We start from the raw sequence: 56,855 nt of genomic DNA, 5'->3' as shown, positions 1-56,855 counted from the left end.
GAAGGCGGTCGATCAAACCCTGGATTTCACCTGTAGCCCCCGTGGTGCGCTGGGCCAGCGAGCGCACCTCGTCGGCGACCACGGCGAAGCCCCGGCCCATCTCGCCCGCCCGTGCAGCCTCGATGGCGGCGTTGAGCGCCAGCAGGTTGGTCTGCTCGGCGATCGCACGAATCACTGTCAGCACACCGCCGATGGTGGCCGACTCTTCGGCCAGTTGCTCGATCGCTTGTGCGTTGCCTTGCACTTCATCGACCAGCGCGCGCAGGCCGGACAGGCTCTGGCCGATCACCGCCTGGCCCTGTTCCACGGCGCGCCCGGCATCACGGCTGGCTTCGGCGGCGGCGCTGGCATCGCCCGCGACCTGCTGGATGGTCGCCTCGAGTTCGCCCAGGGCATCGCGGATCTGTGCGGTGTCACCGGCCTGGCGCTCGGCGCCGTCGTGCAGGGCAGTGCTCATACCCGCCAGGGCATGACTGCTGCCGGCAACCTGTTCGGCGTTGTGACGGAGGGTGCCGACCAAGTCCACCAGGTATTGGCGCAGGCGATTGAGCGACGCCTGGATATCGTGCAGCTCACGGTTGGTGCGCCCCAGCGCGATGGCCTGGGCGAAGTCGCCCTCGGCCCAGCGCGACAGGGCAGGGGCCAGGCCGGTCAAGGTGCGCGCCAAGCGGCGCTGAAGGGTGTCGATGAGCAGGGCGATGAGCAGAATCAGGCCGATCATCAGGCCCTGGATGATGCGCACTTCGCCGGCGATCTTGGCGTGCAGGCCCCGTACCTCAGGCTCCAGGGCTGCGATGGCCTGTTGCACTGCTTCCAGTCGCTCGCCTGTGCTGGCGGCCAGGGCAGTACGGCGCTCGATCTGTTCGCGGGTGCGTTGCAGTTCGGCCGGGTAGCGGGACAGCAGACTTTGCAGCTCGCGCTTGAGGCCCACCGCGACATCTTCGCGTTGCTCGCTGGCCTGTGTCTGCAGGCCCATCAGGGCGGCGAAATCGTCGGCGTTGGACTCGGCAGCGCGGGTCACGCCCAGCAGTGGCAGGCTGTCGATGGCCTGGGCTTGGGCGCGTATCAGTTGCAGTTCACGTTCGACTTCGTCGGCCAATTCCGCACGGCCACTGCTGACCAGCTTGTCCCGAGCCAGGGACAGGCGCCCCAGGTGCACCGAGGCGTCCAGCAGGGGCGTCAGGTACCGGCCCGCGTCTGGGCTGGCGCTGTCACGGGCGTAAGCTGCCAACTGCTCAAAATTGGCCCCTAGCTCACGCTCGGCCTGGAGTAGCAAGGCCTGCGGATCGCCGGCGAGCTTGCCGGCGGCGAGCAACTCGTTGGCGGTAAAAGTCTGCAGGTGGTCCAGGCTGGGGCGCAGCTTGTCTGAAAGCGCCTGCGGCCAGTCGGCCAGGGAGGCCTGCAACTGCTTGGTCGCCTCCGTGGCGGCGGCATGGCGCAGGGCGTCGCCACTGCCCAGGTAGGCCTGGATGTTGCGCGCCGCGTCACGCTGGAACTGTTGGGACAAATCCAGGTAGCGCTCCATCAATTGATAGGGACGCTCCAGGGCGCGTTGCGACCACCACAGGGTCGCGCCCAGGGCGATGCAGACGGTCACTAGCAGCAAGGTATTGAAATTGGTCAGCCACTTCAGGCGCATAGCTGCGAACTTCCGGCGGGGAGTGGAGAGGTAGGTGCCTGAAGTTATTGCGGTTTTGTGACGAGGTGATGACGAGGAGGGCGTGATCTTACAAAAAAGTGGCTATTTGCCTTTATTGGCCAAGCAGCCGGGGAAGCAACTGGTGAATACGCCTAGGGCTCCACACGCACCACGCAGTTGCGCCCGGCGTGCTTGGCGCGGTACAGCGCCTCGTCCGCGGCGCTGGCCATGGTCAGGGCATCGAGGTTGTCGTCCAGTTGCACCACGCCGGCGCTGAAGGTGCACTTGAGATCGTGGGGCTGGGCCGGGTAGAGGATTTCGGCGAAACGTCGGCGAATCTCGTCCAATACCTTGTGGGCCGCGTCCAGTGTGGTATTGGGCATGACGATGGCGAACTCCTCGCCGCCGTAGCGCCCGATGAAGTCGGTCTTGCGCAGCCGCTGCTTGAGAAACAGCGCCAGGCTCTTGATCACTCGGTCGCCCATGGGATGGCCATGGCGGTCGTTGATCTTCTTGAAGTGGTCGATGTCGAGCATGGCGAAGCTCAGCGGCTGCGCTTCGCGGCGGGCGCGGAAGCTGCAATCTTCCAGCAATTGCAGGATATGGGTGTGGTTGTACAGCCCCGTGAGGCTGTCGCGCACCATGCGCGCCTTGAGGTGACGGGCCCGTGCTGCGCGGTTGCGCACGGTGGTGATCAGGTGACGTGAGCGGATCGGCTTGGTCAGAAAGTCGTCACCGCCCTCGCTCATGGCGTCCAGTTGCTTGTCCAGATCATCCTCGGCCGAAAGATAGATGATCGGCACGCTGACGTAGCGATCGTTGTGGCGGATGACCTTGGCAAGCTCGGGGCCGGTACAGTCGGGCATATAGAGGTCGAGGATGATCAGGTCGGGCTGGAAGTCCGCCAGCTCGGCCATGGTGCGGATAGGCTCGGTGAGGGTGCGGGTGATCATGCCTGCGCCGTTGAGCAGGCGTTCGGTATACATGGCCTGGGCGCGGGAGTCGTCGATGATCAGCACACGGAAGGGGTCGTACTGGGTGGCGCTGGTGTAGAGCTCGACTTTCTCCAGCAGGCTCGAGGCCTCCAGCGTGCCGGTCAGGAACTCCTGGCCTCCGGCGCGCACGGCAGCCAGGCGGGTGGGGGTGTCGGTCTCGTGGTGGCTGAAGAACAGCAGCGGGATATGCTGATCCAGCCCTTGCTGGGCCAGGGCCGCGAGTTTCAGGCCTTGGCCTGGCGCCGTGAAGTCCACGTCCATGACGATGGCCGAAGGCAAGCGTTCACGCATCGAGGCGCAGAACGCCTCGGCACTGAACAGCGCCTGCACGCCCAGACCGAAAAATTCGAGCTGCTGGGCCAGGCGCTCGGCGCGGTCGTGGTCCTGAAGCAGGATGTACACGGGCTTGCGCACCGGTGGCAGGGGCACATTGTCGAGCTGGTCGCCCTTGCGCAGACCGGTGCGCGAAAGGCGCTGCATCAGGCGGTTGAGCTCGCTGATCAGCTCCGAATTCAGCCGCGCGCTGTTGGCCTCGATGGCCCGCAACGTCTGGCCGATCGCCGTCGAGAGCACGCTGTGCTCGGGTTGTTCGAAGCGTTCTGCATAGCGTTGCAGGCGCAGGTTGGCCTCGCACAGCTCGCCCAGTTCCGCAGCCGACCACTCGCCTCGTTGCAGGCGCTGCCAGATCTCCAGGATCTGTCGGGCCTGGTAGATGACCCGCTGGGCGAAGTGCTGCTTGAGGCGCTCGTGGCTCGGGTCGGCTGGCTGGGTCATGTCCTGACTGCTTATTGGTGTGTGGTTATGCAGGTGCAATGATGGCTCCATGCTAGCACTCATTTCTGGACTGGCCAGTGCGCCATGTCAACAAAGTCCGCCGAGGTACGAATATTCAGTTACCGACCGTTTGGTCGCTTATGCGTAAGGCAGTGTCTGCTTTATAGTGCTGCCACGCGGGCTTGCCGTGGCACCCTGGCTGGGGCTGGTGGTCCAAGCCCCTGAACCGTCGGACTGATAAGGACAACGCCATGCTGGATTGGAAAAACCGCGAGGCCAAAGCCGAGCCCCGTGAGCGCGTCGACGCCCGTGGCGCCGCTACACGTAGCTATCTGGGGGGGCTGTGGAGCCGAGCCTTGGGCACCCTGATCGGCCTGTATCTGTTGGTGTGCATCGGCCTCGGCTGGTACTGGAGCCAGGAGCCGGAGCTGTTCCCGGTTCAGCAGAACGCCCAGGCTGCCGCCGAGCGCACTGGCCAGCAGATGGTGGTGGGCTATACCACCATCGAGACCCTCAAGACCGTGGCCGGCACCCTGCTGAACAAGCCTGGCGGCTATATCTCCAACGACCGCTTCCCGCCAGGGCTGTGGATGGACAACATGCCGAGCTGGGAATACGGCGTGCTGGTCCAGGTGCGTGACCTGTCCCGCGCCCTGCGCAAGGACTTCGCCCGTTCCCAGTCCCAATCGACCGAAGATGCGGACCTGGCCAAGGCCGAGCCGCGCTTCAACTTCGACAACAAGAGCTGGATCCTGCCGTCGAGCGAATCGGAGTTCGAGGAGGGCATCAAGTCGCTCAGCCGCTACCAGCGCCGCCTGGCCGCCGGCGACCAGGGCGCCATCTTCTATACCCGCGCGGACAACCTGAACAACTGGCTGGGTGATGTGGCCACCCGTCTGGGCTCGTTGTCCCAGCGCCTGTCGGCCAGTGTCGGCCGGGTCAAGCTCAACAGCACCCTGAAGACCGAGTCCGTCGTCCCAGGCCAGGCGCCGCAGGTCGACGAGGAACTGGTCGAAACCCCATGGCTGCAGATCGACAACGTGTTCTACGAAGCCCGTGGCCAGGCTTGGGCGCTGTCGCACCTGCTGCGCGCCATCGAGGTCGACTTCGCCGATGTACTGGCCAAGAAGAACGCCACGGTCAGCGTGCGCCAGATCATCCGTGAACTGGAGGCCTCCCAGGAGGCGCTGTGGAGCCCGATGGTGCTCAACGGCAGCGGCTTTGGCATGTGGGCCAACCACTCGTTGGTCATGGCCAACTATATTTCCCGGGCCAACGCCGCTGTCATCGACCTGCGTCAACTGCTGTCGCAGGGCTGAGGATGAGCATCAGCCCACAGGAGGCTGCGCACCGCGCGGCCTCCGATCGTGAATCGGTCGCCTGGGTCGATGAGTCCGACCGACTGCTCGGCGCGCTACCCCGGGCCGAGCTGCGTGAACGCGGCCTGATCGGGCGTTGCACCTTCATCCTGCTGTTCAACAGCGCCGGTGAGCTGTGCGTGCACCGGCGCACCTTGAGCAAGGCCCTGTACCCCGGCTACTGGGACGTGGCAGCCGGCGGCATGGTGGCAGCCGGCGAAAGCTACGAGGTGTCGGCAGCGCGTGAACTGGAGGAAGAGCTGGGCATCGCGGGCGTCGAGTTGCGCTTTCACGAGCGGTTTTACTTCGACCAGCCGGACAACCGCCTGTGGTGCGCGGTGTTCTCGGCGATTTCCGATGCGCCGTTGAAGCTGCAGCCCGAAGAAGTCAGTGAGGCGCGGTTTGTGAGTCTTGCCCAGATAGAAGCCGATCGTGGGCTTTTATCGTTTTGTCCGGACTCGCTGGCAGCGCTGGATCGTTACGCGGCCAGTCTGAAATAGCGGTGTTGGCAGGGCCGGCTCTTTCGCGGGTAAACCCGCGCCCACGGGGATCGTGTAGCGCTTGAGCGCTGTGGGAATGGGTTTATTCGCAAGGGGTCGCAAAACATTCGAAAAATGGCGCATTCCGGTACTTAGCAACCGGCAGATTTATCGTTACACTGCGCGCCCTTTTCGGGCTGCCGCAGGATTTTGCGGCAGTAGCGCTGCCCCTGCCAGAGTGGGGCTTCGCGGTCGGTCCTGGCCCCAGGCACCGACCAGTTTTTGTCCTCAGCAAGAGGAACAAAAGTGGCCAAGAAAGCTTCTTCCTTCGCCGCCCTTGGCGGTCTCGTTTACTCCACCGATGCCGGTCGGCATTGCCCGGACTGTGGCAAGCCGGTGGACGCCTGCATCTGCAAGCAACAGGTCATCCCCGAAGGTGATGGTATCGCCCGCGTGCGCCGCGAAAGCAAAGGCCGCGGCGGCAAGACCGTGACCACCATCAGTGGCGTCCCGCTGCCCCTCGACCAGCTCAAGGAGCTGGCCAGCAACCTCAAGCGCCGTTGTGGTACCGGAGGCGCGCTGAAGGATGGGGTCATCGAGATCCAGGGCGACCATGTCGAGCTGCTGCTCGGTGAGTTGACCAAGCAGGGCTTCAAGGCGAAGAAATCCGGCGGCTGATCCCGACCCGCGCGATTTTTTGCCCAGTGCTTTCTAAACTCGTTCCCGTGGCAAGGGTCTATCCCCTGGCACGGACGAATCGTCATTTTCGGTTTCTACACTGCATCCGCGCCCTCGCGGGGCAGTGTCTTCGACTTATCTACAGGGGACTTGAATGTCCGTACGACGCACACGCAAAGATGATGGCAGCCAGTGGACCGTGGCCGACAGCCGCAGTGTTTATGGGATCCGCCATTGGGGCGCTGGTTATTTCGCCATCAATGAGGCCGGGCGCGTCGAAGTGCGCCCCAACGGCCCGGACAGCGCCCCGATCGACCTGTACGAGCAGGTCGACGAGTTGCGCCAGAGTGGCCTGTCGCTGCCGCTCCTGGTGCGTTTCCCCGACATCCTGCAGGACCGCGTGCGCCAGCTGACCGGCGCGTTCGATGCCAACATCGAGCGCCTGGAATACCAGAGCAAGTACACGGCCCTGTACCCGATCAAGGTCAACCAGCAGGAAGCGGTGGTGGAGAACATCATCGCCACCCAGAACGTTTCCATCGGCCTTGAAGCCGGGTCCAAGCCCGAGCTGCTGGCGGTGCTGGCGCTGGCGCCCAAGGGCGGGACCATCGTCTGCAATGGCTACAAGGACCGTGAGTTCATCCGCCTGGCGTTGATGGGCCAGAAGCTTGGCCACAATGTGTTCATCGTCATCGAGAAGGAGTCCGAGGTCGCCCTGGTGATCGAGGAAGCCGCCGACCTCAAGGTCAAGCCGCAGGTTGGCCTTCGTGTGCGCTTGTCGTCGCTGGCTTCGAGCAAGTGGGCCGACACCGGGGGCGAGAAGTCCAAGTTCGGTTTGTCCGCCGCCCAGCTGATCTCGGTGGTGCAGCGCTTCCGCGATGCCGGCCTTGACCAGGGCATCCGCCTGCTGCACTTCCACATGGGCTCGCAGATCGCCAACCTGGCCGACTACCAGCACGGTTTCAAGGAGGCCATCCGCTACTACGGCGAATTGCGCGCCCTGGGCCTGCCGGTCGATCACATCGACGTCGGCGGCGGCCTGGGCGTGGACTACGACGGCACCCACTCGCGCAACGCCAGCTCCATCAACTACGACATGGACGACTATGCCGGCGTGGTGGTGGGCATGCTCAAGGAGTTCTGCGACGCCCAGGGCCTGCCGCATCCGCACATTTTCTCCGAGAGCGGCCGCTCGCTGACCGCGCACCACGCCATGCTGGTGATCCAGGTGACCGACGTCGAGAAGCACAACGACGAAGTGCCGACCATCGAGAACAAGGATTCGCTGCCTGAGACAGTGCAGTGGCTGGTCGACTTGCTCGGCCCGACCGACATCGAGATGGTCACCGAGACCTACTGGCGCGCCACCCACTACATGGGCGACGTCGCCGCGCAGTATGCCGACGGCAAGATCAGCCTGGCCGAGAAGGCCCTGGCCGAGCAGTGCTACTTTGCCGTGTGCCGCCGCCTGCACAACTCGCTCAAGGCCCGTCAACGCTCGCACCGCCAGGTGCTGGACGAGCTCAACGACAAGCTGGCCGACAAGTACATCTGCAACTTCTCGGTATTCCAGAGCCTGCCGGACACCTGGGCCATCGGCCAGGTGCTGCCGATCATCCCGCTGCACCGCCTGGATGAAGAGCCGATGCGCCGCGCTGTGCTGCAGGACCTGACCTGCGACTCCGACGGCAAGATCAACCAGTACGTCGACGAGCAGAGCATCGAGACCAGCATGCCGGTGCACGCGGTCAAGGAAGGCGAGGACTACCTGCTGGGTGTGTTCCTGGTCGGTGCCTACCAGGAAATCCTGGGCGACATGCACAACCTGTTCGGCGATACCGACTCGGTGAACATCTACCAGAACGCCGATGGCAGCGTGTACCACGCCGGCATCGAGACCCACGACACCATCGAGGACATGCTGCGCTACGTGCATCTGTCGCCGGAGGAGTTGATGACGCACTACCGCGACAAGGTGGCCAGCGCCCGCATCACGGCGCGCGAGCGTACCCAGTTCCTGGATGCGCTGCGTTTGGGTCTGACCCGTTCGTCTTATCTCTCTTCGTGATGCCTGGGGCCGCCTTGCGGCCCTTATCGCGCCCCAAGGTCGTTCACAAGGCGGCCTAGTGGCGCAATAAGGGCTGCAAGGCAGCCCCAAGATCTATCGCAGCCACAAATCCTTCTGCTGCAACCGCCACCCAACCCACCCCAGGCTCACCGCCCGCACCGCCATGAACCCTAGGAAGGCCAACCACAATCCATGGTTGCCCAGCCCGCTCAGCAGCAGCGCCAGGGGCAGCGTAATCACCACCGACAGCACCATCGCATTGCGCATCTCCCGCGCCCGTGTCGCGCCGATGAACAGCCCGTCGAGCAGGTAGCTCCACACCGCAATCAGCGGCAACACCGCCAGATAAGGCAGGAAGGGGTAGGCTGCCGCGCGCACGCTGTCGATGTCGGTTTGCAGGTCGATGAACAGATGCCCTGCGAGCAAGAACACCCCGGCAAAGCCCAGGCTGACGATCAGCGACCAGCCGCAGGCGACCACCAGCGAACGATGCAGAGCGTTGCGGTCGCGGGCGCCGATGGCGTGGCCGCACAGGGCCTCGACCGCGTGAGCCAGGCCGTCCAGGGCATAGGCGGTGAGCATCAAGCCGTTGAGCAGCAGGGCGTTGGCCGCCACAGTGGCTTCGCCCAGCCGCGCCCCTTGTACGGTCACCAGCAAAAACACCAACTGCAGCGCCAGGCTGCGCAGGAAGATGTCGCGGTTGACCGCCAGCAGCGGCCGCCAAGCCTGCCAGCGTGTGAGGGCGGCCCAGGCGATGTGCCCCGGGTAGGCGCGCAGGGCCGGACGGGTCAGGGCAAGGCCGAGCAGCGCGGCGCTCCATTCGGCAATGACCGAGGCCCGTGCCGAGCCCAGCACGCCCCAGCCAAGGCCTAGAACGAACCACAGGTTGAGGACGATGTTCAGCACGTTGGTAGTCAGCAAAATGGCCAAGGGCGCCCGGGCGTTCTGGGTGCCCAGGAACCACCCGACCAGGGCGTAGCTGGCCAGCGCCGCCGGCAGGCCCAGCAGGCGGGTATGGAAGAAGTCCTCGGTGGACTGGTGCAGCGCCGCGCTCGGTTGCATCGCCTGCAACGCCAGTTGGCTGAAGGGAATCGCCAGCAGGCCGATCAGCAGTGCGAAGGCCAGGGCCAGCAACAACCCCTGCACCAGTACCTGGCGTAACGCGGCTCCGTCAGAGCGTCCGGCGGCCTGGGCGGCGAAACCGGTGGAGCCCATGCGCAGAAAGCCCATCAACCCGACCATGAAAGTGAACAAGGTGGCGCCCACGGCAACGGCGCCCAACTGGTGCGCGTGGGGCAGATGGCCGATGACCGTGCTGTCGACCAGTGCCACCAGCGGCACGGAGATATTGGAAAGGATCATCGGCGCAGCCAGGGCCCAGACCTTGCGGTGGGTGAGGCGGTCGCGCCAACTATTGGACAGTGAGAGCATGTGCAGCCTTGGGTCTGGGGGCGCGAGGCGGCCCGCTTGAGAAGTGGCGCCATTGTAGCGGGCAGGCCACCGCTGCGCGCGAACCGGGTCTCAGTTGCACGCTCATGACAGGTGCGTCGCCAGGCATTGCGCTATAGTTGCGCCCTTATCGACACGCTGCCCAAGAGTTCTCTCTCCATGCTCAACAAAGGATTGTTGCTGGCCTGCGCGCTGGCGCTGCTCAGTGCTTGTGATTCCTCCTCGAAGGATGCTCCGGCACCTGCCGACAAGCCGGCTGCGGCAGCCTCTGCCGCCACCCCGGCGCCCAAGCGCGAAGACCCGGTCGTCCTGGCCAAACGCTACGCCGACCGCGAACTGACCGTGCTGGATGTCTCGGAAGTCCAACTCGACGGCGCCAGCACCCTCTCGGTCAGCTTCTCCGCCCCCCTGGACGCTAACCAGGACTTCGCCTCCAAGGTCCATCTGGTCGATACCGTCAAAGGCAAGATCGACGGCGCCTGGGAGCTTTCGGACAACCAGATGGAACTGCGCCTGCGTCATTTGGAGCCCCAGCGCAAGCTGGTCCTGACGGTCGACAAGGGGCTGTTGGCGGTCAACGACAAGCGTCTGGAGCAGGAGTCGGTGACCCGCCTGGAAACCCGCGACATGCAGCCGACCGTGGGCTTCGCCAGTCGCGGCTCGCTGTTGCCCACCCGCCTGGCCGAAGGCCTACCGGTGATCGCCCTGAACGTCGACAAGGTCGATGTGGAATTCTTCCGCATCAAGCCGGACATGCTCTCCAGCTTCCTGGTCAACTGGGGCCGCAACAGCAGCTTGTACTACTACCAGTCCAAGGAAACCCTGGACATGGCCGACCTGGTCTACAGCGGCCGCTTCGACCTCAACCCCGCGCGCAACACCCGCGAGACCGTGCTGCTGCCGATCGCCGGGATCAAGCCGCTGCAGGAGCCAGGCGTGTACCTGGCGGTGATGCGCGCCTCGGGCACCTATGACTATTCCCAGCCGGCGACCCTATTCACTCTGAGCGACATCGGCGTTTCCGCCCATCGCTACCGGGATCGCCTGGACGTATTTGCCCAGGCCCTGGAAGGCGGCAAGGCGCTCAAGGGCGTCAACCTCGAGCTGCACGATGACAAGGGCAAGCTGCTGGCCCAGGCCGAGACCGACGGCGAGGGCCACGCGCAACTGCCGATCACTGCCAAGGCCGACACGTTGATCGCCACCGAAGGGGTGAACACCACGCTGCTGCGCCTGAACACCGCCGCCCTGGACCTGGCCGAGTTCGACATCACAGGCCCTCAGGCCAACCCGCTGCAGTTCTTCATTTTCGGTCCGCGCGATCTGTATCGTCCGGGTGAGACGGTGTTGCTCAACGGCCTGCTGCGCGACCAGGACGGCAAGCCGGTCAAGGCGCAACCGGTGACGGTCGAAGTACGTCGTCCGGATGAGCAGGTCAGCCGCAAGTTCGTCTGGGAGGCCGACAGCAAGGGTTTGTTCCAGTACCAACTGCAACTGGCCACCGAAGCCCCGACCGGACGCTGGCAACTGCTGCTCGATCTGGGAGGCGGGCGCAAGCAGGTCTATGAATTCCTGGTCGAGGATTTCCTCCCCGAGCGCCTGGCCCTGGAGCTCAAGGGCAGCAGCACGCCGCTGTCGCCTGACGAAACCGCGCGCATCCAGGTCAATGGCCGTTACCTCTACGGCGCGCCTGCCGCCGGCAACCGCCTGAGCGGCCAGGCCTATGTGCGCCCCCTGCGCGAAGCCGTGCCGGCGCTGCCGGGCTATCAGTTCGGTTCGGTCACCGAGACCGAGCTCAACCAGGACCTGGAGTTGGACGAGGTGACCCTCGACAACGCTGGCAAGGCGACCCTGGACATTGAAAGCCGCTGGGCCGAGGCCCGTTCGCCGTTGCAACTGACCGTCCAGGCCAGCCTCCAGGAGTCTGGCGGCCGGCCGATCACCCGCCGCCTGGAGCAGCCGATCTGGCCGGCCGAACGCCTGCCGGGCCTGCGTGGCCTGTTCGAGGGCGAGGAAACCGACAGCGATGGTCCCGTGGAATTCGAAGTGCTGATGGCCGACCGCGAAGGCCACAAACTTGCCGCCGAAGACCTCAAGGTGCGCCTGGTGCGCGAGCGTCGCGACTACTACTGGAACTACTCCCAGAGCGACGGCTGGAGCTACAACTACAACGAGAAATTCCTCACCCAGAGCGAGGAGACCGTCAGCGTGAAGGCTGGCAGCACCGCCAAGCTGAATTTCCAGGTGGAGTGGGGCCCGTACCGGGTCGAGGTGGAAGACCCGCAGACAGGGCTGGTCTCCAGCGTGCGCTTCTGGGCTGGCTACCGGGCCCAGGACAACGCCGAAGGCGGCGCAGTGCGTCCGGACCAGGTCAAGTTGGCCCTGGACAAACCGTCCTATGCCGACGGGGCCACCGCCAAAGTCACGGTCACCCCACCTGCCGCCGGCAGCGGTTATCTGATGATCGAGTCCAGCGATGGCCCGCTGTGGTGGCAGGAGATCGACGTGCCTGCCGAGGGCAAGACCTTCGACGTGCAGCTGGATGAAAAGTGGGCGCGTCACGACCTGTACATCAGCGCCTTGGTGATCCGCCCCGGTGAGCGCAAGGCCAACGCCACGCCAAAGCGTGCCGTGGGCGTACTGCATCTGCCGCTGGACCGTGCCGAACGCAAGCTCGCAGTGACCTTGCAGGCCCCTCAGAAGATGCGCCCCAAACAGCCGCTGACCGTTAAGTTCAAGGCCGCCAACGCTGATGGCAGCGTGCCGAAACAGGTGCATGTGCTGTTGTCGGCGGTGGACGTGGGCATCCTCAACATCACCGACTTCAAAACCCCGGACCCGTTCGCCAGCCTGTTCGGCCGAAAGGCCTACGGTGCCGACCAACTGGATATCTACGGCCAACTGATCGAGGCCGGGCAGGGCCGTCTGGCGAGCCTGGCATTCGGTGGCGACGCGGCCATGGCAAAGGGCGGCAAGCGCCCCAACACCACGGTCACCATCGTTGCCCAGCAAAGCCTTCCGGTAACGCTCAATGAACAAGGCGAGGGCGAGGCGACTGTAGAGATTCCGGACTTCAACGGTGAGCTGCGCCTGATGGCCCAGGCCTGGACCGACGAGCACTTCGGCATGGCCGAAGGCAAGACGGTCGTCGCCGCACCGCTGATCGCCGAACTCTCGGCGCCGCGCTTTTTGGCCGGTGGCGATCGCACCAGCCTGGCGCTGGACCTGGCCAACCTGTCCGGCCGCGCCCAGCAACTGAACGTGCAGGTGAGCGCCGACGGCCAGTTGGCCCTGGCCGGCGAAGGCCAGCAGAGCGTCAGCCTGGCCGAGGGCCAGCGCAAGACCTTGATGATCCCGGTGCAGGCCCAGGGTGGCCTGGGCCAAGGCAAGGTGCAGGTGCGGGTCAACGGCCTGCAGTTGCCTGGCGAGCCGACCCCAGCCTTCGAGCGCGAGTGGACGCTTGGCGTGCGCCCCGCCTATCCGGCGATGCTCAAGCACTACCGCGTGGCGCTCAAGGACCAGCCCTGGACCTTGCCTGAAGGCGACCTCACGGCCTTCGAGACCGCGGGCCTGGAAGCCAGCCTGGCGCTGTCCAGCCGCCCACCGCTGAACCTGGCCGAACAGATTCGCGCCCTAGAGGCCTACCCCTACGGCTGCCTGGAGCAGACCACCAGCGGCCTGTACCCCTCGCTCTATGCCGATGCCGAAAGCCTCAAGCGCCTGGGTATCAAGGGCGAGCCGGCCGACGTGCGCAAGCGCAAGATCGAGATGGGCATCGAGCACCTGCTGGGCATGCAGCGCTACAACGGCAGCTTCGGCCTGTGGAGCTCGGACAGCGAAGAGGAATACTGGTTGACCGCCTACGTCACCGACTTCCTGCTGCGCGCCCGCGAGCAAGGCTTCGGTGTACCGGCCGAGGCCCTGAAAAAAGCCAATGAACGCCTGCTGCGCTATGTGCAGGAGCGCAACCTGATCGAGGTGGACTACAGCCAGAACGCCGACCACACCCGCTTTGCCGTGCAGGCCTACGCCGCGCTGGTGCTCGCGCGCAACCAGCAGGCGCCGCTCGGTGCCCTGCGTGGCCTGTTCGAGCGCCGCAGCGATGCGCGCTCCGGCTTGCCACTGGTGCAATTGGCGGTGGCGCTGGACAAGATGGGTGACAAGCCGCGTGCCCAGCAAGCCTTGCAGGCGGGCCTTGGCGTCAAGCGCAGCGATGGCTGGATGGCCGATTACGGCAGCACCCTGCGAGACCAGGCGCTGATCCTGGCCTTGCTGCAGGAGAACAACCTGGCCAGCAACCAGGTCGACCAGCGCCTGTTCGCGCTGTCCGATGAACTGGCGGCCAACCGCTGGCTGTCGACCCAGGAGCGCAACGCCTTGTACCTAGCCGGTCGTGGCCTGTTGGGCAAGCCGGAAGGCCAGTGGCAGGCACGCCTGGACAGCGGCGGAGAGGTCCGCGAGTTCAACAACGCTGAATCGGGCATGAAGCTCGAAGGCCCCTTGCTGATGTCGCCGCTGACCGTACAGAACCAGGGCAGCGAGACCCTCTACCAGCAGCTGACCCTCTCCGGCTACCCGCGCCAGGCCCCGCCTGCCGGGGGCAACGGCATGGAGATCCGCCGTGAGTACCTGGGCATGAACGGCCAGCCGCTGGATGTGCGCAACCTGCGCAGCGGCGAGTTGGTGCTGGTGCACCTGGCACTCAAGGCCTCCACCGCAGTGCCGGACGCCTTGGTGGTGGACCTGCTGCCGGCGGGCCTGGAGCTTGAAAACCAGAACCTGGCCCAGAGCGCCGCCAGTCTGGACAACGCCAGCAGCGCGGTGAAGGAGTGGCGCGAGTCGATGCAGAATGCCAGCCTGGTGCACCAGGAGTATCGCGACGACCGCTATGTGGCCGCGCTCAAGCTCGATGGCTACGGCACCAGCCATCTGCTGTACCTGGCCCGGGCGGTGACGCCGGGCACCTATCGCATTCCGCCGCCGCAGGTGGAGTCGATGTACCGGCCTAACCTGCAAGCGGTGGGGGAAGGGCAGGGAGAGATGGTCGTGCGAGGGCGCTGAGTTGAGCTTCGGGCTTCGAGCGGCAAGCGGCAAGTAAAATCAGGTGGTGTGGGCCACGCTTGCTTGCAGCTTGCAGCTCTAGTGAACGATCCAGCTCAAGACCCACAGGCCCAGCAACGCCCAGATGATCCCGACGATGATCGAGGCGCGCATGAAGGCGCGGACCGCCGAGTACAGCAGCATCAGGCCGACGATGAGCGCCAGGATGCTGACCAGCGAGGTGTCCATGCCCAGGTTGCGCGCCAAGCCGTCGATGAAACTGCTGCCGGCGTTGGCCAGCAGGTTGAACAACCCGCTAAGGCCGTCGACGATGAAACGGATCAACGAACCCAGTGCTTGGCCCAGCCACTCGAAAAAACCTTCTACATGCATAGTTGCTTCCTGATGAACGAATCGGCGCGGGCGCCGTTCCCTAGCCTTTGGCCATCACTTGGGCAGGTCGGTTCCCGATGCCAATGGTAGCGTGCCTGCGCACCCGCACCGCAAGGGTCGTGCGTGGTATCGGCATCGCCAGTGTGCTGGTCGTGGCGCTGTTGTGGCTGGCCGATCGCTTGTGGCCGTTGCCCATGCCGGGCGATGACCTGGCGCGGGTGGTGCTTGCCGAGGATGGCACGCCCCTATGGCGTTTTGCCGATGCCGACGGGGTGTGGCGGTATCCGGTGAGCCCCGAGGAGGTCTCGCCTTTGTACCTGGAGGCGCTGCTCACCTACGAGGACCGCTGGTTCTACAGCCATCCCGGGGTCAACCCGCTGGCGCTGGCACGGGCTGCCTGGCTGAACCTGCGCGGTGGCCGCGTGGTGTCGGGCGGCAGCACACTGTCGATGCAGGTCGCACGCCTGCTCGACCCGCACGCGCGCACCCTGTCGGGCAAGCTGCGTCAGCTGTGGCGTACGGCGCAGCTGGAGTGGCACCTGTCCAAGCGCGAAATCCTCCAGCTCTACCTCAACCGCGCCCCGTTCGGCGGCACGCTGCAAGGGGTGGCCGCCGCCAGCTGGGCGTACCTTGGCAAGTCGCCGATGCACCTCACGCCTGCCGAGGCAGCGCTGCTGGCGGTGTTGCCCCAGGCACCCAGCCGGTTGCGCCCCGATCGCCACCCCGAACGTGCCCAGCGGGCCCGCGACAAGGTGCTGGAGCGCCTGGCCGAGTACCAGGTGTGGCCGGCACAGCGGGTGCGTGAGGCGCGGGAAGAACCCTTGCTGCTGGCACCTCGCCAGGAGCCGGCCCTGGCCCCCTTGCTGGCCCGGCGTCTGAACAGCGCCAGCAGCCCACCGCTGATTCGCACCACCCTCGACGCGGCCTTGCAACGTCGTCTGGAGGACCTGCTGCTGGGCTGGCGTGCGCGGCTGCCTGAGCGCACCTCGGCGGCGCTGCTGGTCGTGGAGTCGCAAACCATGGCCGTGCGCGCCTACCTCGGCTCCATCGACCTGGCCGATGAGCGCCGCTTTGGTCATGTCGACATGGTCCAGGCCTTGCGATCGCCCGGCTCGACCCTCAAACCGTTCCTCTATGCCATGGCCATGGACGATGGGCTGATCCACTCGGAATCGTTGTTGCAGGACGTGCCGCGTCGTTATGGCGACTACCGGCCTGGTAATTTCTCCATGGGCTTCACGGGCCCGGTTTCGGCCAGCTCCGCCCTGGCCCTGTCGCTGAATCTGCCGGCAGTGCAGTTGCTTGAGGCGTACGGGCCAAAGCGTTTCGCCGCACAGATGCGCATGGGGGGCATGCCGCTGATACTGCCGCCGCTCGCCGAACCGAACCTGTCGCTGATTCTCGGCGGTGCGGGCAGCCGTCTGGAGGATCTGGTGGGTGGCTACGCGGCCCTGGCCCGTGAAGGCAAGAGCGCGCGGGTTCGCCTGCAACCTCAGGATCCGCTGGTTGAGCGGCGGCTGCTGTCGCCTGGTTCGGCCTGGATCATCCGGCGTATCTTGAGCGGTCAGGCCCGGCCGGACCGTGACCTTCACGCTGAACTGGTGCAGCGCCCGCAGTTGGCCTGGAAGACCGGCACCAGCTACGGCTTTCGTGACGCCTGGTCGGTGGGCGTGGGGCCGCGCTATCTGATCGGTGTGTGGATCGGCCGGCCCGACGGCACGCCGGTGCCGGGGCAGTTCGGCCTGGCCTCGGCGGCGCCGCTGATGCTGCAAGTCCACGACCTGCTCAGCAACCGTGACAGCCAGCGGGGGATCAATGTGCCGGCCGAGCGGGTGCCGGCGAGCGTCGGTGTGGCCGCCATCTGTTGGCCGCTGGGCCAGCCCATGAACCGCCTGGACCCCAACTGCCGTCGCCAACGTTTCGCCTGGACGTTGGACGGCACCACGCCGCCGACCTTGCAAGCGGCCGATCAGCCGCTGGGGCTTGGGTTGCGCGAGAAGGTCTGGATCAATGGGCGTGGCTTGCGCGTCGATGCCAGTTGCAGCGGTGCCAAGGCGCAGGAGGTGGCGTTGTGGCCGGCGCCGCTGGAGCCGTGGCTGCCCCGCATCGAACGCCGCGCCGCGCGCCTGCCGGCGGTGGACCCCCGCTGTCCGCCCCAAGTGCCGGTGAGCGCGCCGCCGCTGTCGATCGTCGGCGTGCGCCCCGGCGACACGCTGCGGCGCCCGGCTACCAGTCGCGAACCGTTGCAGGTGCCTGTTTCGGCCTTGGGCGGCAGCGGTCAGCGCTGGTGGTTCCTCAATGGCCAGCCCTTGGGCGAGACCCGCGACCAGGACAGCCTGCTGGTGCGCTTCGAAAAGACCGGACGCATCGAACTCAGCGCGCTGGACGAAAGTGGCGAGACGGCGCGGGTGGAGTTTCAGATCAGCGAATAGCGACCACCGCACCGCTTGCTTCGGCCGTTCGACGATCGTGAGGCCAGCACCTACGCTTGAACCAGAGGGCGGTCCTGTTGCGCCCGGTCTTGGCGGGGTCATGGAGCGTCCTATGCGTCCTCTGGTCGTTACGCTGCTGATGGTGTCCTGGGCCTGTGTTTGCCGTGCCGGGTCGCTGCCGGGCGTGCTCGACGGCAATGAGGTCGAACGACGCCTGCCCACCCCCAACCTGCCAATCGATACCTATCGTCCTCTTCCTGCGAGGGTGCGCATGCCGACTGCGGAGGAAACAGCGCCTGCAGGGCCCGTGAACACCACTGTGGCAGTCCGCAAGGTGCGCTTCGAAGGCGGTACGGTGTACCTGCTGAGCGAATTGCGCGAGCACTACCAGCACTTGGTCGGCCATCAGGTGACCCTGGCTGAGCTCATCACAGTGACCGACCGCCTGACCGAGCGTTATCGGCGCGATGGATACCTGCTTTCGCGGGCCTACCTGCCGCCCCAGGACTTCGCCGATGGCCGCATCCAAGTGGTGTTGGAGGAGGGGTATATCGGCGAAACCCAGGTGCAAGGGGACATCGGCCCTGCGGTCGACTACCTGGAGCAAATCCTGGACAAGCTCAAGGCCGAGCGGCCACTGACGCGAGAATCCTTCGAGCGCTATACCGGACTGATCGGGCGTATGCCTGGCGTGAGTGTCGAGGCCGAACTGCAGCCCACAGGGCGGCGCGATGGCGCCATGCGCCTGATCGTCCATGTGGGGCGCAAACCCTTTGGCGCCAGGTTGACCCTGGCCGAGGGTAGTCGCACGTCCGCGCAAGCGCTGGTGGCGTTCGACAGCCAGGCCCAGACCCGTTTCGCCGAGCAATTGAGCGCCCGCGTCTTGCTGCCGCCTGGCGACGATGAGGCCCATTACTATCGACTCGACTACAGCCAGTACCTGGACGCCGAAGGCAGCCGGCTGCTGCTCTCGGCGTCACGCTTTCGCAGCGAGCCGCGCACCTTCGTACCCTTGGATGATGGCGAGAACCTGCGCCAGCGTTGGGACAGCGAGCGCCTTGCGATCGGCATCAGCCAAGCCCTGATCGTCAAGCCCGACGAGTGGCTGGATGTGATAGGGCATTTCTATACCACGGCCGATCACGTCGACTGGCGCACGGCCGACCCGACGCGTCAGGACGACAGTGATACCTATATTCGGGCGGTGTCCTTCGAAGGGCACTGGCACAAGGTGGAGGACAGTCGGTTGCGTAGGGTGAGTGCCGGCGTGCACCAAGGCCTGGATTTGTTCGGCGCTCGCAGTGACAGCGCACGCGACGTGGATTTCTTGCGCCTGCGCCTGTCTGGCCTGCAGCGCGATGCGTTGGCGCCTGACTGGCAGGGCGTGGTGTCCGGCGCGCTCTACTGGAGCGGTAACGACCTGTCCGACAGCGAGCGTGTGCTGTTCGGCGGACAGCACTTCGGGCGCGGCTATCCGGCCGACCAGGCCTCGGGCGACAAGGGCTGGGGGCTGGCCTACGAGTTGGACTACAGCGTCCACCGCGACGGCACCTGGGCTCGGTTGCTGCAGCCTTATCTGGTGCTCGATGCCGCCCGGGCGTGGTCGAACGGGCGCGACCTGGAGCGGGCGCAACTGGCCTCAGCGGCGTTGGGATTGCGGATCGGGGATGGACGCTTTTACAACCTGGCCTTGGAACTGGCCAAGCCTCTGGCAGATGTGGCGCAGGACAGCCTGGATCGCAGCCCTAGGATTATGGTGAGCCTAAGTGTTTCCCTGTGAGGGCGAGCGACGCTTAAGCAGAGTGAACCGTACCCCTGCGATATCTCGAGGGAGTTGGCAAAGCCTAGGGTGGGGCGCGCAGCGTCCCCAGGGTTCAGCACACCACCTGCATCCGCGGTTTGGGGAACAAGTTCTCCAGCGTCTCTAGCAGGCGTGCGTGGTAGATGGGCTTGCGGAACAGATCCAGCACTTGCAGGCGCAGCAGGTCGCTGATGTCTTCCATGTCGGCGTGACCGGACATGACGATCACCGGCAGGTGCTGGCGCGCGGTGTGGTCACGCAGGCGCTTGATCAGACCGATACCGCTTTCCTCGGGCATGCGCAGGTCGGTGATGACCAGGGCCACGTCCGGGTGGCGGGTGAGCTGGAGCAGGGCGCCTTTGACCGAGGTGGCGGTGAGGCAAATGAAGCCTTCGTTCTCCAGCAGTTCGGCGAGTTCGAGCAGTGCCTCTTCCTCGTCGTCCACCAGGAGGATCTGTTGACGCAAGGAAGAGAGTGACATGGCCGGCTCCTTTCGAATGGGGTCCAAAGCTATCCAGTCTTTCCTTAGCTGCCGGTCCCAGTCCCCGTGCCAGTTCCGGTGCCACCACCTGTGGTGATGGCCGCTTCGATCTTATCCATGACCGATTTGACATTGCTGGACACACCCGGGACGAACCCCGCCAGCACGACCGCCACCATGGCTGCGATCACCGCGTATTCGATACCGGAGGCGCCGTCCTTGCGCGTGATGAACTGTTTGCAGTGGAGAAGGATGCGGTTGAGCGACATGGTGCAACTCCTCGCGCGTTCGAGCGCTGATGGCGGGGAATCGCCTGAGTGATACCCCTTTGCCATCACAGAATTTGCCAAGCTATTGAAAGCTGCAAATGTAACAACGGATTAATCCAAAAGTATTAATGTCGCATAGCCGCGCTAAGTTTCTGTTTTGCCGAGATGTCAATTTGTTGGCATCAAAAAGTGCCTGTTTCTCATGGCAATTTGTGGCTTCTGGGCTACCTTGCAATAGCGAAATAGTTTCTTTTTGCCATCAGCTGAATGAGCAAACGGCGTAAGGGGATAGCGGATATGAGTAGTCGCTTGACCATGATGCTCGCCGGCTTCTTCCTGGTCGCCGCACTGGCGGCTGGGTACTGGGGGCTGGTCCTTAGTCGCCCTGCGGCGCCGACCGTGCAACCCACCCCGGTAGTGGCCCCCGTCGCTGCACCTGCAGCGCTGACCCCGGCCAAGGCCGAGGAGCCGGTGCGCTCGCAGATTGTCGTGCTGCGCCGCGAGGTTGCCGCCAATACCCCCTTGACCCAAGACGATCTGTTGATCGAGCGCCTGCAAGTGGTGCCGGCAGGGGCATTTCAGCGAATCGAGCAGGCTGTCGGGCGCAGCAGCATGCGGCCGCTCGCGGCGGGCAGTTGGCTCGAGGAAGACAGTTTCCAGGCCGGTGGGCCGCTGGCGCGGATGATCCGCCCACACGAGCGGGCCGTGGCCGTGGCGGTGGACGATGTGATCGGTGCTGCCGGGCAGCTTCGCCCGGGCGACTACGTGGATGTGCTGTTGTTCCTGCGAGAGGAAAACAACAACCCTCAGTCTTCCGCGCAGGTGGTGTTGCCGGCTTTACGGGTGCTCAGCGTGGGCGAGCAGATGGGCTTGGCCAATGATGGCCGGCCGGCACAGACCCAGGAGGAGCAGAAGGCCCGTCGCGATCAACCGGGGAGCACGACCCGCACCGTGGCGCTGGCCGTGCCTGAAGCGCTGGCCAGCCGGCTGATGCTGGCGGCCCAGACAGGGACCTTGCGCCTGGCGGTGCGCAGCGCCGACGAACAACGGCTGGCCCGCTACTGGGCGGGCACCGAAGCCAGTCCACAGGTGGAAAACGCCAACCGCGACCTCTATCGTTTCAGTCAGCTCTCCCAGGTGCCGATTGCCAAGACGGTGGCGCCTGGTAGCGGCACCTCGGGCATGCAGATCATCCGTGGCGCCCAGGCTGCCGACACCTCCAACACTCCGTGACCTAGCAAGGACGCCGCCATGTGCAGTATCGAGCGGATACTCAGACAGTTGTGCCCTGCCCTGACGATGGTGACGTTGCTGCCAATGGCCCACGCGGCCGACAAAGGCTGCGCCGCATTCAGCCAACTGCCGTCGGTGATCGAGATGGACCAGGGCCTGCAACAGGAGCTGCGCCTGCCGGTGGCCATCAGTCGTGTTGCGGTGGGCGAGCCCAAGGTCGCCGATGTCCAGGCCAGCGGCGAGCGTGCCGTGTTGCTGACGGCGGTGGGGCCAGGCAATACGAGCCTGATGTTGTGGACCGCCTGCGCGCCGGCACCGCACCGGGCCATGCTGTTCGTCAAGGGGCGGGCCAGCGCGGACATGGTCGAAGACACGATGCTGCCCTCCCAGGCCTCTCAATTGCCTAGCCAGGTGCAGGCCGATATCCGCTTCGTCGAAGTGCAGCGCAACAAATACAAGGAGGCTGGGGCGCGGCTGTTCTTCAAGGGGTCGAACAACAGCCTGATCGGCTCACCGGGCACCGTGCCGGGTACCCGTGTCACACCTGGCGCTGTGCCAATCGCCCGGCCTTTGATTCCGCTCGACGACAACGTGTTCAACATTGTCTGGGGCGGTGGCAGCAGCCGCTTTCTGGCTGCGATCAACGCCCTGGAAACCAGCGGCTTCGCCTACACCCTGGCCCGTCCGAGCCTGACTGTGCTCAGTGGCATGACCGCAAGTTTTCTCGCGGGCGGCGAAATCCCTATCCCGGTGCCGAGCACCGGCAGCGACAGCGTGTCGATCGAATACAAGGAGTTTGGCGTGCGCCTGGCCCTGACGCCCACCGTGGTCAGCCGCGACCGCATTACCCTCAAGGTCGCGCCGGAAGTCAGCGAGCTGGATTACACAAACGCGGTGAATATCGCTGGAACCCAGGTACCGGGCCTTAAAGTGCGGCGCACCGATACCAGCATTTCCCTGGCCGATGGGGAAAGCTTCATCATCAGTGGCCTGGTCAGCAGCAGCACCCGCTCGGGTGTGGACAAGTTCCCGGGCCTTGGCAATCTGCCTATTCTCGGTGCGTTCTTCCGTCAGTCGACGGTCAATCGCGAAGACACCGAGCTGCTGATGATCGTCACGCCTCACCTGGTCCAGCCGCTGGCCGCCAATGCCCGTTTGCCGGAACTGCCGGGCGAGAGTCTGCGCACCTACGACCCCAGCTGGGGGCAGCTGTTCTTCCTGGAAAACGGCAATTTCGAAGGCCGTAGCGGGTTATCACGATGAGCGAGAGCCTGAACCAGACCTACCTGGCTATCACCCGCAACGAGGAGGACCTGCGCTGGCTGCAGGGTGCGCTCGCCCCGCTCGGCCAAGTGATCGGTGCCAGCGGCGGTAGCCTCGACGAGTTGCTGGCATTGGTCGACGTGACCTTCAGCAACCTGCTTTTCATTGGCCTGGACCGCGAGCAGTTGATCAACCAGTGCGCGCTGATCGAGGGCGTGCTGGAGGCCAAGCCGATGTTGGCCATCGTGGCCCTGGGCGATGGCATGGACAACCAACTGGTACTGCACGCCATGCGCGCCGGTGCCCGCGACTTCGTCGCCTACGGCTCGCGCGCCAGCGAAGTGGCAGGTTTGGTGCGGCGCCTGAGCAAGCGGCTGCCGGCGGTCGCCAACAACCCAAGCCTGGGCGGGCTGACGGTGCTCTACGGTGCCCAGGCCGCAGCCGATGGCGCATTGCTGACCACCCACCTGGCGCGGGTGGTGCAGGAGAGCGGCCAGCAAGCCTTGTTGCTCGACCTTGGCCTGCCGCGGGGGGACAGCCTGACCTTGCTCGGGTTGGAGGCGTCGTTCTATTTCGGCGACGCCCTGCGCCATTTGCGTCGGCTCGATGGCACCCTTATCGACAGCGCCTTCCCGCGAGACAAGGGCGGTCTACGCATCCTGGCCTACGCCGACAGCGACGACCCGCTGCAGCAGACCAGCGCGGCCGAGCTGTACATGTTGCTCAGTGCCCTGCGCCAACACTTCCAGCACATCGTGGTCAACCTCACCGGCCAGGCCGACAACGATGCCTTGCGCACCATCGTCAGCCATTGCGACAAGCTGATCGTCTATACCGACCAGAACATCCTCGACTGCCGACGCAACCTGGAGGTGCTGGAGCAGTGGCGCGACCGGGGCATCAAGCTCGACCATGCCGTGCTGCTGGTGGACCGCTACCTGCGCAACGTGGCGCCGGATGCCGATGCCTTGGCCAAGCGCTACGGCCTGACCTTGCTCAAGGCGTTGCCCTATAGCCCAGAGGTGCGCCTGAACGCCAAGAACCAAGGGTTGAGCCTGTTCGAGCTGGCCCCGCGGGAGAGTCTGACCCAGGCCCTGCATTACCTCGGCGAGCGACTGGCGCGGCGCTCGGAGCACCTGGCCAAGCCCACCCCCACCACCTGGCTGCGCCGCCTGTGGAGCCATAAATGAGTGCCGACGAACCCTTTGGCGGCCCGCGACATGCGGGGGCCGACCCGCAGGCACTCAAGCGTGCCCTGCACCGTTTCGTCATCGATGCCATCGAAGACAGCGGCCGCAACCTGCTCGAAGGCGCGCGGCCTGCGCTCACACAGTTCGTCGTGGAGCAGGTCGGCGACTATGTGGCGCGCCTGCACCTGGCACTGTCGCGCTACGAGACCGAGCGCCTGGCCGAGGAGCTGGTCGATGAGCTGACCGGCTATGGCCCGCTGGAGGTGCTGCTGCGCGATGCCAGTGTCACGGAGATTTTGGTCAACGGCCCGCACCGGGTTTTCGTCGAGCGGGCCGGGATGCTCCAGCGCACCGACCTGCGCTTCATCGACGCCCATCACGTGGAGCGGGTGATGCAGCGCATTCTCGCGCCACTGGGGCGACGCCTGGATGAGTCCTCGCCGATGGTCGACGCCCGCCTGCCCGATGGCAGCCGGGTCAATGCAATCATCCCACCGGTGGCGCTGGACGGGCCGTGTCTGTCGATCCGTAAGTTTCGCCAGGACATGCTCAAGAGCGCCGACCTGCTGGCCACGCGTGCCATCGACCAGGCCATCTTCGACTTCTTCGAGCGCGCCGTGGCCCGGCGCTGCAACATCCTGGTCAGCGGCGGCACGGGCACGGGCAAGACCACCTTGCTCAATATCCTCAGCCAGCTGATCTCTCCTCATGAGCGCCTGGTGACCATCGAAGACGTGGCGGAGCTGCAACTGCACCACCCGCACGTGGTGCGCCTGGAAACCCGGCCACCGAATGCCGAAGGGCATGGCGAGATCAAAGCCAGCGAGCTGATCCGCAACGCCTTGCGGATGCGCCCGGACCGCATCCTGCTCGGCGAGATCCGTGGCGCCGAAGTGCTCGACGTACTCACCGCGATGAACACCGGGCACGATGGCTCGATGAGCACGGTGCACGCCAACACCGCCCAGGATGCACTGCTGCGCCTGGAGACCCTGGTAGGGCTGACGGGACGCCAGGTGGCCGAGAAGACCCTGCGGCAGATGGTGTGCGCGGCGCTCGACGTGGTGATCCAGCTGACTCGTCTGGCCGATGGCCGGCGTTGCGTCAGCGAAGTACTGGAGGTGGTCGGGGTGCGTGACGACGTGTATGTCACCAATACCTTGTTCCGCCTCGACCGGCGCGGCGGCGAGGGCTTCTTGCGCGATGCCCCCAACCCGGCAGGCGCCAAGCTGCGCCAGGAGGGCTGATGTGATGGGGCCGCTGCTGCTGGCATTGGCGCCTTTGTTGCTCGGGGTGGCCTTGCTGCTGATTCGTCGCGGTCAGTGCAAACGCCGCGAGGAGCGCATCCTGCAGCGGCTGGGACGTGCCTACCAGAGCGTGCACACCGGCACGATCCGGCGTGACTGGCTCGACCCGTTGTTGCAGCGGGCGGGGCTGGCCCAGGGCGAGTTCAGCCTGCGCCCTTGGTTGTCGGGCTGGTTGGGCTTGGTCGCCTTGGCCCTGTTGCTGGCCGGCTGGGTCGCGGCCTTGCTGGCGCTGACCGCGCTGCCATTGCTGGCCTACCTCTACCTGGGCTGGCGCTGTCGCCGCCGTTTGGCGCTTATCGTCGAACAACTGCCAGGGCTGCTTGACTACAGCGTGCGCAGCCTCAAGGCTGGCCGCACGCTCAGCGATGCGGTGCTCGGCGGGATCGAAGGCACACGCGAGCCATTGCGTTCGGCCATGGGCCGTGTGCAGCGCAACGTGCGTATGGGCGTGCCGTTGGAGGAGGCCGTGCATGAGCTGGCGGAACTGTATGAGCAGGACGAACTGCGTCTGTTCGCCTTGGGGCTGCGCATCAACCAGCACTATGGCGGCAATGCCAGTGAGCTGATGGAGAACCTGATCAAGCTGATCCGCGAGCGTGAGCAGGGCGCTCGCCAGCTCAGGGCCATGACCGGCGAGACGCGGATCACCGCCTTGATCCTCGGCGCATTGCCACTGGCCATGGTCGGCTACTTTTTGCTGGGCAACCCCGGCTACCTGATGACCATGTGGCACGACAGCCAGGGCCAGATGATGTTGCTGTTCGCCTTCGCCCTGCAGGCCGTGGGGTGCCTGATGCTCTGGCGCATGATGAGGAGCCTGTGACCATGGCCTGGCTGATCTGTGCCGCGTGCCTGTTCGCAGGCTTCGTTCTGTTGAGCCTGCAGGCTTTGCGTGAGATCCGCGCCCGGCAGATGGTCGCCCGGCGCCTGCAAGGCCAACTGGCACGTGAGGAACGGCTGAGGGACTGGCTGCATTGGTTGGGGAACTCTGCGTTGGGCCGGCGTCTGCAGACCCTGGACAGCGAAACCCAGACCCTGCTGGAGCGGCTGGGCTGGCGTCGTAGTCGTCACAGGGCATTGTTCGCGGCCGTGCAACTAGGGCTGCCGGTGTTGGCGGCGGGCCTGACGCTGTTGCTTCAGCAGGGCGGCCTCGGCCATGGGCTGGTGCTGACCCTGTGTGCTCTGGGTATCGGGTATCTGCTGCCCAAGCGCCTGTTGGCGATGGCGGCGCTGCGCCGCCAGCAACGCATCGCCCAAGAGGTGAGCCTGGTGATCCCTCTGCTGCGTATCCTGTTCGAGAGCGGCCTGGCGGTCGAACAAGCTTTGCGCGTGCTGAGCCAGGAGAGCCGCACGCTGGTGCCGCACGTCAGCGAAGAGCTGCGGCTGGTATTGCAACGCGTGGACTCGGGCCTCGCGCTGGGGCCGGAGCTGGAAAAGACTGCACGCCTGCTGGCGGTGGACGAGTTCATCGACACCTGCGTGATCCTGCGCCAGTTGCTGGTGCAGGGCAGCGGTGCGATGAAGTCGCTGCTGGGGCTCAAGACCTTGCTTGATGATCGGCGCCTGACACGTCTGCAGGAGCGGGTCTCGAAGATGTCGGCAAAGATGTCGGCGGTGATGATGATGTGCTTGTTCCCGGCCTTGATCATTGTCTTGGCCGGACCGGGTTTCACCGCACTGACGCGGGCCCTGGCGTTCTGAGAAAGGAAGAGTCGGATGAAAGCGATCCTGTTGTTCACCGGGCTGTTGTTGCTGGCAGGCTGTGCCGGCCAGCCACCCGAGGGGTTTGCTCGGTTGCTGGGCACCTCGTCCTGCGGCAAGCCCAGTGCCGACCAGCAATTGGCCCTCAACCTGGCGGACGAGATGCTCAACGACGGGCGCCCTCACGCCAGCTACGCGCACCTGCAGCAACTGCCGGACGACCTCGACCAGGTGCGCCTGCGCAAGGCCAAGGTGCTGCGTCTGCTTGGGCGTAGCGAGGCCGAGCCGTTGTACCGCAGTCTGCTTGGCGGCTGCCTGGCGGCCGAAGGCGAGCACGGCCTGGGCCAGCTCGCCTCGGCGCGTGGCGACGATGCGCAGGCGCTGCGCAATCTGCAACGGGCCGTGCGCCTGGCGCCGACCGACGAGAAGGTGCGCAACGACCTGGGGGTGGTGCTGATGAACCTGGGCGATCATGAGCAGGCGCGCTTCGAGTTCCTGACCGCCATCGAGCTCAAGGACGACAATCCGCTGCCGGCGGTCAACCTGGTGACTCTGTCGCTGGTCGAGGACAACTGGCAACAGGCCGCCGACCTGGTGGCCCGGCTAGGGCTCAAGCCTGAGCAGTTCGCCGAGGCCCAGGCCCGGGCCAAGCAGTTGCGGGAGACCGGGCGTGGCTCGGTGGGTTGAAAAAACAGGAGGCGTTGCCATGTTCAAGCCGATGATGATTGTGCTCTGCCTGTCCTGCCCGCTGCTCGCCCAGGCCGAAGACCCACCTCGCCTGCCGCCACCGGACAGTACCGCCGAAGCTTGGTTGCGGGTGCAGGCGAGCAACCAGCAGGCCTCGCCGAAGACGCAGAAGCAGAGCGCTACGGAGCGAGAGCTGTCCCTGCAGCGTTGGTTGGACAGTTACAAGTACCCGATCCCCGATGCGTTTCGCTACCAGTCGATGAGCACCACCGGTAACTGATCGGCTTTACAGAACCTGCCGCCTGGTTTGCGGCTGCTGGGCGCCGCGAAAGGGTTGCGAAGCAGCCCAAACCAGCAGTGAAACGCGACTCAGTGGGTGGAGAAACGCTGGTTCACCGGCGAGGCAACTGGCATCAGTGCCAGGGCCAGTTGGGTGCGGTTGTGCATGTGGGTCAGGCGCAGCACCTGCGACACGTAGAGCTTGACGGTGTTCTCGGTGATGCCTAGCTCGCAGGCGATCTGGTAGTTGGTCTTGCCTTTGCCCACGAGCCTGGCCACTTCCAGTTGGCGAGGCGAGAGCTTGTCGAACACCGGGGGCAATTCGGCCTCCGGTTCCTCGATGTCCGTGGCGCGGCGGTGCATGCCTTGGCCACGGGCTTTCTCCAGGTCCTGGTAGAGGACGTCGATGGACTCGGCCAGCTCTTGCAAGCGTTGGTTCAGGTGTCCCAGCTCATGGATGTTGCGCTGGCGTTCGAGCAGCGCCTGCTCCTGGCGTCGCACGCCTTCGAGCAGCTCCTGCAGGTCGACGGGCTTCTGGTAGTAATCGGCGAACCCTTCCCGCAGGGCGCGGATGATGTCCTGCTTCTCGGCTTGTCCGGTCAGCATGATCGCTTCGAACACGCGCTGGCGACCGGTGTGTTTTTTCAGCGCATGGACCATCTCGATGCCATCGATCTGGGGCAGGTGCAGGTCGCACAGGACCAGGCCGATCTGCTCGTCGGCCTGGTAGCGCTCGATGCCCTGGATGGCACTGTGGGCCGGGGTGCAGGCGTAGCCGTGGTTCTCAAGGTATTCACACAGCTGTTCGACCACCTCTGGCTGGTCATCGACGACCAGTATCTTCACCGTGCTGGGCTGTTTGTTCACGATCAACTCCCTGTTCGTTCTGGGCCCTTGTTCCTGTGTATGGGCGCTAAAGACGGTAGTCGGTGTTGGTGACTTTGTACAAGGTTTGTACAGGTTATATGTCGTTATTGAATCCATACGGCTGTCAGCAGAAAGCCCACCAGCACGTAGGGCGCGAAGGGTTGTTTGTCGCCGACTTCTTCAGCCAGTTTCTGTAGCCGCTTTTTCACCTTGGGGTTGAGCAGGGTCCATAGCCTGCGGCGTCCAAGCAGCCAGGCCAGCACGGTGATGCCGGCGCCGATGAAGGTGCCAAGCACGTACTGGGGGCTGGTGGCCAGGGCCAGGGCGCCCATCAGCTTGACGTCGCCTGCGCCGAAGCGGCCAAGCATGTAGCCGGGGAGGGTGAGCAGCATGACGATGGCCAGTGCCCAACCGGCATCGCTGGGCTCGGCGCCGATCCAGCTGTGCCCGGTGGCGAACAGCCAGACCAGGGCGCAGGCCGCAACGCCCAGGGTCAGAGCGTTGGAAAGCTGCCGTTCGCGGATATCTTGTTCGGTGCACAAGGCAAGCCACATCAGGAGAACAATGCTTTGCATTGGCAAAATGCCATCCCTATTCGTTGAACGGTTCTATGCTGTGTTTCAGGTGTCATAGTCAGGGTAGACGCGAACATGAAAGCAAGCCTGGCAAGACGGCAAAAAGGTGCGGCCGCCATCGAGTTCGTCGCAGTCTTCATGGTGTTTTTCGCGGTGTTCTACGGATTGGTCAGCTATGCATTGCCGATGCTGATGGTGCAGTCGTTCAACCAGGCGGCCAGCGAGGCAGTACGCCGCTGCGTGGCACTCGAGCCGGGCAGCGCTGTTGCCAGCTACACCACCGTGGCGCGGCAATCGATTGACCAGCAATTGGCGTGGATGCCGTCGGCCCTGGGTTTCAGCACGGCTACAGATGCCAAGGTCGACCTGAACGGGAAGCTGCTGACCGTGACGATCGAATACCCGCGCCAGCGCCTGACCAAGGTATTGCCGGTGCTGGTGCTGCCGCTGATTGGTGAAGTGCCACGGTTACCCGCCCAACTGCAGGCCAAAGCGAGCCTGCAACTGTGACCGGCTTGTTTGACCGCTGGCGTAGCGGCGCTCAGGCACCCGCCGCCGAGGCTCAGGCACCGGCAGCGCTAGGCCTGCAGGTATGGCTCGATCTGCAAGGCAGCGTGCAGCGCCTATCCGGGCCGTTACGCACGCTCTTGGCGTTGCCGCTGAAGGGCGGCGACCGGGTCCACGACTACCTGGAGCGGCACAGCTGGCTGGTGTTGGAAGGGCAGCCTGCCGATTGGCAGGGGCAACCGCTGGATCTGGATTTCCGCACTGCCACCGGCAACCCCCTGTGTACCCGTGGCTGGGTGATGCGCCAAGGCGATGGCTGGTTGCTGCAATTGTTCGATATCGGCGACCTGCTGCTTGAGCGGACCCACGCCTGGCAGCATCAAGGCGAGTGGCAGCTGGCAAAGGACATCGACCGTGCCTTGCGCGAGTGCAGCGCGGAGCGTTTGACCCAATGCGTGGCGGTGCAATTGCAGCATCTGGCCGAGCACTGGCATGTCCCCGCCGTGTGTCTGATGCTGCCGCAGGCTTCGGGTTGGCGTACCTTCGCCGGTAACGAGACACCTTGGCCGTGGCCGGGTGATGCCCGCCTGCAATCCTGGCTGGCCGGCCTGCCGGCGCAACCTCAGACAACCGCCACGCTGCCTGCAGAACTGCTGACGCTGTGCGGCGGCGTTTCGCTGTTCGTGCTGCCGTACCTTGAAGGCTCGCAGGTCCAGGCCTGGTTGCTGTGTGCCGGCGGGCAGCAGATGCCCGCCGATGCGCACCTGTTGTGGCAGGCCTTGATCGAACCCCTGCTCAGCCGCTATCGGCATGTCCGCCTGCAACAGCAGAGCGGTTACCTGGCGCAGTTGCAGCAACAGCTGGGCGCGGGCTGGTGGGCCTGGTCCCGCGAGGACGGCCTGCATTTGGACCCAACCCTGGCCGCGCGTCTTGATCTGCCTCACCAACCCAGCCTGGAGCAGTGGCTTGCGCGTCTGCACCCTGCCGACCGGGAGCCGGCGCGCCTGGCCCTGGAGCAGGCCTGCATGGGCGATGACCTGAGCCTGAGTGTGCGCGTGCCGGCCCTCCACGGGCACGGCGATCCAGCCTGGCTGCATTGGGTGGGCCGGTTGCAGGGCAGCGAGTTGCGTGGTTTTCTGCTCGACATCAGCGCGCTCAAGACGCAGGAGCTGCAGACGAGCGCGGCACGCACACGCCTGGAAAGCCTGATCGCCAGTTCACCGGCGGTGATCTACATACAGCGCTACGCCGAAGGTGCGTTGCACAGTGAATTCTTCAGTGCCAGCCTGATGCCGCTGCTGGGCTGGGCGCCGGACAGCGAACACGCCCGCCAGCCGGGCCTGGCCGTGCATCCGGACGACCGTGTGCTGTGGCTGGAACGTACCCGCACCTTGCTGCGTGATGGCCAGGCGCGCAGCCGCTACCGCCTGCGCGACAGTCGGGGTGGCTACCACTGGATACTCGATGAGGCGCGACTGCTGCGCAACGATATTGGCCAGCCGCTGGAGGTGGTCGGCTTGTGGCTGGATGTCAGCGAGGCCACCGAGGCCGCCGACCGGGTACGCCAGAGCGAGGAGCGCTACCGGGTGCTGGTGGAGGATTCTCCGGCGATGATCTGCCGTTATCGCCCGGACCTTTCCCTGGTGTTTGGCAACCGACCCTTGGCTGACTACCTGCACTGCGCGCCGGAGCAACTGGAGGGCATGAACCTCGGCCAGTGGCTCTCGCAGGAGCAGCGCGAAGCGTTCCTGGCGCGGCTGCAACTGCTGACCCCCGAGCAACCGATGAGCAGCGCCGAGATCTGCCTGCAGTTGCCCGGTCGCGAGCATGCTTGGTGGGTCTGGGCCGATCGTGGGCTGTTCGATGAGCAGGGGCAATTGCTGGAAATCCAGGCCGTGGGCCGAGACAACACCGAGGTACGACGCAGTCAGCGGCAGCTGTTACAAGGCGCCAAGATGGCGACCCTCGGCGAGTTGACCACCGGCCTGCTGCATGAGATCAACCAGCCCCTCAACGTCATGCGCATGGCAGCGGCCAATGCCCTGAAACGCCTGGAGAACGGCACGGCCGAGCCTGCCTATCTGGAGGACAAGTTGCACCGCATCGAAGCGCAGATCGAGCGTACCGCACGGCTGGTGGACCACATGCGCGTGTTCGGGCGCCGCTCCGAGGTCGAGCGCCAGCGCTTCGCGGCCTGGAGCGCGGTGCAGGAGGCGACGGCGATGCTCGAGGAAAGCCTGCGCGGCAAGGGCGTCTCCCTGCGGATCGAGACGCCCGAGGACCAACCGCAGGTGCTGGGGCACAAGGACCAACTGGAGCAGGTGATGATCAACCTCATGATCAATGCCCGCGATGCCCTGCTCGAACAACGCCGCACCGAGCCCTGGATCAGCATCCGCCAGACTTTGCAGCCCGGGCAGCTGTGCCTGTGGGTGGAGGACAACGGCGGCGGCATCGACCCGCAGGTCCAGGCGCGGATCTTCGAGCCGTTCTTTACCACCAAGCCGGCGGGTGTCGGCACTGGGCTGGGGCTGTCGGTGAGCCATGGCATCATCGAAGCCATGGAAGGCAGCCTGAGTGTGGCCAATGGGGCCGAGGGTGCGTGCTTCAGGGTGTGTCTGCCGGTTTACAGCACCAACTGAGCGCGGCCGCTGGAACAACTGAGGTTGGCGCCGACTTCGGCGTTGACCAGATCAATGCCCAGCGTCTTGAGCAGTGATTCCACCAAGGGATCGAGTAACGGGCTGAGTAGGTTTTTGATCAGTGGTTCAAGGATGCTCTTCACGCCATCGAGCAAACCTGCGGTGAGTACCATGATCTTGCCCAGGCCGCTGTTCGCTGTGGGTTCGTAAGCTTCCAGATGAATCCCCAACAGGGTATCGCTGAGACTACCCACCACGTTGCTGTTGGCGGTCGCCATCGCTTGGTAGCGAGGGTCCTTGCCAATGTCAGGCGGCTCGCTCGCGCCTTGGAATACCAAGTCATGTTCGCCTTGGCCGTACCCCAGCAATTTGCTGTCTACCCGCACGCCGATGCCGCCGCCGGCGAAGGGCACGCGGGTGCCGCAGACTGGCGGCAGGATCAACAGGCGGCTGCAGACATTGGTGCCGATGTCGATCAAGGGCAGGGCTTTGTTCGCAGCGGTGCCCTGGGCGAAAAACGTGTCGGGCGAGTCGAAGCTGCCCACCGAGATCTTCACTGCCGAGCGGTCTGTAAGGGTGGTCAGGCGCTTGGGGGCGCAACTGTAGCTGCTCTGAAGCGGGGGTTTGAGACGACTGGTGGCTTCGCTCACTTCCAGGCCGATGTCCAGGTGAAGCTTGTTCGGCATCAGCTTGATGTCGCTGACCTTGCACGGGATGCCCAGGCTGCAGGTCAGCGATTGCACGGTGCCGAACAGGTTCAGGCTGAGCAGGTTGTTCAGAACGTTGGTCAAGGGCGCGGCCAAGTCGAGCACGGCGTTTACCAGGCCAAAGACGCTGTCGAGCAAGGGCAGATCGACAGACACCAGGACTTTGACTTGGGCGGTGTGCACCCTGAGCTCGTCCTTTGACGGGTCACCTATCGATGAAATCTGAGGGGGTTCTATCACCTTCACCCGCACTCGACCATTGGCCAGACCGAGCAGGCTGGGTGACAGGTCGATGCTCGCTGCACTCTCGCTGGTCGCTAGCAGGATCACGCTGTGAACCAGTTCGATCAGCTGCACACTGGCATCGAGCCCCGCCTGGGTGGTGCCGTTCTGGATGTCGAGCAGATCCCCCAATTGCAACGTACTGCCGCCACTGGCGATCGCGATCTTGCCCAGATTGGTCACCACATTCGCCGCCGCACCACTTTGCTGCAGAACCTTTACGGCAGCCTGCAACAATTGGGTTGCGCTGGCATTGGTGCCGAGTAGCGTCTGGTAGTCACCGGCCTTGACGTTCAAGTCGATCGCCAACTGATTGACATATTTGAGCAAGTTGAGCCGGGTATCGGCGAGGCCCTGCCAGCCCGCGACATCGAGCTGAATATTGCCACCAAGGGCGCCCATCAACCCATTGAGCCCACCTGCCTTGGTGGTATCAATGCTGGCCAGCGTGCTGCGAATGCGCAGCATCGCCTGCGGTTGCGTGGGCACCGAGGCCACGGCGCTGGCACTCAAGGTGCTGGTCAAGGGCAAGCCATTGCCTTTGACCAAGGCAAAGACACCGGCGGCAACGCTGGTGGGGACTGTGTTGCTGACCTGCACCCTGATCGCCTCATTGCGCGAGGCATCGACGGTGAAGGTGTGCAGGTGGTCGGCACCGGTTAGCACATGGCCGCAACTGGCGACTAGCGGGTTGCTGGGGTCATGGCCATTGCGGGTGGCGGCGGTGCGCGCAAGCGTGGTGGCCTGTGGGCCGGTGCCGGTGCACACGGCATGTTGGCCGGCTGCCTCCAATGCCGCCATGTCGGCGATGCGCTGAAGCTTGCGCTGCTCCATATAGAGCCGGCCGCTATCGACCACCAGCAGCATGAACAGCAGGGCAAGACCCAGGGTTAGAGCGGCCATCAGACCGATCGCGCCGCGTTGGCGTGCGTGAGAATGGAAAACCACGGGCACTCCTTTGCAGGCCTCTGGCCAGGCAGCGCGGCAGCGGTGAAAGCAGTGTAGTAAAGGTGATGGCAAATTGCCGTGCGCGGTCGACGAATCGCGGTGGTATCACCGGCCCATTCGCGGGTAAACCCGCTCCCACAGGTTCTGTGGTGCTGTCAAACTTGTCGCTGTGCCTGTGGGTGCTCTCAACAACACCGCTGGACCTGCGGGAGCGGGTTTACCCGCGAATACGGGCGAAACCCGTGCCATTCACCGCGCCGCTCGCTTACTGCCGGCGCGGTGGATAGTGCGACATCACCTGGGTGACGGTCTTCTGGATCGCGGTGTTGCGTTCTTCCGGTCCGGGCGGGTAGTTGTTCATGATCTGTTCGGCGCTGGCACGCCAGACCAGCTTGCCGTCACGACCGTCGAACATGTCCACCTGGATGGTCGCGACCTTGTAGTCGACGCTACGGGTTTCGTTGTACATCGGCCCGCCCCAATAACCTCCCCAGTACCCACCCCAGGCGCCGCCGTAGTTGGTGGTGATCTGCTGCTGGCGTTCCTCGACGATCAGGTAGGTGCGCACCTTAACATCGGCCTGGGCATTGCCCTGCACCGGCCGCAGGCCGCGTTGGTCGAGCTGGTCGGCCACGGCCTGGCGGATGCGCTGCTCGGTCAGGTCGCTCTTGAGCCGTGGGTCGTCCGGGCGGTACTGCAACGCCGGCTCCTGCCAGGCCCAGCTGCGGTAGGCAGCGAAGTCACGGCTGGCATCGAAATCCTGGGTGACATTGTTGTTGGCGCAGGCGGCGAGCAACAACGCAAATGACAACAGAACGAGGCGGCGCAACATGATGGTTCTCCGTTGGACACTAACTGGGAGGATAGCCGCTCAGTGCCTTGCCCACTGACTCGCGCAAAGCGTTTTCGCGGTCCCGTGGCGAGTCCTTGCCGCTGCCACTCTCGGCGCTGGCGCTCCACACCGGTTGGCCGTCGCGCGCGTCGAATAGGTCGATGCGCACCACCATGACTTCGACTTCATAGGTACGCACGATCGGCACGCTGCCATAGGCGCCATAGCCATTGCGATAACCGCCATAGCCGATGCTGCCGTAGGGGTACGGGCCGTAGTAGGGGTCGTAATAGTCGTAGTCACGCACCTGGCGCAGGCGACGCTCCAGACGGATGTCGGCGCTGACCAGAAGGTCCGCGGCATTGCCGCGTGCAGGACGCAAACCATGCTGGTCGAGGGCGCTGCTGACCGCCTCGGCCAGTTGCGCAGGGTCGGCGTTGGCATTGGCACTTGGTGGCTGGCCGTCGCGCCAGCGCCAGCTGCGATAGCGGCCATAGTCGCGCGGCGGTGCAGGATAAGCGCTGGCATCGAAGGTGGTGGCTGCCTGGGCCGGTGCCGGCGGCAGTGGCCGGCTGCTGGCGACATAAGGGTTGCTGCCCTGGCACGCGGCCAGGGTCAGGGTGAGCAATGCCAGGCAGCGTTGCGGGTACGGCATGGGGTCCTCCCGGCGAGCGGGTCAATGCGGTCGGCAGATCCAGTGCAGGTAGCGGCCAAGCCCTGCGAAGCTGGGGTGGCGGCGATGTGCGAGCTCCATTTCCAGCAGGTCGAGCAGCTCGGCCTTGGCCTGGAAGTCCTTGGGCATGTAGTCGTGGAACACCCGCACACCACTTTCACTTTCGACTTGCCACAGGGGTTCAAGTTGCGCCTTGAGCTCCCTTGGATCAAGCGGTTTCTGCGGAGTCAGGCTCTGACTTTCACCCGCCAGGCGGTTGCTGCGCAGCTTGCGGAAATGGCCTTTGAGCAGGTTGCGATAGACCAGCGCGTCACGGTTGTAGAACGCCAGGGACAACCAGCCGCCAGGAGCGGTCAACTGGTGCAGCACCGGCAGGATGCTCTCGGGTTCGGCCAGCCATTCCAGCACGGCGTGGCACAGCACCAGGTCGAACGGCTCGGTCAGTTGGCCGAGCAGGTCTTGCCAGGGGGCCTGGATGAAGGTGGCTGCCTGGCCGGCCTCGGCAAAGCGGGCACGGGCACCGTCTAGCATGGGCGCGGCGGGTTCGGCGAGGGTCAGGTGGTGGCCGCGTTCGGCCAGCCACAGGGCCATGTGGCCCAGTCCTGCGCCGATGTCCAGCACACGCAAGGGGCGGTCGGGCAGGGCTTCGGCGAGGTCGGCCTGAAGGACTGCGAGGCGGATCGCGCCTTTGGCGCCGCCATAGATCTTCTCGGCGAAACGGGTGGCCAGCTCATCGAAATGACGGTCGTTCATTTGGCGAAGCGCCTCTCGCTGTCGGCCAGCTTGGCACGCACCACTTCGTTCATGTCCAGGCCCAGTTCGCTGCACAGCAGCAACAGGTAAAGGACGATATCGCCCACTTCCTGGCCGGCGTGGGCGAGTTTCTCTGGGGGAAGCTGGCGCGACTGGTCCTCGGTCAGCCATTGGAAGATCTCCACCAGTTCAGCCATTTCGACACTGGCGGCCATGGCCAGGTTCTTGGGGCTGTGGAAGCCGCGCCAGTCGTTGGTGTCGCGGATCCGGTGCAGGCGTTCGGTCAGTTCTTGCAGGTTCATTGGGCTCTCCTAATGGCGCATAGCTTCGGATGAGCCTGGCTGCAAAGCAAGCGCCTCGGGCTGCACGGCAGCCCCAGGGGCTAGAGCGGGGACCAGCGCCCTAGCATGTGTACCAGCGCCCCATGCCCCTCCAGGCGCAGCACACCTTCCGGCCCGGCCTCGCTGGCACTGAGCACCACCTCCGAAGGCAAGCGCACGGGCTTATGGAAATCCACCGCGAAGGCATAGCCGCTGGCCGGCAGATGGCCGCGCAAGGCGGCCATCGCCATGGCCTTGGTCCACATGCCATGGGCGATGGCGGTGGGGAAGCCGAACAGGCGGGCGCTGGAGGCGCTCAGGTGGATCGGATTGTAGTCGCCGCACACCTTGGCGTAGCGCCGGCCGATATCACTGTCGGCGTACCACCGGGTGACCTCGGGCAGGTTGCCGGGGTCGACGGTCTGCACCTCGTCCCCCTGGCCTTCCAGACGCAGGCCGCGTACCAGCATCCGGCTGGTTTCCCGCCAGAGCAGACCCAGCCCATCCTCGGCCTCGGTGACCAGGTCGAAGGTGCCGCCCTTGGCGTGGGGTTGCAGGTTGTCGGCGTACACCGCAAAGCGCAGGCCATCGATACCACCCAGCGGACGATGGACCTGGATTTCGTTGTGCAGGTGGACCAGACCGAGCAGCGGGAAAGGGAAGCGATGGGCCGTGAGCAACTGAAGCTGCAAGGTGAAGGCCATGATGTGGGGGTAGGTCGGCGGCAGGCGGCCGTGGTCGGCGAAATGGCACAGCCGGCGATAGGCCGCCAGGTTGTCGGGCTGAACCCGCAGGAAACAACGCAGGCCGTCCTGGGGCAATCGGTCGCCGCTGATACCGCGTTTGCGCAGCGCCCGCAGGTAAAGGCTGGCGCGAGCGTCGGGGCTGTGCAGGTCGTGCCATGAACGCGTCATTGTCATGCCCCCATCAGTGCCTGGCCGCAGACCCGCAGGACTTGGCCATTGACCGCGCCTGAGCCGGGCTGGCTGAGCCAGGCGATGGCCTCGGCGACGTCCTGTGGCACGCCGCCCTGGCCCAGCGAACTCAGGCGTCGTCCGGCTTCGCGCAGGCCCATGGGCATGGCGGCGGTCATGTGGGTTTCGATAAAGCCTGGGGCCACGGCATTGATGCTGGCGCCCTGCGGGGCCAGCTTGGGTGCCCAGGCCTGGGCGAAGCCGATCAGGCCGGCCTTGCTCGCTGCGTAGTTGGCCTGCCCGCGATTGCCGCCGATGCCGCTGACCGAGGCGAGCAGGGTAATGCGCGCGCCGTCGTGAAGCTTGCCGGCGTCGAACAACGCTTGGGTGAGGACTTGCGGGGCCTTGAGGTTCACGGCCAGCACCGCGTCCCAATATTCGGGCGTCATGTTGGCCAGGGTCTTGTCGCGGGTAATGCCGGCGTTGTGCACCACGATGTCGAGGCCGTCGGGCAGGGCTTCGACCAGCTTGGCTGGGGCATCGCTGGCGCAGATGTCCAGGGCCAGGGCCTCGCCACCGAGGCGATCGGCAAGGGCGTCGAGGTCTTTTTGTGCCTGTGGGACATCCAGCAGGATGACGTCCGCGCCGTCGCGGGCCAGGGTCTCGGCGATGGCTGCGCCGATCCCTCGGGCGGCGCCGGTCACCAGGGCGCGGCGGCCGGCCAGCGGGCGGGTCCAGTCCTCGACATGGTTGGCGCAGGGCCCCAGGCGCAGAACTTGCCCGCTGATGAAGGCGCTGCGGGGCGACAGGAAGAAGCGCAAGGCGCCTTCGAGTTGGTCTTCGGCGGCCTTGTCGACATACAGCAATTGCACGGTGGCGCCGTCGCGCAGCTCTTTGCCCAGCGAACGGCTGAAGCCTTCCAGGGCGCGCTGGGCCACGCTGGCCTGCGGGTCGTCGAGGCTTTCGGGCGCGCGCCCGAGGATCACCACATGGGCACAGCGGGCCAAGCTGCGCAGCAGCGGCTGGAAGAATTCGCGCAGTTGGCGCAAATCGTCGCTGTCGACCAGATGGCTGGCATCGAACACCACGGCCTTGAGCTTCGGCCCCAGGCCCGCGACCCAAGGCTGAGCCTGCAGGCCTTCGCCGTTGAAGCTGTAGAGGGTGTCGGTCAGGCGTGGGGCGATGGCCTCGACCTGGGCTGCCAGGGGCCCGCCTCCGAGCACCAGGGCACCCTCCACGGGACGCAGGCGCCCTGCCTGCCATCGCTCCAGCGGCGCCGGACGGGGCAGGCCCAAGGCATCGACGAGACGTCGGCCAAGGTTGGAGTTGGCAAAGTCGAGATAACGGTCGCTCATGTGCGGGTCTCCCAGGGGACAAGCTTGCAAGTGTGGACCAAGTTTGTGTCGAGGTCGTTCGACTGCGGTAAAAACACCTAGTCTGTACGGATCAAATTGTTTCAGAAGGAACATGCGCCATGGTTTCACCCCGCCGCGTCGCGATCCTGGGCGCCAACCGAATCCCGTTTGCCCGCTCCAACGGCGTCTATGCCAAGGCCAGCAACCAGGCGATGCTCACCGCCGCGCTAGAGGGCCTGATTGAACGCTGCCATCTGCATGGCCTGCGCCTGGGCGAGGTGGCCGCAGGCGCGGTGGTCAAGCATGCCCGCGACATGAGCCTGACCCGCGAGAGCGTGTTGGGCTCACGGCTTTCGGCGCAGACACCGGCCTATGACCTTCAATTGGCCTGCGGTACGGGCCTGGAGGTCGCGCTGCTATCGGCCAACAAGATTGCCCTCGGGCAGATCGACTGTGCCATCGCCGGCGGCGTGGACACCGCTTCGGACGCCCCGATCGCCGTCAGCCCTGGCCTACGCCGCATCCTGTTGCAGGCCAACAGCGCCAGGTCCTGGCCCGAGCGGCTCAAGCCGTTCCTCAAGTTGCGCCCCCGACACTTTGTACCTGAGCTGCCGCGTATCGAAGAGGCTCGCACGGGGCTGTCGATGGGCGAGCATTGCGAGCGCATGGCGCAGACCTGGCAGATCGGCCGTGCCGAGCAGGATGAGTTGGCCCTGCTCAGTCATCAGCGCCTGCTGGCCTCGTTCGACGAGGGCTGGCATGAGGACCTGCTCACGCCTTACCTGGGCCTGGCCCGGGACAACAACCTGCGCCCGGACCTGACCTTGGAGCAGTTGGCCAAGCTCAAGCCTGCGTTCGACCGCAGTGGGCAGGGCACCCTCACGGCCGGCAACTCCACGCCGCTGACCGATGGCGCCTCACTGGTACTGCTGGGTACCGAAGAATGGGCCAGGGAGCGCGACTTGCCTGTGCTGGCGTATGTGGTGGATGGCGAGACCGCGGCAGTGGATTTCGTCACCGGTCACGAAGGGCTGTTGATGGCGCCTGTCTATGCGGTGCCTCGGTTGTTGGCGCGCAATGGGCTGAGCCTGCAGGATTTCGACTACTACGAGATTCACGAAGCCTTCGCCGCCCAGGTGCTGTGCACGCTCAAGGCCTGGGAGGACGAAGAGTATTGCCGTACGCGCCTGGGCCTTGCGCAGCCGTTGGGCGCCATCGATCGCAGCAAGCTCAATGTCAAAGGCAGCTCCCTGGCGACGGGGCATCCGTTCGCGGCTACCGGCGGGCGCATCCTGGCGAACATGGCCAAGTTGTTGGCCACGGCCGGCAAGGGCCGGGGGCTGATCTCCATTTGCGCGGCGGGTGGGCAGGGGGTGACGATGATCGTCGAGCGGTGAGGGGGCTGCTGTGCAGCCCATCGCAGGCTGTCGCCAGCTTCTACTGACGCGGTAACCGGCGAACCCTAGCTGTTAGGCTCCGTTGGGCTCCACGCCTGGGGCGTTGCGGTTCTAGCGCCGGCAGACGCGGCCTTTTCGCGGGTAATCGGGGCGCGGAACCGCCGCTCCGACTTACCCGCGAAGGGGTGACTCAGGTACGGAACCTGCGCACCAGTGCATCCAGCTCATTGGACAGCCCTGCCAGGCTTTCGGAGTCCTGGCGTGCGGCCTGGGCCAACTCGGCCACCAACTGGGCATCGCCGTGGATCTGGCTGATGTGGCGGTTGATGTCCTCGGCCACCTGGTGTTGTTCTTCGGCGGCAGTGGCGATCTGGGTGTTCATGTCGCGAATGATGTCCACCGACTCGCGGATCTGCCCGAAACTGTCACGCGCCAGGCCAATGCGGCTGACCGACTGCTGAGAGACCTCGAGGCTGGCATGCATCTGCTCGGCGACCTCGGCGGTGCGTGAGGCGAGGTTGCCCAGCAGGCCGTCGATCTCGGCAGTGGAATCGGCAGTGCGCTTGGCCAGGGCGCGGACTTCGTCGGCGACCACGGCAAAACCGCGGCCTTGCTCGCCCGCGCGGGCGGCTTCGATGGCGGCGTTCAGGGCCAGCAGGTTGGTCTGCTCGGCGATCGAACGGATGGTGCCGAGAATCGACTGAATGGCATTGCTGTCGCGTTCCAGTTGCTGGATCGACTGGGCCGATTGCTCGATCTCCTGGCTCAGGCGGTCCACGCTCTGCACCGCCGCATCGATCTGCTGCTGGCCTTCGCGGGCCTGCTGCTGACCGCTGTCGGCCGACTGCGCGGCCTGGCTGCAGGAGCGGGCCACTTCGTTGGCGGTGGCGACCATCTCGTGGAAGGCGGTGGAAACCATGTCCACCGACTCGCGCTGGCGGCTGGCCGCTTCGCTCATGTCGCTGGAGACGCGGGTCGAGCTGTTGGAGGTGTGCAGGATCTGCCCGGCGGCGGCGCCGATGTGCTGGATCAGACTGCGGATGGCGCCGAGGAACTGGTTGAACCAGTTGGCCAGTTGCGCGGTTTCGTCGCGGCCGTGGATTTCCAGGCTGCGGGTCAGGTCGCCTTCGCCCTGGGCGATGTCTTCCAGGCCGCTGCTGACGCTATTGATCGGCCGCACGATGAGTTTGGCGAAGGCCGCGCCGACACCTGCGAACAGCAAGGCCAGGACCAGGGCGATGGTGCCGATCACCCAGGTCAGGCGGGTGGTGGTCTGCATGACTTCGTCGTGGCGGATCAGGCCGATGAAGGTCCAGCCCGTCTGGGCGTCGGGATAGATGTTGGCCATGTAGCGTTCGCCGCCCAGCTCCACCTCGACCAGGCCCTTGTCGGCCTTGGCCAGGGTGGCATAGCCGTCGCCGAAGCTGTCCAGTTGCTTGAAGTTGTGGTTGGGGTCGCGCGGGTCGACGATCACGTTGCCGTTTTTCTCGACCAGCATCAGGTAGCCGGTTTCGCCCAGCTTGATCTGCTTGAGCAGGTCAGTCAGCCCATTGAGCGACACATCGATGCTGACGACGCCGCCCAGGCTGCCCAGTGCGTTGCCCACCGCGCGTACCACACTGATCTGCACCACGTCGCCGGATGCCCAGTAGTAAGGTGCAGTGCGCAAGGTCTTGCCGGGGTTGGCCAGGGCCAGCTGGTACCAGGGGCGCTGGCGTGGGTCGTAGTTGGCGAAGGTATCGTCGTTCGGCCAGCCGACGTAGCCGCCGTCGCTCACGCCGTAGGAAATGTAGGCGTAGCTGGGATGGGCCTCGGCCAGGCGGGTCATGAACTCGAAGACTTGTTTGTCCTGCTCGCCCAGCTCCCGAGTCGGGTTGGCGGTCAGGTACTTGTTCAGGTTGTTGCCGGTCGCTGCGACCACCGGTTGCGCCGCAATGTAGTTCACGTTCTGCTCGATGCCCTGGAAGAACAGGTTCATCGCATTGCCGACTTGGCGGATTTCCCGGCTGCTGTTGCCGAGGAAGTCTTCACGGGCTTCACTGCGCAGGTTGAGCACCACCAAGGTGGCCACGAGGACGATGGGCAGGCCCGCGATAATGGCGAAGGCCCAGGTCAGTTTTTGCTTGATGTTCATCCACGATCCCCGATTGTTTTTATCGATACCTGAGGCAGGTGTCTAAGACATCGGCAGCATTCGGTTTTTTTGTAGGGGAGTGCCCAGATTTATTAGCCGAAATCGTGTTTTGTGACCGTTCGGTCATGTTTTGCGCCCAGCCTGCAGCAGCGACCTGGGGCCGCTCCTGCAGGGGAGGGGGTCAGGCGCAGCAGCTCTTGCCGTTGGCCAGGTCCTTGAGGATCGGGCAGTCCGGACGGTCATTGCCCTGGCAGTGGGCAGCCAGGTCGCTGAGCGTATCACGCAGACTGACCAATTCCTCGATCCGCTTGTTCAGCGCCTCGATGTGTTGCATGGCCAGGGCTTTGACGTCCGCGCTGGCGCGCTGGCGGTCCTGCCAGAGGGTCAGCAGCTTGGCCACCTCCTCCAGGGAAAACCCCAGGTCACGCGAGCGCTTGATGAACGCCAGGGTGTGCAGATCGTCCTGCTGGTACAGGCGATAGCCACTGTCGCTGCGCACGGCCGGCTTGAGCAGGCCGATGGACTCGTAGTAACGGATCATCTTGGTGCTGAGCCCGCTGCTGCGGGCGGCTTGGCCGATGTTCATGGGTGTTCCTGCGCGTTGTCGGTGGGCTTCCAGGTCTTGAGCCACAGAGCGTTGCTCACCACGCTGACACTCGACAAGGCCATGGCAGCGCCGGCCAGCACGGGGTTGAGCAGGCCGAACGCGGCCAGTGGAATGCCGATCAGGTTGTAGATGAAGGCCCAGAACAGGTTCTGGCGGATCTTGGCGTAGGTCTTGCGGCTGATTTCGAGCGCCGCAGGCACCAGGCACGGATCGCCGCGCATGAGGGTGATGCCGGCGGCCTGCATGGCCACGTCGGTGCCGCCACCCATGGCAATGCCGATGTCGGCAGCCGCCAGGGCCGGGGCGTCGTTGATGCCGTCGCCGACCATCGCCACCACCCCGTCACGCTTGAGGGCGGCCACGGTGGCGGCTTTGTCTGCGGGCAGCACTTCGGCATGGACATCATCGATCCCCAGGGCCTCGGCCACGACCTTGGCGCTGCCCCGGTTGTCGCCGGTCAGCAGGTGGCTGCTGATGTGTTGCGCGTGCAAGGCTTCGATGGCGTGCCCGGCACCGGGCTTGAGGCTGTCACCGAAGGCGAACAGGCCCAGCACCCGCTGTTGCGGCTGGCGCTCGATCAGCCACGACAGCGTGCGGCCCTCGGCCTCCCAGGCTTGGGCCTGGGTGGCCAGTTCGCCAGGCGACAGGGTGCTTTCATCGAGCAGGCGGCGGTTGCCCAGGGCCAGTTCGCGCTCGCCGACACGTCCGGCGATGCCACGGCCGGTGAGCGATTGGCTGTCGGCCACCTGCGGCACGTCCAGGCCCTGTTCGGCACAGGCGTCGAGCACGGCCTTGGCCAAGGGATGTTCGCTGCCGCGTTGCAGGGCTCCGGCCAGTTGGAACAGTTCGCCGGTGTTGCCGTGGAGGGCTTGGCTATGGACCACGCGAGGGCTGCCGGAGGTCAGGGTGCCGGTCTTGTCGAACACCACGCGATTGACCGCATGGGCGCGCTCCAGCGCCTCGGCGTCCTTGATGAGGATGCCATGGCGGGCGGCGACACCGGTGCCTGCCATGATCGCCGCAGGCGTGGCCAGGCCCAGGGCACATGGGCAAGCGATCACCAGCACAGCGACGGCATTGATCAGCGCGGTTTCCAGCGGCGCACCGGTCAGCCACCAGCCAACCAGGGTGATCAAGGCGATCACCAGCACTGCCGGAACGAACACCTGGCTGACTCGATCCACCAGCTTCTGGATCGGCGCCTTGGCCGCCTGGGCATCTTCGACCAGGCGGATGATCCGGGCCAGCACGGTTTCGGTGCCCAGGGCCTGGGTGCGGATCAGCAGGCGGCCTTCGCCGTTGATCGCGCCGCCAGTGACCGGGTCGCCGGGCTGCTTGGGCACCGGGAGGCTTTCGCCGCTGATCAGGGCTTCGTCGGCATGGCTGCTGCCCTCAAGCACCTCGCCGTCGACCGGGAATCGCTCGCCAGGTTTGACCAGCACCAGATCCCCCACGCGCAACTGGTTGATCGGCACCTCTTCCTCTCGGCCGTCGACCACCCGCACGGCCCGGTCCGGGCGCAGGGCTTCCAGGGCCCGGATGGCGCTGGCGGTCTGGCGCTTGGCGCGGCTTTCCAGGTACTTGCCCAGCAAGACCAGGGCGATCACCACCGCCGAGGCCTCGAAATACAGGTGCGGCTGCATGCCTGACGGCGCCTGGGCCCACTGGTACAGGCTCAGGCCGTAGCCTGCGCTGGTACCCAGGGCCACCAGCAGGTCCATGTTGCCGGCGCCTGCGCGCACGGCCTTCCAGGCGGCCACATAGAAGCGCGCGCCGAGGATGAACTGGACCGGCGTGGCCAGCAGGAACTGCACCCAGGCCGGGAGCATCCAGTGCAGGCCGAAGGGTTGCACAATCATGGGCACTACCAGGGGCAGCGCCAGCAACAGCGCGGCGCCGACGGCCAGGCGCTCGTTGCGCAGGCGACGCTGGGTATCGGCCTGGTCATCACGGGCGGCCAGGGGCAGGCTGGCGCTGTAGCCTGCCTTTTGCACGGCATCGATCAGCAGGGTGTCGTCGAGTCCCTGGAGGACTTCGAGGTGGGCGCGTTCGCTGGCCAGGTTGACGCTGACGTGCTCGACCCCCGGTACCTTGGAGAGGGCGCGTTCGACGCGGCCCACGCAACTGGCGCAGGTCATGCCGACGATCTGCAATTCGACGGTGCGGGTGGGAACGCCATAACCGGCCTCTCGAACCGCGTCGACGAGGGCCGGAAGGCTGTCGGCCGGGGCTTGGACCCTGGCCTGTTCGGTGGCGAGATTGACGCTGACCTGTTCAGCGCCGGTGACCTTGCGCAGTGCGCGCTCTACCCGGCCGGCACAGCTGGCGCAGGTCATGCCGGAGATCGGCAGGTCGAACGTGGTGGATGCGGACATGGCTCTCCTCCTTGGACAGGCCCTCAGCATCAACCTTGCCACACGGGGAAGGTCAATACCCCAAGCCGGACCTCTTCAATTGCAGCCCATTGGCACCCATGGCGATGCGGTATTTGCTGATCTGTCCGGCCTGCAGGGTCAGGCGTGTGCTGCGTTGGTCCTCGATGCCGGGCGCACAGCCAGGCACCTGTCCTGGCAACAGACGTAGGCGGACGTCCACCGGGCCTGGCGGCAAATTGAAGGAGGTGGATTGCTCCTGGAACAGGCGCCCGGAGAGCTGGTCGTTGAGGTAGATGCCGATCTCGCAACTGGTGGCCACTTCCAGGCGTTCCCGGGAAATGATCAGCACGCTGTAGTCCGAGTTGCCTTCGGCGCTGGCTGGCGGCACCGCGGCCAGTGCGCCCAGCAGTCCAACCAGGCCCAATGCTGCCCTGAACATGAAGAATCTCCTGCTTGCCAAATCGTCAAAGGCGCAGCTTGGCCGAGCCGCGCGCGGATTTCCAGCCCGGCCGGTCAACGCAATACTTGACCTTGCCATTATGGCAAGGACGAGACTGCGAAAAACCCCTGAAGGAGACACCCGATGCAAGTGTTCAATGTTCAAGGCATGACCTGCGGCCATTGCGTGAAGGCGGTAACCCGAGCGGTGCAGGCGCAGGATGCGGCCGCCCAGGTGCAGGTCGATCTGCCGAGCCAGCAGGTGCGCGTACAGAGTCAGTTGGCTGCCGAGCAGATCCTGGCGGCGATTCGTGAGGAAGGTTACCAGGCTGAGCAAGCCTGATCGTCCGGGGGCGCATAGCGCCCCCATTTATTACAAAGGTTTTCAAGCTGATCGGGCCCAGTGCAGGTAGACTGACGCACTTGCTTAGCCAGCTATGGATTCCCGATGAACCTGCGAATAGTGTTGATCCTGGGCGCCCTGAGTGCGTTCGGGCCCTTGGCGATCGACTTCTACCTGCCCGCCTTCCCCGCCATGGCGCAAGCCTTCGGCACCGACGAAAAGCACGTCCAGACCACACTGGCGGCCTACTTCCTTGGCCTGTCCCTGGGCCAGTTGGCCTATGGCCCGGTGGCCGACCGCTTCGGCCGACGTGCGCCGCTGCTGTTCGGCATCACCCTGTTCACCCTGGCCTCCCTGGCTTGTGCCTATGCGCCGAACCTCGAGACGCTGGTCCTGGCGCGTTTCGTCCAGGCCCTGGGCGGTTGCGCGGGGATGGTGCTGTCGCGGGCCATTGTCAGCGACAAGTGCGACCCGGTGGCCTCGGCCAAGGTGTTCTCGCAGTTGATGCTGGTGATGGGGTTGGCGCCGATCCTGGCACCGATGCTCGGCGGGGTGCTGGTCAATGTGTCGGGCTGGCAGTCGATCTTCCTGGCTTTGAGCCTGTTCAGTGCGGCCTGTCTGCTCGCGGTGAGCCTGGGGCTGCCGGAAAGCCTGCCGCCGGATGTGCCTCGCCAACCGCTGTCCGGTGCCTTGCGCCAGTACCTGCGCTTGTTGGGTGACCGGGTGTTCCTGGGGCACGCGCTGACCGGTGGGGTCGCCATTGCCGGCATGTTTGCCTATATCGCCGGCTCCCCCTTCGTGTTCATCAAGCTGTATGGCGTCCCCGCCGAGCACTATGGCTGGTTGTTCGGTACCAACGCCGCAGGCTTCATCCTCATGGCCCAGGTCAACGCGCGTCTGCTGGCCAAGCGCGGCCCGGCCTTCCTGTTGGCGCGGGCGGTGTGGTTGTACCTGCTGGCGGGCTTGGCGCTGCTGTGCGTCGCGGCGTTGCGGCCGGAGTCGTTGTGGCCTCTGCTGGTGCCGTTGTTCCTGTGTATCGCAAGCCTGGGCTGCATCATCCCCAACGCCTCGGCGTGCGCCATGAGCGGTCAAGGTGCCAGGGCGGGGAGTGCCTCGGCCTTGATGGGCTGCGCGCAGTTCAGCGTCGCCGCCGGCGCCGCAGCGCTGGTGGGCGTGCTGCACGATGGCAGTGCGGTGCCCATGGCCTTGGTGATCAGCTTGTGTGGCGTGCTGGTCGTCAGTGTCGCGATGTTGACTCGGCGCTTGCAGGCCAGGCGTCCCGCATGAGTGGGTGAGGTGCCTGCAGGCGACTTTCCAGCGTGGCAACGAACGCGCGAGCTTCGGCTTCGCTGCGAAAACTCACCACATGCTGGTCGAGCCGGACCTGCCACGGGCAGTTGGGGTTGCGGTTCGAAGCACTGACGACAATCTTCATCGCGGCATACCTCCAAGGGGCGGGAGCCGATGGAGTTTAGCGCTGCCACTTGTAGGTGCCATGGCTTGTCGCAGTCCTTCGGACTGACGGTCGTGCCTTTGGTCGGTGGGGGCGCCCGGTTGGTTCGGGCAATGTTCAGTAGCATGTGGAAGCTTCGCTTTGGCCTGCCGTACATGAGGAAGACTTGCGTCGGTATTGTTTCCTGCCCTGAACTGTGACTGTCGGTCTCTATGGGGGCGCATGCTCGCCGTCATGGGCCCACCGGTTACATGGCGCTCTGGCCGAGCCCTGAGGCACCGCCGCGCGCCTGGCCGAGGGTGATACCCCCCAATGCTGTTCTGCTTCGTGGACGCCGGCTCCCGGCACAGGCGCAAGGCCTGTAGCGACTTATACTGGCTAGCCCGGCCAGTACCAGCGAGAGAGATTTCCCTGCCAGGGAACGGCAAGAGAGAGCGTCGATTCGAGCACGGCCGGAGTAACTCGTGTCGTTTGCGGGCTCCGGCTCCAGCGTATCCGTTCTTGCCGCGTCCGGCAGAGGTGCCGCGCTGAGGGTTGGCCGATAGGAACCGACGTGATCATGCAGGGAGTTGGAAATGAAAGCAGTCAGCAGTATCGCCCAGATCGCCGGCCTGATGGCCGACCCCAAGCGCAGCGCCATGTTATGGGCATTGATCGACGGGGTCCCTCGCCCTGCCGATGAATTGGCCCTGATGACCGGTCTGACGTCGTCGTCCGCCTGTGCGCACCTGTCGCTGCTGTCGTCGGCGGGCCTGCTCAGGTTGGAGTCACGCGGCCGCAAGCGCTATTTTCGCCTGGCCACGCCACAGGTGGGGGCAGCAGTGGAAGCCCTGGCCAGTGTGCACCTCGAAACCCGCGGGCAAAGAAACACGCAAGCGACACCCTTGCAGGTACCCATGTCCATGCGTCGGGCGCGCTGCTGTGGCGACCATCTCGGGGGCGAACTGGCGGCCGATCTGCTGCATCGGCTGATCGTAGCCGGGTGGCTGGAAGGTACCCAGCAGCAGCCGAGGGTCAGTCTTGAAGGCCGGGCTCAATTGGCCGCTATCGGGGTCTACACCGAGGCGTTGGCATCCGGCCAGAAGAACGGCTGCATCATCTGCCACTGCAGTGAATGGAGCGATCAGGGCCCACACCTGGGGGGCAGCCTGGGTCACGCCTTGTTCAGGTTGTTCCTGCAATCGGGTTGGCTGTGCGAACAGGAGGGCTCACGGGCGTTGCAGATCTCACCACTGGGCGTCCAGCAGATCAACCGTATCGCCCGCATGCCCGCCCTGCAGGTCGGCTAGGGGCTGTAGAAAGGTCTGAGACGAAGGTCAGGCAAGGCGAAAACAGCCGAGGAACGGTCGGAGGCGCGCTCGACTTTACGGGTTGTAAATGAGCATTCCGAGGCTGTTTTCAACGCAGTATCACCGAGTATCAAGGCTTTTCGTACAGCGTCTAGTCCGGGCGAGCCCGCCAGAGAGGCATGTTATCGAACCAAGCGGGCGTCCAGGCTGTTCTGCGCCAGGCGTCGGGCTTGGTCCTGGGTCATGCCCAGGTGGGTGTGCAAGGCATGGAAGTTCTCGGTGATGTAGCCGCCAAAGTAGGCCGGGTCATCGGAGTTCACCGTCACCTTCACGCCACGCTCGAGCATGTCGAGAATGTTGTGCTGACCCATGTGTTCGAACACACACAACTTGGTGTTCGACAGCGGGCACACCGTCAGCGGGATCTGCTCGTCGATGATGCGCTGCATCAGCCGTTCGTCCTCGATGGCGCGTACACCATGATCGATACGTTGGACCTTCAGCAGGTCGAGGGCCTCCCAGATGTACTCGGGTGGGCCTTCCTCCCCGGCGTGGGCAACGGTCAGGAAGCCTTCGCTGCGGGCGCGGTCGAAGACGCGCCGGAACTTGCTTGGCGGATGGCCTTTTTCCGAACTGTCCAGGCCCACGGCGATGAACGCATCACGCCAGGGCAGTGCCTGGTCGAGGGTCTGTTGTGCCTGCTCTTCGCTGAGATGGCGCAGGAAGCTCAGGATCAGGCCGCTGCCGATGCCCAGTTGTTCGCGGCCATCCTTGAGCGCCTGGCTGATGCCATTGAGCACCACTTCGAAGGGGATGCCCCGATCGGTGTGGGTCTGTGGGTCGAAAAAGGGTTCGGTATGCACCACGTTCTGGGCTTTGCAACGCTGCAGGTAGGCCCAGGTCAGGTCGTAGAAGTCCTGCTCGGTCCGCAGTACATCGGCGCCCTGGTAATAAAGGTCGAGAAACTCCTGCAGGTTGTTGAAGGCATAGGCGCTGCGCAGGGTTTCCACATCGGCCCAAGGCAGGGCGATCTTGTTGCGTTCGGCCAGGGCGAACAGCAGTTCCGGCTCCAGCGAGCCCTCCAGGTGCATGTGCAGTTCGGCCTTGGGCAAGGCGTTGAGCCAGTCATACATAGGTGTAGTCTCGATCAGGTACGGTTTGCGCCATTCTACAGGGCAAGGGCAGCGGCTGCGCAGCCCGCAGATGCCACAAGGCCGCCCTAGATCCTCTGCGGGACCTGTGGGGCGGCCTGGTGTCGGGAGGGGCTGCGTGCTGCCTCCCTACGTGGGGTCAACTGGCGTTCAGTTCACCAGATGAGCGCTTCGCCTTTGTAGTTGATAAAGCGAAGACCGGCGTTGCCGCTTTGCGCCTTGATCTGCTCGAGCATGCCGCGGGTGCTGGTGAGTACATCGATTTCGGCATTTTCGCCACCCATTTCGGTCTTCACCCAGCCCGGGTGCATGGCCAGGACGCAGAGGTCCGGACGCTGCAGCTCGACCACGAAGCTGTTGATCATTGAATTGAGGGCTGCCTTACTGGCTTTGTACAGGCAGATCTCGCCGCCGTCGGGGATGGTCACGCTGCCCAGGATCGAGCTCATGAAGGCCAGCACGCCAGTGCCCTCCCGTATCTGGCCGGCCAGGCGACGGGCGACGCGAATCGGTGCCACGGCATTGGTCATGAACAGCTCACCCAGCGCATTGGGGCCTACTGTTTCCAGGTCTTGCGGCAGTGGTCCCATGACTCCGGCGTTGATGAACAGCAGGTCCAGTACTTCGCCCTGCAGGCGTTGACGCAGGGCATCGAGCTGGGCAGTGTCGTTCATTTCCAGGGTCTCGATGCGCACACCGGGCACGGCGCGCAGGGCATCGGCCTTTTGCGGGTCGCGTACGGTGGCGATGATGTTCCAGCCGTCCTCGTGCAGACGTTGCACCAGGCCCAGGCCCAGCCCGCGGGAGGCGCCGATGATCAGGGCGGTTCTGGTAGTGGACATGAGGGGCTCCTTGATCTTTGAAAGTCGGGGTATTGAGGATAATTCAGTGGACCGAATGCTGCCCGGTCGTGACTTGAACAAAAAATGACCATTCGATCCAAGGCCTGTGAATCCGGGCATTTGCTCCAGGGATGCACGGGTTATCCACAATCCCCTCCACATTATCTGTGAGCAAGGTAGCGCATGATTGCGGGCCTCCCCGGCAGGGAACGGGATCGACGGTTTGGGGATAACCTGCTGTTATTCAGGTGCTTGCGAGGCTGTCATGAAAATGTGATCAAAATATGATCAGTGGCCTGGAGGCCTTGTGGTGAAAGGGCTGTACTGAAATGCCCCAAGCTTATCCACAGGTGGACCCACAGTAGTTGTGAGCAACCGCACTGCGAGGGTTATTCACAGGCCTCCAAGCGAATGCGTCCTCGGCTCAGATCCGCCAACTGTTGTTGCAGTGTCTGCAGATGTACCTCGCCAACCGCAACCTGCAGGTCCACGCCGTTGGCAGTGAACTGTTCGTCCAGCACCAGGCCGTCGACTTCCGCCAGGCGCAACTTGAGCAGCGCCAGTTCACTGAAGGTACAACTGCAGTGATACTCGCTGCGCTGGACCAGCAACCGCTTGGGCGCCTGTTGCAGGCATTTGTTGGCCCCACCCCCGTAGGCCCTGGCCAAGCCGCCGGTGCCCAGTTGGATGCCGCCGTACCAGCGGATCACCAGTACCACGACCTGGTCGCAGTCCTGCGCCTCGATGGCGGCCAGGATCGGCCGGCCTGCAGTGCCACCGGGTTCACCGTCGTCACTGCTGCGGTACTGGGCACCAAGCTTCCAGGCCCAGCAGTTATGGGTCGCTGCCAGGTCGCTGTGGCGTTCGATGAAGCTCATCGCCTCGGCGGCACTGGTGATCGGGCCGGCAAGGGTGATGAAGCGGCTCTTGCGGATTTCCTCGCGGAACTCGCAGAGGTCAAGCAGGGTAGAAGGCATAAGTCCGGGTCAGGCTGTCGGGGTGATGCCGCAGCCTTTGAGAATGATGTGGATAAGGTTGTTGCTGGCGTCTTCCATGTCTTGCTTGGTCAGGCGACTGCGCCCGGTGACCTGGCAGATCTGGGTCGCGAAGTCGGCGTAGTGCTGGGTGCTGCCCCAGAGCAGGAAGATCAGGTGGACCGGGTCGACGCGGTCCATCTTGCCAGCATCCATCCAGGCCTGGAACACCGCTGCACGGCCGCGGAACCATTCGCGGTAGTCGGCGCTGAAATACTCGCTCAGGCAGTTTCCGCCGCTGATGACTTCCATGGCGAAGATCCGCGAGGCCTGCGGGTTGCGCCGGGAAAACTCCATCTTCGTGCGGATGTAGTGGCTCAGGGCTTGGGCAGGGTCGTCCTCGACGCTCAAGGCGTTGAAGGTGCTGTCCCACAGCTCGATGATATTGCTGAGCACGGCGATGTACAGGCCAAGCTTGTTGGTGAAGTAGTAATGCAGGTTCGCCTTGGGCAGGCCGGCCTTCAGGGCGATGGTGTTCATGCTGGTGCCCTTGAAACCATGGCGGGCGAACTCGTCTTCGGCGGCCTGGATGATGGCCTGCTCGTTCTTCTGGCGAATGCGGCCTGCGGGTTTGCCCGAGAGGGGGGGACGATGCGCGGGAACTTCAAGGGTCATGGAGGATTCCGTACGAGTCTGTGGCAACGGCTGCCGGACAGATTACCTTCCTCTGAGCACCTGACAAGCATTAGCGTCAGAGTCAGGCATCAACGTGTCGCAGCCAGGCTCTCCAGGAAGCTTTCGAGCACCAGGTTCGGACGCCGACCCTTGCGCGTCACCCAGCTCAGGCTCAGGTCATAGAAGCGCTCAAGGGGCTTGAGCGCACGCAGGCGTCCCTGCTGGACCCAGAACGTCGCGTAGTGGTCAGGCAGGTAGCCGATGTAGCGCCCGGTGAGGATAAGAAACGCCATGCCTTCGCGGTCCGATGCACTCGCCGTGCAGTGCAGCGCCTGGTAATGCGCCTGGATATCGGCGGGCAGGCGAAAGGTTGGCGCGATGGCATCCTGGCTGTTGAGGCGTTCGTCGTCGATCTGCTGATCATCTGCGTAGAACAGCGGGTGCCCGACGGCACAGTAGAGCAGCGAGCGTTCGCTATACAAAGGTTGGTACTCCAGACCCGAAAGCGGGCTGGTCTGTGGCACCACGCCAACATGCAGGCTGCCGTCCAATACGCCTTGCTCGACCTGGCTGGGGGCGATCATGCGGATCTGGATGCGCACATCGGGGCCCCGATCCTTGAGTTCGGCCAGGGCATGGGTGATGCGCATGTGCGGCAGGGTCACAAGGTTGTCGGTCAGGCCGATGTTCAGTTCTCCGCGCAGGTGCTGGTGCAGGCCATTGACCTCGGTGCGAAAGGTTTCCAGGGCGCTGAGCAGTTGCAGGGCCGAGTGATAGACCTCCCGGCCTTCCTCGGTCAGTGAGAAACCGGCGCGGCCCCGTTGGCACAGACGCAGGCCCAGGCGCTGCTCCAGGTCGTTCATCTGCTGGCTGATCGCCGAGCGGCCAATGCCAAGGACGTTCTCGGCGGCGGAGAAACCTCCGCATTCCACGACGCTGCGGTAGATCTTCAGCAGGCGGATATCGAAGTCGCTGACTTGGGCAAGGGGCTGTGGGCGTTTCACGGGGAGCCTTCAATCGAGTGAGTCAGGGGCCAACCTTAACCAAACCCTGTGCATAAATCAGTCGGCGAGCTGCAACTGTTCATTGCATGTCTGCCTGTTCAGCCTCCTGACGGACGGATACAGATACCGGCGTATCGATCAGGTGATTGATCAGTAAAGGGTTAAGGCTGGGTAGCTGATCCTGTCGAGATTAAGTTTAGCCTGCATAAATCTAAAGATTAGAAAAGCGGCATTTTTCTTACGTTAATCCCGTGACAACTTAGCTGCAACAACATCCATCGTTGCCTAATCGTCTTCCGAGGAACCGCCGATGAACATGCCCGAAACCGCCACCACCGGTATCGCCAGCCAGCTCAAGCTGGACGCCCACTGGATGCCCTACACTGCCAACCGCAACTTCCAGCGCGACCCGCGCCTGATCGTGGCGGCCGAAGGCAACCACTTGGTCGATGACAAGGGCCGCAAGGTGTTCGATGCACTGTCTGGCCTGTGGACCTGTGGCGCTGGGCACACCCGCAAGGAAATCACCGAGGCCGTTTCCCGCCAGATGGGCGTGCTGGACTATTCGCCGGCCTTCCAGTTCGGCCACCCGCTGGCGTTCCAGCTGGCTGAAAAGATCACCGAGCTGACCCCGGGCGACCTGAACCACGTCTTCTTCACCAACTCCGGCTCCGAGTGCTGCGACACCGCGCTGAAGATGGTGCGTGCGTACTGGCGCCTGAAAGGCCAGGCGACCAAGACCAAGATCATCGGCCGTGCCCGTGGCTACCACGGCGTTAACATTGCCGGTACCAGCCTCGGTGGCGTCAACGGCAACCGCAAGCTGTTCGGCCAATTGCTGGATGTCGACCACCTGCCTCATACCGTGCTGCCGGGCAACGCCTTCACCAAAGGCATGCCGGAAGAGGGCGGTATCGCCCTGGCAGACGAGATGCTCAAGCTGATCGAGCTGCATGATGCCTCGAACATCGCCGCCGTGATCGTCGAACCGTTGGCTGGCTCGGCTGGCGTTCTGCCGCCACCGAAGGGCTATCTCAAGCGTCTGCGCGAGATTTGCACCCAGCACAACATTCTCTTGATTTTCGATGAGGTGATCACCGGCTTCGGTCGCATGGGCGCCATGACCGGCTCCGAAGCGTTCGGCGTGACTCCGGACCTGATGTGCATCGCCAAGCAGGTTACCAACGGCGCCATCCCGATGGGCGCGGTGATCGCCAGCAGCGAGATCTACCAGACCTTCATGAACCAGCCGACGCCGGAATACGCCGTGGAATTCCCTCACGGCTACACCTACTCGGCCCACCCTGTGGCCTGCGCTGCCGGTATCGCCGCGCTGGATCTGCTGCAGAAGGAAAACCTGGTGCAGTCCGCTGCCGAACTGGCGCCGCATTTCGAGAAAGTGCTGCACGGTATCAAGGGCACCAAGAACGTCGTCGACATCCGCAACTATGGTCTGGCCGGCGCCATCCAGATCGCCGCCCGTGACGGCGATGCCATCGTGCGTCCTTACGAGGCTGCGATGAAGCTGTGGAAAGCAGGTTTCTATGTCCGCTTCGGCGGCGACACCTTGCAGTTCGGCCCAACCTTCAATACCCAGCCGCAGGAACTGGATCGCCTGTTCGACGCGGTGGGCGAAGCCCTGAACCAGATCGACTGATTTCTTCCGACTCTGACGGCAGGCGCATGTTCATGCGCCTGCATCAACCTTCTTTATCTGGAGTTTTGCATGAGCATCGTTCAGCACCTGATCAACGGCGAGCTGGTTTCCAAGGGTGAGCGCACCGCCGATGTCTTCAACCCGTCCACCGGCGAGAGTTCCCGCAAGGTCGAACTGGCCAGCCGCGCAACTATTCAAGAAGCCATCGACGCGGCCAAGGCAGCCTTCCCGGCCTGGCGTAATATGCCGCCGGCCAAGCGTGCCCAGGTGATGTTCCGCTTCAAGCAACTGCTGGAGCAGAACGAAGCACGCATCTCGCAACTGATCAGCGAAGAGCACGGCAAGACCCTGGAAGACGCTGCGGGTGAGCTCAAGCGTGGTATCGAGAACGTCGAGTTCGCCTGCGCCGCCCCCGAGCTACTCAAGGGTGAGTACAGCCGCAACGTAGGTCCGAACATCGACGCATGGTCCGACTTCCAGCCGCTGGGCATCGTTGCCGGTATCACCCCGTTCAACTTCCCGGCCATGGTGCCGCTGTGGATGTACCCGCTGGCCATCGTCTGTGGCAACGCTTTCATCCTCAAGCCGTCCGAGCGTGACCCTAGCTCGACCCTGTTCATCGCCCAATTGCTGCATGAGGCCGGCCTGCCCAAAGGCATCCTGAATGTGGTCCATGGCGACAAGGAAGCGGTCGACGCATTGATTGAAGCGCCAGAGGTCAAGGCCTTGAGCTTCGTCGGTTCGACGCCGATCGCCGAATACATCTATGCCGAAGGCACCAAGCGCGGCAAGCGCGTCCAGGCCCTGGGCGGCGCCAAGAACCACGCGGTACTGATGCCCGATGCCGACTTGGACAACGCCGTCAGCGCGCTGATGGGGGCGGCTTACGGTTCTTGCGGCGAGCGCTGCATGGCCATCTCGGTGGCCGTGTGCGTGGGCGACCAGGTCGCCGATGCGCTGATCGCCAAGCTGGAGCCGCAGATCAAGGCGCTGAAGATCGGTGCCGGTACGTCCTGCGGTCTGGACATGGGCCCGCTGGTGACCGCGGCTGCCCGTGACAAAGTGGTTGGCTATATCGATGATGGTGTGGCGGCTGGTGCCAAGCTGGTCGTCGATGGGCGTGGTCTGCGCGTGACCGGACATGAGGATGGCTACTTCGTTGGCGGCACCCTGTTCGACCACGTCACGCCGGAAATGCGTATCTATAAAGAAGAGATCTTCGGCCCAGTGCTGTGCGTGGTTCGCGTCAAGAGCCTCGAAGAAGCCATGCAGCTGATCAACGAGCATGAATATGGCAACGGCACCTGCATCTTTACCCGTGACGGTGAAGCGGCGCGCCTGTTCTGCGACGAGATCGAAGTCGGCATGGTGGGCGTGAACGTGCCGCTGCCGGTACCGGTTGCCTACCACAGCTTCGGTGGCTGGAAGCGTTCGCTGTTCGGCGATCTGCATGCTTATGGCCCGGATGGTGTGCGCTTCTACACCCGTCGCAAGGCCATCACCCAGCGTTGGCCGCAGCGTGCCAGCCATGAGGCTTCGCAGTTCGCGTTCCCAAGCCTGTAAGTCATATAGAAGCTCTATAGAAGCGGGGAGGCCGTCAGGCCTCCCCGCTTTGCTTTTCAGTC

General features: G+C 64.6%; 46 protein-coding genes and 3 pseudogenes (1 of these 49 running past the window's edge). 23 read left to right on the top strand and 26 right to left on the bottom strand.

What is annotated here, in order from left to right:
• Both ABOA88_RS17720 and ABOA88_RS17715 read right to left on the bottom strand, forming a co-directional pair.
• Positions 1-193: pseudogene (locus ABOA88_RS17720) on the bottom strand (methyl-accepting chemotaxis protein); its annotated part reaches 323 nt to the left of the window's first position; the annotation flags it as partial.
• A 1,598-nt stretch (positions 194-1,791) separates the two neighbouring features.
• On the bottom strand, positions 1,792-3,408 hold the full coding sequence (locus tag ABOA88_RS17715) for a diguanylate cyclase (RefSeq protein WP_196169195.1): 1,617 nt from the start codon (positions 3,406-3,408) through the stop codon (positions 1,792-1,794).
• Between the two features lie 251 nt (positions 3,409-3,659).
• On the opposite strand from ABOA88_RS17715, the gene ABOA88_RS17710 reads away from it, so the two are divergent.
• The 4 genes from ABOA88_RS17710 to speA all read left to right on the top strand — a co-directional run bounded on the left by ABOA88_RS17710 (position 3,660) and on the right by speA (position 7,991).
• Complete coding sequence (locus ABOA88_RS17710) at positions 3,660-4,727, top strand: DUF2333 family protein (protein ID WP_196169194.1); 1,068 nt, start codon at positions 3,660-3,662, stop codon at positions 4,725-4,727.
• A gap of 2 nt (positions 4,728-4,729) precedes the next feature.
• The gene (locus tag ABOA88_RS17705; protein ID WP_196169193.1) at positions 4,730-5,266 is read left to right on the top strand and encodes an NUDIX hydrolase; all 537 of its coding nucleotides are present in this window, start codon (positions 4,730-4,732) and stop codon (positions 5,264-5,266) included.
• 285 nt (positions 5,267-5,551) lie between these two features.
• On the top strand, positions 5,552-5,923 hold the full coding sequence (locus ABOA88_RS17700) for a translation initiation factor Sui1 (protein WP_043207898.1): 372 nt from the start codon (positions 5,552-5,554) through the stop codon (positions 5,921-5,923).
• A gap of 154 nt (positions 5,924-6,077) precedes the next feature.
• Positions 6,078-7,991, top strand: coding sequence for an arginine decarboxylase (gene speA / locus ABOA88_RS17695; protein ID WP_196169191.1), 1,914 nt, complete (start codon positions 6,078-6,080; stop codon positions 7,989-7,991).
• Between the two features lie 93 nt (positions 7,992-8,084).
• Here speA and ABOA88_RS17690 read toward each other — a convergent pair whose 3' ends face one another.
• Positions 8,085-9,422 (bottom strand): MATE family efflux transporter, encoded by a 1,338-nt coding sequence (locus ABOA88_RS17690; RefSeq protein WP_196169190.1) that lies wholly within the window; start codon positions 9,420-9,422, stop codon positions 8,085-8,087.
• A 177-nt stretch (positions 9,423-9,599) separates the two neighbouring features.
• On the opposite strand from ABOA88_RS17690, the gene ABOA88_RS17685 reads away from it, so the two are divergent.
• Positions 9,600-14,501 carry an alpha-2-macroglobulin family protein gene (locus tag ABOA88_RS17685; RefSeq protein ID WP_367851923.1) on the top strand — a complete coding sequence of 1,634 codons (4,902 nt, stop codon included), beginning with the start codon at positions 9,600-9,602 and terminating at the stop codon, positions 14,499-14,501.
• 78 nt (positions 14,502-14,579) lie between these two features.
• On the opposite strand, the gene ABOA88_RS17680 is transcribed toward ABOA88_RS17685, so the two are convergent.
• Positions 14,580-14,873, bottom strand: a complete 294-nt coding sequence (locus ABOA88_RS17680) for a hypothetical protein (RefSeq protein WP_196169188.1) — start codon at positions 14,871-14,873, stop codon at positions 14,580-14,582.
• 77 nt (positions 14,874-14,950) lie between these two features.
• Between ABOA88_RS17680 and pbpC the strand changes: the two genes are divergently transcribed.
• Complete coding sequence (gene pbpC / locus ABOA88_RS17675; RefSeq protein ID WP_367851924.1) at positions 14,951-17,305, top strand: peptidoglycan glycosyltransferase PbpC; 2,355 nt, start codon at positions 14,951-14,953, stop codon at positions 17,303-17,305.
• Between the two features lie 112 nt (positions 17,306-17,417).
• Positions 17,418-19,085 (top strand): ShlB/FhaC/HecB family hemolysin secretion/activation protein, encoded by a 1,668-nt coding sequence (locus ABOA88_RS17670; RefSeq protein ID WP_196169186.1) that lies wholly within the window; start codon positions 17,418-17,420, stop codon positions 19,083-19,085.
• Between the two features lie 94 nt (positions 19,086-19,179).
• On the opposite strand, the gene ABOA88_RS17665 is transcribed toward ABOA88_RS17670, so the two are convergent.
• Positions 19,180-19,587 (bottom strand): response regulator, encoded by a 408-nt coding sequence (locus ABOA88_RS17665; protein WP_043207882.1) that lies wholly within the window; start codon positions 19,585-19,587, stop codon positions 19,180-19,182.
• 44 nt (positions 19,588-19,631) lie between these two features.
• Positions 19,632-19,856 carry a Flp family type IVb pilin gene (locus ABOA88_RS17660; RefSeq protein WP_196169185.1) on the bottom strand — a complete coding sequence of 75 codons (225 nt, stop codon included), beginning with the start codon at positions 19,854-19,856 and terminating at the stop codon, positions 19,632-19,634.
• Between the two features lie 297 nt (positions 19,857-20,153).
• Between ABOA88_RS17660 and cpaB the strand changes: the two genes are divergently transcribed.
• The 8 genes from cpaB to ABOA88_RS17620 are packed head-to-tail and all read left to right on the top strand — an operon-like array spanning position 20,154 to position 27,517.
• Complete coding sequence (cpaB, locus tag ABOA88_RS17655; RefSeq protein ID WP_367851925.1) at positions 20,154-21,089, top strand: Flp pilus assembly protein CpaB; 936 nt, start codon at positions 20,154-20,156, stop codon at positions 21,087-21,089.
• 18 nt (positions 21,090-21,107) lie between these two features.
• Positions 21,108-22,352, top strand: a complete 1,245-nt coding sequence (locus ABOA88_RS17650; RefSeq protein ID WP_196169183.1) for a type II and III secretion system protein family protein — start codon at positions 21,108-21,110, stop codon at positions 22,350-22,352.
• A complete protein-coding gene (locus ABOA88_RS17645; protein ID WP_196169182.1) occupies positions 22,349-23,542 on the top strand; it encodes a pilus assembly protein in 1,194 nt (397 codons plus the stop codon). The genes ABOA88_RS17650 and ABOA88_RS17645 overlap by 4 nt, the downstream gene beginning before the upstream one ends.
• Entirely contained in the window at positions 23,539-24,789 is a 1,251-nt protein-coding gene (locus ABOA88_RS17640) for a CpaF family protein (protein ID WP_196169181.1), read from the top strand. The genes ABOA88_RS17645 and ABOA88_RS17640 overlap by 4 nt, the downstream gene beginning before the upstream one ends.
• 1 nt (position 24,790) lies before the next feature.
• Positions 24,791-25,672, top strand: a complete 882-nt coding sequence (locus ABOA88_RS17635) for a type II secretion system F family protein (protein ID WP_196169180.1) — start codon at positions 24,791-24,793, stop codon at positions 25,670-25,672.
• Positions 25,673-25,674: 2 nt separating this feature from the next.
• Complete coding sequence (locus ABOA88_RS17630) at positions 25,675-26,550, top strand: type II secretion system F family protein (RefSeq protein ID WP_367851926.1); 876 nt, start codon at positions 25,675-25,677, stop codon at positions 26,548-26,550.
• A gap of 15 nt (positions 26,551-26,565) precedes the next feature.
• Complete coding sequence (locus ABOA88_RS17625) at positions 26,566-27,237, top strand: tetratricopeptide repeat protein (RefSeq protein ID WP_196169178.1); 672 nt, start codon at positions 26,566-26,568, stop codon at positions 27,235-27,237.
• Between the two features lie 19 nt (positions 27,238-27,256).
• A complete protein-coding gene (locus ABOA88_RS17620) occupies positions 27,257-27,517 on the top strand; it encodes a DUF3613 domain-containing protein (RefSeq protein ID WP_196169177.1) in 261 nt (86 codons plus the stop codon).
• 89 nt (positions 27,518-27,606) lie between these two features.
• On the opposite strand, the gene ABOA88_RS17615 is transcribed toward ABOA88_RS17620, so the two are convergent.
• Both ABOA88_RS17615 and ABOA88_RS17610 read right to left on the bottom strand, forming a co-directional pair.
• Positions 27,607-28,383: a response regulator gene (locus tag ABOA88_RS17615; RefSeq protein WP_367851927.1), complete on the bottom strand. Its 777-nt coding sequence runs from the start codon at positions 28,381-28,383 to the stop codon at positions 27,607-27,609.
• A 104-nt stretch (positions 28,384-28,487) separates the two neighbouring features.
• Complete coding sequence (locus tag ABOA88_RS17610) at positions 28,488-28,958, bottom strand: A24 family peptidase (protein ID WP_196169175.1); 471 nt, start codon at positions 28,956-28,958, stop codon at positions 28,488-28,490.
• 75 nt (positions 28,959-29,033) lie between these two features.
• Here ABOA88_RS17610 and ABOA88_RS17605 point away from each other — a divergent pair, with 75 nt between their 5' ends.
• Together ABOA88_RS17605 and ABOA88_RS17600 are read left to right on the top strand one after the other, a co-directional pair.
• Entirely contained in the window at positions 29,034-29,468 is a 435-nt protein-coding gene (locus ABOA88_RS17605; RefSeq protein WP_196169174.1) for a TadE/TadG family type IV pilus assembly protein, read from the top strand.
• Positions 29,465-32,107: a PAS domain-containing sensor histidine kinase gene (locus ABOA88_RS17600; RefSeq protein ID WP_367851928.1), complete on the top strand. Its 2,643-nt coding sequence runs from the start codon at positions 29,465-29,467 to the stop codon at positions 32,105-32,107. The genes ABOA88_RS17605 and ABOA88_RS17600 overlap by 4 nt, the downstream gene beginning before the upstream one ends.
• On the opposite strand, the gene ABOA88_RS17595 is transcribed toward ABOA88_RS17600, so the two are convergent.
• The 7 genes from ABOA88_RS17595 to ABOA88_RS17565 form a co-directional block, all read right to left on the bottom strand.
• A complete protein-coding gene (locus ABOA88_RS17595; protein WP_367851929.1) occupies positions 32,092-34,044 on the bottom strand; it encodes a pilus assembly protein TadG-related protein in 1,953 nt (650 codons plus the stop codon). The genes ABOA88_RS17600 and ABOA88_RS17595 overlap by 16 nt on opposite strands.
• A 265-nt stretch (positions 34,045-34,309) precedes the next feature.
• A complete protein-coding gene (locus tag ABOA88_RS17590; protein WP_367851930.1) occupies positions 34,310-34,876 on the bottom strand; it encodes a DUF4136 domain-containing protein in 567 nt (188 codons plus the stop codon).
• 19 nt (positions 34,877-34,895) lie between these two features.
• Positions 34,896-35,531: a DUF4136 domain-containing protein gene (locus ABOA88_RS17585; protein WP_196169171.1), complete on the bottom strand. Its 636-nt coding sequence runs from the start codon at positions 35,529-35,531 to the stop codon at positions 34,896-34,898.
• A gap of 21 nt (positions 35,532-35,552) precedes the next feature.
• Positions 35,553-36,302, bottom strand: a complete 750-nt coding sequence (locus ABOA88_RS17580) for a methyltransferase domain-containing protein (RefSeq protein ID WP_070572668.1) — start codon at positions 36,300-36,302, stop codon at positions 35,553-35,555.
• Positions 36,299-36,604: a MazG-like family protein gene (locus tag ABOA88_RS17575; protein WP_043207849.1), complete on the bottom strand. Its 306-nt coding sequence runs from the start codon at positions 36,602-36,604 to the stop codon at positions 36,299-36,301. The genes ABOA88_RS17580 and ABOA88_RS17575 overlap by 4 nt, the downstream gene beginning before the upstream one ends.
• Before the next feature lie 80 nt (positions 36,605-36,684).
• The gene (locus tag ABOA88_RS17570) at positions 36,685-37,536 is read right to left on the bottom strand and encodes a MaoC family dehydratase (RefSeq protein WP_367851931.1); all 852 of its coding nucleotides are present in this window, start codon (positions 37,534-37,536) and stop codon (positions 36,685-36,687) included.
• A gap of 2 nt (positions 37,537-37,538) precedes the next feature.
• Positions 37,539-38,891 (bottom strand): 3-oxoacyl-ACP reductase, encoded by a 1,353-nt coding sequence (locus ABOA88_RS17565; RefSeq protein ID WP_196169169.1) that lies wholly within the window; start codon positions 38,889-38,891, stop codon positions 37,539-37,541.
• 119 nt (positions 38,892-39,010) lie between these two features.
• On the opposite strand from ABOA88_RS17565, the gene ABOA88_RS17560 reads away from it, so the two are divergent.
• Positions 39,011-40,288 (top strand): acetyl-CoA C-acetyltransferase, encoded by a 1,278-nt coding sequence (locus tag ABOA88_RS17560; protein ID WP_196169168.1) that lies wholly within the window; start codon positions 39,011-39,013, stop codon positions 40,286-40,288.
• A 190-nt stretch (positions 40,289-40,478) separates the two neighbouring features.
• Here ABOA88_RS17560 and ABOA88_RS17555 read toward each other — a convergent pair.
• From ABOA88_RS17555 to ABOA88_RS17535, 5 genes and pseudogenes are all read right to left on the bottom strand, one after another.
• A pseudogene (locus tag ABOA88_RS17555) lies at positions 40,479-41,075 on the bottom strand (methyl-accepting chemotaxis protein); the annotation flags it as partial.
• 261 nt (positions 41,076-41,336) lie between these two features.
• A pseudogene (locus ABOA88_RS17550) lies at positions 41,337-42,266 on the bottom strand (cache domain-containing sensor histidine kinase); the annotation flags it as partial.
• Positions 42,267-42,603: 337 nt separating this feature from the next.
• On the bottom strand, positions 42,604-43,008 hold the full coding sequence (gene cueR, locus ABOA88_RS17545) for a Cu(I)-responsive transcriptional regulator (protein ID WP_043207839.1): 405 nt from the start codon (positions 43,006-43,008) through the stop codon (positions 42,604-42,606).
• A complete protein-coding gene (locus ABOA88_RS17540) occupies positions 43,005-45,404 on the bottom strand; it encodes a heavy metal translocating P-type ATPase (RefSeq protein WP_367851933.1) in 2,400 nt (799 codons plus the stop codon). The genes cueR and ABOA88_RS17540 overlap by 4 nt, the downstream gene beginning before the upstream one ends.
• A 52-nt stretch (positions 45,405-45,456) precedes the next feature.
• Complete coding sequence (locus ABOA88_RS17535) at positions 45,457-45,843, bottom strand: hypothetical protein (RefSeq protein ID WP_196169165.1); 387 nt, start codon at positions 45,841-45,843, stop codon at positions 45,457-45,459.
• A 144-nt stretch (positions 45,844-45,987) separates the two neighbouring features.
• Between ABOA88_RS17535 and ABOA88_RS17530 the strand changes: the two genes are divergently transcribed.
• The gene (locus ABOA88_RS17530) at positions 45,988-46,185 is read left to right on the top strand and encodes a heavy-metal-associated domain-containing protein (protein WP_070572655.1); all 198 of its coding nucleotides are present in this window, start codon (positions 45,988-45,990) and stop codon (positions 46,183-46,185) included.
• Positions 46,186-46,290: 105 nt separating this feature from the next.
• Positions 46,291-47,472 (top strand): multidrug effflux MFS transporter, encoded by a 1,182-nt coding sequence (locus ABOA88_RS17525; RefSeq protein WP_367851934.1) that lies wholly within the window; start codon positions 46,291-46,293, stop codon positions 47,470-47,472.
• Here ABOA88_RS17525 and ABOA88_RS17520 read toward each other — a convergent pair.
• On the bottom strand, positions 47,423-47,620 hold the full coding sequence (locus ABOA88_RS17520; RefSeq protein ID WP_230387734.1) for a hypothetical protein: 198 nt from the start codon (positions 47,618-47,620) through the stop codon (positions 47,423-47,425). The two genes, ABOA88_RS17525 and ABOA88_RS17520, sit on opposite strands and share 50 nt — an antisense overlap.
• Before the next feature lie 593 nt (positions 47,621-48,213).
• On the opposite strand from ABOA88_RS17520, the gene ABOA88_RS17515 reads away from it, so the two are divergent.
• Positions 48,214-48,927 carry an ArsR/SmtB family transcription factor gene (locus ABOA88_RS17515; RefSeq protein WP_196169163.1) on the top strand — a complete coding sequence of 238 codons (714 nt, stop codon included), beginning with the start codon at positions 48,214-48,216 and terminating at the stop codon, positions 48,925-48,927.
• 182 nt (positions 48,928-49,109) lie between these two features.
• Here ABOA88_RS17515 and ABOA88_RS17510 read toward each other — a convergent pair whose 3' ends face one another.
• The 5 genes from ABOA88_RS17510 to ABOA88_RS17490 all read right to left on the bottom strand — a co-directional run bounded on the left by ABOA88_RS17510 (position 49,110) and on the right by ABOA88_RS17490 (position 53,573).
• Positions 49,110-50,060 carry an adenosine deaminase gene (locus ABOA88_RS17510; RefSeq protein ID WP_196169162.1) on the bottom strand — a complete coding sequence of 317 codons (951 nt, stop codon included), beginning with the start codon at positions 50,058-50,060 and terminating at the stop codon, positions 49,110-49,112.
• A 173-nt stretch (positions 50,061-50,233) separates the two neighbouring features.
• Positions 50,234-50,920 carry an SDR family oxidoreductase gene (locus tag ABOA88_RS17505; RefSeq protein WP_196169161.1) on the bottom strand — a complete coding sequence of 229 codons (687 nt, stop codon included), beginning with the start codon at positions 50,918-50,920 and terminating at the stop codon, positions 50,234-50,236.
• 389 nt (positions 50,921-51,309) lie between these two features.
• Complete coding sequence (locus ABOA88_RS17500; protein WP_367851935.1) at positions 51,310-51,897, bottom strand: IMPACT family protein; 588 nt, start codon at positions 51,895-51,897, stop codon at positions 51,310-51,312.
• A 9-nt stretch (positions 51,898-51,906) separates the two neighbouring features.
• Positions 51,907-52,569 carry a TetR/AcrR family transcriptional regulator gene (locus tag ABOA88_RS17495; protein WP_070090382.1) on the bottom strand — a complete coding sequence of 221 codons (663 nt, stop codon included), beginning with the start codon at positions 52,567-52,569 and terminating at the stop codon, positions 51,907-51,909.
• An 89-nt stretch (positions 52,570-52,658) separates the two neighbouring features.
• A complete protein-coding gene (locus ABOA88_RS17490; protein ID WP_070090381.1) occupies positions 52,659-53,573 on the bottom strand; it encodes a LysR family transcriptional regulator in 915 nt (304 codons plus the stop codon).
• A gap of 310 nt (positions 53,574-53,883) precedes the next feature.
• Here ABOA88_RS17490 and ABOA88_RS17485 point away from each other — a divergent pair, with 310 nt between their 5' ends.
• Both ABOA88_RS17485 and ABOA88_RS17480 read left to right on the top strand, forming a co-directional pair.
• Positions 53,884-55,230: an aspartate aminotransferase family protein gene (locus ABOA88_RS17485; protein ID WP_196169159.1), complete on the top strand. Its 1,347-nt coding sequence runs from the start codon at positions 53,884-53,886 to the stop codon at positions 55,228-55,230.
• A gap of 69 nt (positions 55,231-55,299) precedes the next feature.
• Positions 55,300-56,793: a CoA-acylating methylmalonate-semialdehyde dehydrogenase gene (locus tag ABOA88_RS17480; protein WP_043207811.1), complete on the top strand. Its 1,494-nt coding sequence runs from the start codon at positions 55,300-55,302 to the stop codon at positions 56,791-56,793.
• The last annotated feature ends 62 nt before the right edge of the window (positions 56,794-56,855 follow it).

The sequence above is a fragment of the Pseudomonas sp. PKS genome (genome assembly GCF_051913525.1).
Lineage (GTDB): Bacteria > Pseudomonadota > Gammaproteobacteria > Pseudomonadales > Pseudomonadaceae > Aquipseudomonas > Aquipseudomonas guariconensis_D.
Note: the sequence above shows the minus strand (reverse complement) of the source record. Positions and strands in the feature narration are given on the sequence as shown.

Excerpts from the sequence above, each read along its gene's own strand:
- speA (WP_196169191.1), top strand. The coding sequence starts at position 6,078 with ATGTCCGTACGACGCACACGCAAAGATGATGGCAGCCAGTGGACCGTG.
- ABOA88_RS17565 (WP_196169169.1), bottom strand. The coding sequence starts at position 38,891 with ATGAGCGACCGTTATCTCGACTTTGCCAACTCCAACCTTGGCCGACGT.
- ABOA88_RS17500 (WP_367851935.1), bottom strand. The coding sequence starts at position 51,897 with ATGCCTTCTACCCTGCTTGACCTCTGCGAGTTCCGCGAGGAAATCCGC.
- ABOA88_RS17495 (WP_070090382.1), bottom strand. The coding sequence starts at position 52,569 with ATGACCCTTGAAGTTCCCGCGCATCGTCCCCCCCTCTCGGGCAAACCC.
- ABOA88_RS17670 (WP_196169186.1), top strand. The coding sequence starts at position 17,418 with ATGCGTCCTCTGGTCGTTACGCTGCTGATGGTGTCCTGGGCCTGTGTT.
- ABOA88_RS17650 (WP_196169183.1), top strand. The coding sequence starts at position 21,108 with ATGTGCAGTATCGAGCGGATACTCAGACAGTTGTGCCCTGCCCTGACG.
- ABOA88_RS17705 (WP_196169193.1), top strand. The coding sequence starts at position 4,730 with ATGAGCATCAGCCCACAGGAGGCTGCGCACCGCGCGGCCTCCGATCGT.
- ABOA88_RS17580 (WP_070572668.1), bottom strand. The coding sequence starts at position 36,302 with ATGAACGACCGTCATTTCGATGAGCTGGCCACCCGTTTCGCCGAGAAG.
- ABOA88_RS17620 (WP_196169177.1), top strand. The coding sequence starts at position 27,257 with ATGTTCAAGCCGATGATGATTGTGCTCTGCCTGTCCTGCCCGCTGCTC.
- cpaB (WP_367851925.1), top strand. The coding sequence starts at position 20,154 with ATGAGTAGTCGCTTGACCATGATGCTCGCCGGCTTCTTCCTGGTCGCC.
- ABOA88_RS17520 (WP_230387734.1), bottom strand. The coding sequence starts at position 47,620 with ATGAAGATTGTCGTCAGTGCTTCGAACCGCAACCCCAACTGCCCGTGG.
- ABOA88_RS17715 (WP_196169195.1), bottom strand. The coding sequence starts at position 3,408 with ATGACCCAGCCAGCCGACCCGAGCCACGAGCGCCTCAAGCAGCACTTC.
- ABOA88_RS17630 (WP_367851926.1), top strand. The coding sequence starts at position 25,675 with ATGGCCTGGCTGATCTGTGCCGCGTGCCTGTTCGCAGGCTTCGTTCTG.
- pbpC (WP_367851924.1), top strand. The coding sequence starts at position 14,951 with ATGCCAATGGTAGCGTGCCTGCGCACCCGCACCGCAAGGGTCGTGCGT.
- ABOA88_RS17485 (WP_196169159.1), top strand. The coding sequence starts at position 53,884 with ATGAACATGCCCGAAACCGCCACCACCGGTATCGCCAGCCAGCTCAAG.
- ABOA88_RS17660 (WP_196169185.1), bottom strand. The coding sequence starts at position 19,856 with ATGTCGCTCAACCGCATCCTTCTCCACTGCAAACAGTTCATCACGCGC.
- ABOA88_RS17625 (WP_196169178.1), top strand. The coding sequence starts at position 26,566 with ATGAAAGCGATCCTGTTGTTCACCGGGCTGTTGTTGCTGGCAGGCTGT.
- ABOA88_RS17560 (WP_196169168.1), top strand. The coding sequence starts at position 39,011 with ATGGTTTCACCCCGCCGCGTCGCGATCCTGGGCGCCAACCGAATCCCG.
- ABOA88_RS17690 (WP_196169190.1), bottom strand. The coding sequence starts at position 9,422 with ATGCTCTCACTGTCCAATAGTTGGCGCGACCGCCTCACCCACCGCAAG.
- cueR (WP_043207839.1), bottom strand. The coding sequence starts at position 43,008 with ATGAACATCGGCCAAGCCGCCCGCAGCAGCGGGCTCAGCACCAAGATG.
- ABOA88_RS17645 (WP_196169182.1), top strand. The coding sequence starts at position 22,349 with ATGAGCGAGAGCCTGAACCAGACCTACCTGGCTATCACCCGCAACGAG.
- ABOA88_RS17530 (WP_070572655.1), top strand. The coding sequence starts at position 45,988 with ATGCAAGTGTTCAATGTTCAAGGCATGACCTGCGGCCATTGCGTGAAG.
- ABOA88_RS17605 (WP_196169174.1), top strand. The coding sequence starts at position 29,034 with ATGAAAGCAAGCCTGGCAAGACGGCAAAAAGGTGCGGCCGCCATCGAG.
- ABOA88_RS17540 (WP_367851933.1), bottom strand. The coding sequence starts at position 45,404 with ATGTCCGCATCCACCACGTTCGACCTGCCGATCTCCGGCATGACCTGC.
- ABOA88_RS17590 (WP_367851930.1), bottom strand. The coding sequence starts at position 34,876 with ATGTTGCGCCGCCTCGTTCTGTTGTCATTTGCGTTGTTGCTCGCCGCC.
- ABOA88_RS17610 (WP_196169175.1), bottom strand. The coding sequence starts at position 28,958 with ATGCAAAGCATTGTTCTCCTGATGTGGCTTGCCTTGTGCACCGAACAA.
- ABOA88_RS17525 (WP_367851934.1), top strand. The coding sequence starts at position 46,291 with ATGAACCTGCGAATAGTGTTGATCCTGGGCGCCCTGAGTGCGTTCGGG.
- ABOA88_RS17505 (WP_196169161.1), bottom strand. The coding sequence starts at position 50,920 with ATGTCCACTACCAGAACCGCCCTGATCATCGGCGCCTCCCGCGGGCTG.
- ABOA88_RS17510 (WP_196169162.1), bottom strand. The coding sequence starts at position 50,060 with ATGTATGACTGGCTCAACGCCTTGCCCAAGGCCGAACTGCACATGCAC.
- ABOA88_RS17680 (WP_196169188.1), bottom strand. The coding sequence starts at position 14,873 with ATGCATGTAGAAGGTTTTTTCGAGTGGCTGGGCCAAGCACTGGGTTCG.
- ABOA88_RS17710 (WP_196169194.1), top strand. The coding sequence starts at position 3,660 with ATGCTGGATTGGAAAAACCGCGAGGCCAAAGCCGAGCCCCGTGAGCGC.
- ABOA88_RS17575 (WP_043207849.1), bottom strand. The coding sequence starts at position 36,604 with ATGAACCTGCAAGAACTGACCGAACGCCTGCACCGGATCCGCGACACC.
- ABOA88_RS17515 (WP_196169163.1), top strand. The coding sequence starts at position 48,214 with ATGAAAGCAGTCAGCAGTATCGCCCAGATCGCCGGCCTGATGGCCGAC.
- ABOA88_RS17665 (WP_043207882.1), bottom strand. The coding sequence starts at position 19,587 with ATGTCACTCTCTTCCTTGCGTCAACAGATCCTCCTGGTGGACGACGAG.
- ABOA88_RS17480 (WP_043207811.1), top strand. The coding sequence starts at position 55,300 with ATGAGCATCGTTCAGCACCTGATCAACGGCGAGCTGGTTTCCAAGGGT.
- ABOA88_RS17585 (WP_196169171.1), bottom strand. The coding sequence starts at position 35,531 with ATGCCGTACCCGCAACGCTGCCTGGCATTGCTCACCCTGACCCTGGCC.
- ABOA88_RS17570 (WP_367851931.1), bottom strand. The coding sequence starts at position 37,536 with ATGACGCGTTCATGGCACGACCTGCACAGCCCCGACGCTCGCGCCAGC.
- ABOA88_RS17640 (WP_196169181.1), top strand. The coding sequence starts at position 23,539 with ATGAGTGCCGACGAACCCTTTGGCGGCCCGCGACATGCGGGGGCCGAC.
- ABOA88_RS17535 (WP_196169165.1), bottom strand. The coding sequence starts at position 45,843 with ATGTTCAGGGCAGCATTGGGCCTGGTTGGACTGCTGGGCGCACTGGCC.
- ABOA88_RS17685 (WP_367851923.1), top strand. The coding sequence starts at position 9,600 with ATGCTCAACAAAGGATTGTTGCTGGCCTGCGCGCTGGCGCTGCTCAGT.